At 70.8% G+C, this 57,671-nt stretch carries 44 protein-coding genes, 1 tRNA gene and 1 other RNA gene (2 of these 46 only partly in view); 32 read left to right on the top strand and 14 right to left on the bottom strand.

All coding sequences use genetic code 11. The features are described 5' to 3' along the window. The 6 genes from CHAN_RS09270 to CHAN_RS09245 form a co-directional block, all read left to right on the top strand. Window positions 1-3,194, top strand: the 3' end of a protein-coding gene (locus tag CHAN_RS09270; protein ID WP_290289031.1) for a type I polyketide synthase. The gene continues 5,338 nt to the left of window position 1, outside the view; the window shows 3,194 of its 8,532 coding nt (coding positions 5,339-8,532); its start codon lies off the left edge, out of view; the stop codon is at window positions 3,192-3,194. 13 nt (window positions 3,195-3,207) lie between these two features. After that, window positions 3,208-5,037: an ABC transporter ATP-binding protein gene (locus tag CHAN_RS09265; RefSeq protein ID WP_377748480.1), complete on the top strand. Its 1,830-nt coding sequence runs from the start codon at window positions 3,208-3,210 to the stop codon at window positions 5,035-5,037. After that, window positions 5,034-6,779, top strand: a complete 1,746-nt coding sequence (locus tag CHAN_RS09260) for an ABC transporter ATP-binding protein (protein ID WP_290289026.1) — start codon at window positions 5,034-5,036, stop codon at window positions 6,777-6,779. The genes CHAN_RS09265 and CHAN_RS09260 overlap by 4 nt, the downstream gene beginning before the upstream one ends. 135 nt (window positions 6,780-6,914) lie before the next feature. Further along, on the top strand, window positions 6,915-7,334 hold the full coding sequence (locus tag CHAN_RS09255; RefSeq protein ID WP_048741733.1) for a DUF3052 domain-containing protein: 420 nt from the start codon (window positions 6,915-6,917) through the stop codon (window positions 7,332-7,334). Between the two features lie 233 nt (window positions 7,335-7,567). Continuing rightward, window positions 7,568-7,639: transfer RNA gene (locus CHAN_RS09250), tRNA-Val, on the top strand. A gap of 192 nt (window positions 7,640-7,831) precedes the next feature. Continuing rightward, window positions 7,832-8,767, top strand: coding sequence for a CobD/CbiB family cobalamin biosynthesis protein (locus CHAN_RS09245; protein ID WP_290289022.1), 936 nt, complete (start codon window positions 7,832-7,834; stop codon window positions 8,765-8,767). 73 nt (window positions 8,768-8,840) lie between these two features. Here the strand turns inward: CHAN_RS09245 and CHAN_RS09240 are convergent, their stop codons facing one another. Beyond that, on the bottom strand, window positions 8,841-9,893 hold the full coding sequence (locus CHAN_RS09240) for an SURF1 family cytochrome oxidase biogenesis protein (RefSeq protein WP_290289019.1): 1,053 nt from the start codon (window positions 9,891-9,893) through the stop codon (window positions 8,841-8,843). A 173-nt stretch (window positions 9,894-10,066) separates the two neighbouring features. Between CHAN_RS09240 and CHAN_RS09235 the strand changes: the two genes are divergently transcribed. Then, window positions 10,067-10,687 carry a GtrA family protein gene (locus CHAN_RS09235; protein ID WP_377748463.1) on the top strand — a complete coding sequence of 207 codons (621 nt, stop codon included), beginning with the start codon at window positions 10,067-10,069 and terminating at the stop codon, window positions 10,685-10,687. Between the two features lie 40 nt (window positions 10,688-10,727). Here CHAN_RS09235 and CHAN_RS09230 read toward each other — a convergent pair whose 3' ends face one another. Together CHAN_RS09230 and CHAN_RS09225 are read right to left on the bottom strand one after the other, a co-directional pair. Next, entirely contained in the window at window positions 10,728-11,231 is a 504-nt protein-coding gene (locus tag CHAN_RS09230) for a low molecular weight protein-tyrosine-phosphatase (RefSeq protein WP_048741741.1), read from the bottom strand. A 228-nt stretch (window positions 11,232-11,459) separates the two neighbouring features. Further along, window positions 11,460-12,152: an HAD hydrolase-like protein gene (locus tag CHAN_RS09225; protein ID WP_290289014.1), complete on the bottom strand. Its 693-nt coding sequence runs from the start codon at window positions 12,150-12,152 to the stop codon at window positions 11,460-11,462. Window positions 12,153-12,216: 64 nt separating this feature from the next. Between CHAN_RS09225 and cobC the strand changes: the two genes are divergently transcribed. The 5 genes from cobC (at window position 12,217) to rnpB (ending at window position 16,759) form a co-directional block, all read left to right on the top strand. Next, entirely contained in the window at window positions 12,217-13,350 is a 1,134-nt protein-coding gene (gene cobC, locus CHAN_RS09220) for an Rv2231c family histidinol phosphate aminotransferase CobC (protein ID WP_290289009.1), read from the top strand. A gap of 126 nt (window positions 13,351-13,476) precedes the next feature. Continuing rightward, window positions 13,477-14,637, top strand: coding sequence for a Nif3-like dinuclear metal center hexameric protein (locus CHAN_RS09215; protein WP_290289006.1), 1,161 nt, complete (start codon window positions 13,477-13,479; stop codon window positions 14,635-14,637). Further along, window positions 14,634-15,389, top strand: a complete 756-nt coding sequence (locus CHAN_RS09210) for a zinc ribbon domain-containing protein (protein ID WP_290289004.1) — start codon at window positions 14,634-14,636, stop codon at window positions 15,387-15,389. Before CHAN_RS09215 ends, CHAN_RS09210 begins: the two co-directional genes overlap by 4 nt. Next, window positions 15,386-16,144, top strand: a complete 759-nt coding sequence (locus CHAN_RS09205) for a histidine phosphatase family protein (RefSeq protein ID WP_290289002.1) — start codon at window positions 15,386-15,388, stop codon at window positions 16,142-16,144. The genes CHAN_RS09210 and CHAN_RS09205 overlap by 4 nt, the downstream gene beginning before the upstream one ends. Before the next feature lie 171 nt (window positions 16,145-16,315). Further along, window positions 16,316-16,759, top strand: an RNA gene (rnpB, locus tag CHAN_RS09200) — RNase P RNA component class A. 555 nt (window positions 16,760-17,314) lie between these two features. Here the strand turns inward: rnpB and CHAN_RS09195 are convergent. Next, the gene (locus CHAN_RS09195) at window positions 17,315-18,334 is read right to left on the bottom strand and encodes a hypothetical protein (RefSeq protein ID WP_290288999.1); all 1,020 of its coding nucleotides are present in this window, start codon (window positions 18,332-18,334) and stop codon (window positions 17,315-17,317) included. Between the two features lie 220 nt (window positions 18,335-18,554). Further along, complete coding sequence (locus CHAN_RS09190; RefSeq protein WP_290288997.1) at window positions 18,555-19,949, bottom strand: TrpB-like pyridoxal phosphate-dependent enzyme; 1,395 nt, start codon at window positions 19,947-19,949, stop codon at window positions 18,555-18,557. Between the two features lie 81 nt (window positions 19,950-20,030). Between CHAN_RS09190 and CHAN_RS09185 the strand changes: the two genes are divergently transcribed. Then, window positions 20,031-21,503 carry a ribonuclease catalytic domain-containing protein gene (locus CHAN_RS09185; RefSeq protein WP_290288994.1) on the top strand — a complete coding sequence of 491 codons (1,473 nt, stop codon included), beginning with the start codon at window positions 20,031-20,033 and terminating at the stop codon, window positions 21,501-21,503. A 544-nt stretch (window positions 21,504-22,047) separates the two neighbouring features. Here CHAN_RS09185 and CHAN_RS09180 read toward each other — a convergent pair. After that, complete coding sequence (locus tag CHAN_RS09180; protein WP_048742148.1) at window positions 22,048-23,217, bottom strand: galactokinase family protein; 1,170 nt, start codon at window positions 23,215-23,217, stop codon at window positions 22,048-22,050. Between the two features lie 287 nt (window positions 23,218-23,504). Here CHAN_RS09180 and CHAN_RS09175 point away from each other — a divergent pair, with 287 nt between their 5' ends. Continuing rightward, window positions 23,505-23,714 (top strand): hypothetical protein, encoded by a 210-nt coding sequence (locus CHAN_RS09175; protein ID WP_048741762.1) that lies wholly within the window; start codon window positions 23,505-23,507, stop codon window positions 23,712-23,714. Here CHAN_RS09175 and CHAN_RS09170 read toward each other — a convergent pair. The 3 genes from CHAN_RS09170 to panB form a co-directional block, all read right to left on the bottom strand. Next, entirely contained in the window at window positions 23,711-24,163 is a 453-nt protein-coding gene (locus CHAN_RS09170) for a DoxX family protein (RefSeq protein WP_290288986.1), read from the bottom strand. The two genes, CHAN_RS09175 and CHAN_RS09170, sit on opposite strands and share 4 nt — an antisense overlap. A gap of 261 nt (window positions 24,164-24,424) precedes the next feature. Further along, the gene (locus CHAN_RS09165; RefSeq protein ID WP_290288984.1) at window positions 24,425-26,524 is read right to left on the bottom strand and encodes a CHAD domain-containing protein; all 2,100 of its coding nucleotides are present in this window, start codon (window positions 26,522-26,524) and stop codon (window positions 24,425-24,427) included. A gap of 126 nt (window positions 26,525-26,650) precedes the next feature. Beyond that, entirely contained in the window at window positions 26,651-27,460 is an 810-nt protein-coding gene (gene panB / locus CHAN_RS09160) for a 3-methyl-2-oxobutanoate hydroxymethyltransferase (protein WP_048741772.1), read from the bottom strand. Window positions 27,461-27,524: 64 nt separating this feature from the next. Between panB and glnA the strand changes: the two genes are divergently transcribed. From glnA to CHAN_RS09145, 3 genes are all read left to right on the top strand, one after another. Further along, window positions 27,525-28,865 carry a type I glutamate--ammonia ligase gene (gene glnA, locus CHAN_RS09155; protein ID WP_193388829.1) on the top strand — a complete coding sequence of 447 codons (1,341 nt, stop codon included), beginning with the start codon at window positions 27,525-27,527 and terminating at the stop codon, window positions 28,863-28,865. A 59-nt stretch (window positions 28,866-28,924) separates the two neighbouring features. After that, window positions 28,925-32,110: a bifunctional [glutamine synthetase] adenylyltransferase/[glutamine synthetase]-adenylyl-L-tyrosine phosphorylase gene (locus CHAN_RS09150; RefSeq protein ID WP_377748462.1), complete on the top strand. Its 3,186-nt coding sequence runs from the start codon at window positions 28,925-28,927 to the stop codon at window positions 32,108-32,110. Window positions 32,111-32,258: 148 nt separating this feature from the next. Further along, complete coding sequence (locus tag CHAN_RS09145; protein ID WP_290288980.1) at window positions 32,259-34,922, top strand: hypothetical protein; 2,664 nt, start codon at window positions 32,259-32,261, stop codon at window positions 34,920-34,922. A gap of 155 nt (window positions 34,923-35,077) precedes the next feature. On the opposite strand, the gene CHAN_RS09140 is transcribed toward CHAN_RS09145, so the two are convergent. Further along, the gene (locus CHAN_RS09140) at window positions 35,078-35,743 is read right to left on the bottom strand and encodes a TetR/AcrR family transcriptional regulator (RefSeq protein WP_048741779.1); all 666 of its coding nucleotides are present in this window, start codon (window positions 35,741-35,743) and stop codon (window positions 35,078-35,080) included. Window positions 35,744-36,018: 275 nt separating this feature from the next. Here CHAN_RS09140 and CHAN_RS09135 point away from each other — a divergent pair, with 275 nt between their 5' ends. The 12 genes from CHAN_RS09135 (at window position 36,019) to CHAN_RS09080 (ending at window position 49,755) form a co-directional block, all read left to right on the top strand. Next, window positions 36,019-36,924 (top strand): oxygenase MpaB family protein, encoded by a 906-nt coding sequence (locus tag CHAN_RS09135; protein WP_082144378.1) that lies wholly within the window; start codon window positions 36,019-36,021, stop codon window positions 36,922-36,924. 217 nt (window positions 36,925-37,141) lie between these two features. Then, window positions 37,142-38,650, top strand: a complete 1,509-nt coding sequence (locus CHAN_RS09130) for an aldehyde dehydrogenase family protein (protein WP_290288974.1) — start codon at window positions 37,142-37,144, stop codon at window positions 38,648-38,650. An 11-nt stretch (window positions 38,651-38,661) separates the two neighbouring features. Then, entirely contained in the window at window positions 38,662-39,660 is a 999-nt protein-coding gene (locus tag CHAN_RS09125) for an oxygenase MpaB family protein (RefSeq protein ID WP_290288973.1), read from the top strand. A gap of 400 nt (window positions 39,661-40,060) precedes the next feature. After that, complete coding sequence (locus tag CHAN_RS09120; protein WP_241485405.1) at window positions 40,061-40,819, top strand: ABC transporter permease; 759 nt, start codon at window positions 40,061-40,063, stop codon at window positions 40,817-40,819. Then, on the top strand, window positions 40,816-41,754 hold the full coding sequence (locus CHAN_RS09115; RefSeq protein ID WP_290288971.1) for an MlaE family ABC transporter permease: 939 nt from the start codon (window positions 40,816-40,818) through the stop codon (window positions 41,752-41,754). Before CHAN_RS09120 ends, CHAN_RS09115 begins: the two co-directional genes overlap by 4 nt. Beyond that, entirely contained in the window at window positions 41,751-43,136 is a 1,386-nt protein-coding gene (locus CHAN_RS09110) for an MCE family protein (protein WP_290288968.1), read from the top strand. The genes CHAN_RS09115 and CHAN_RS09110 overlap by 4 nt, the downstream gene beginning before the upstream one ends. Before the next feature lie 14 nt (window positions 43,137-43,150). After that, entirely contained in the window at window positions 43,151-44,266 is a 1,116-nt protein-coding gene (locus tag CHAN_RS09105) for an MlaD family protein (RefSeq protein WP_290288966.1), read from the top strand. Continuing rightward, a complete protein-coding gene (locus tag CHAN_RS09100) occupies window positions 44,263-45,321 on the top strand; it encodes an MlaD family protein (protein ID WP_290288963.1) in 1,059 nt (352 codons plus the stop codon). The genes CHAN_RS09105 and CHAN_RS09100 overlap by 4 nt, the downstream gene beginning before the upstream one ends. After that, the gene (locus CHAN_RS09095) at window positions 45,305-46,408 is read left to right on the top strand and encodes an MlaD family protein (protein WP_065421477.1); all 1,104 of its coding nucleotides are present in this window, start codon (window positions 45,305-45,307) and stop codon (window positions 46,406-46,408) included. The genes CHAN_RS09100 and CHAN_RS09095 overlap by 17 nt, the downstream gene beginning before the upstream one ends. Further along, on the top strand, window positions 46,405-47,796 hold the full coding sequence (locus CHAN_RS09090) for an MCE family protein (protein ID WP_048741803.1): 1,392 nt from the start codon (window positions 46,405-46,407) through the stop codon (window positions 47,794-47,796). The genes CHAN_RS09095 and CHAN_RS09090 overlap by 4 nt, the downstream gene beginning before the upstream one ends. A gap of 1 nt (window position 47,797) precedes the next feature. Further along, window positions 47,798-49,093: an MlaD family protein gene (locus CHAN_RS09085; RefSeq protein WP_082144380.1), complete on the top strand. Its 1,296-nt coding sequence runs from the start codon at window positions 47,798-47,800 to the stop codon at window positions 49,091-49,093. Then, a complete protein-coding gene (locus CHAN_RS09080) occupies window positions 49,093-49,755 on the top strand; it encodes an Rv1363c family protein (RefSeq protein ID WP_290288959.1) in 663 nt (220 codons plus the stop codon). The genes CHAN_RS09085 and CHAN_RS09080 overlap by 1 nt, the downstream gene beginning before the upstream one ends. Window positions 49,756-50,236: 481 nt before the next feature. Here CHAN_RS09080 and CHAN_RS09075 read toward each other — a convergent pair whose 3' ends face one another. Then, window positions 50,237-51,232, bottom strand: a complete 996-nt coding sequence (locus tag CHAN_RS09075; protein ID WP_290288957.1) for an ABC transporter ATP-binding protein — start codon at window positions 51,230-51,232, stop codon at window positions 50,237-50,239. Between the two features lie 227 nt (window positions 51,233-51,459). Between CHAN_RS09075 and CHAN_RS09070 the strand changes: the two genes are divergently transcribed. Continuing rightward, complete coding sequence (locus tag CHAN_RS09070) at window positions 51,460-52,416, top strand: oxygenase MpaB family protein (protein ID WP_290288955.1); 957 nt, start codon at window positions 51,460-51,462, stop codon at window positions 52,414-52,416. A gap of 95 nt (window positions 52,417-52,511) precedes the next feature. Here CHAN_RS09070 and CHAN_RS09065 read toward each other — a convergent pair whose 3' ends face one another. Further along, a complete protein-coding gene (locus CHAN_RS09065) occupies window positions 52,512-53,054 on the bottom strand; it encodes an NADPH-dependent FMN reductase (RefSeq protein ID WP_290288953.1) in 543 nt (180 codons plus the stop codon). Window positions 53,055-53,284: 230 nt separating this feature from the next. After that, window positions 53,285-54,691, bottom strand: a complete 1,407-nt coding sequence (gene glsA / locus CHAN_RS09060; RefSeq protein ID WP_053088093.1) for a glutaminase A — start codon at window positions 54,689-54,691, stop codon at window positions 53,285-53,287. 107 nt (window positions 54,692-54,798) lie between these two features. Between glsA and CHAN_RS09055 the strand changes: the two genes are divergently transcribed. Further along, window positions 54,799-55,683 carry an Rv1352/Rv1906c domain-containing protein gene (locus CHAN_RS09055; protein WP_290288949.1) on the top strand — a complete coding sequence of 295 codons (885 nt, stop codon included), beginning with the start codon at window positions 54,799-54,801 and terminating at the stop codon, window positions 55,681-55,683. An 81-nt stretch (window positions 55,684-55,764) separates the two neighbouring features. Here CHAN_RS09055 and CHAN_RS09050 read toward each other — a convergent pair whose 3' ends face one another. Beyond that, window positions 55,765-57,084: an MFS transporter gene (locus tag CHAN_RS09050; RefSeq protein WP_290288947.1), complete on the bottom strand. Its 1,320-nt coding sequence runs from the start codon at window positions 57,082-57,084 to the stop codon at window positions 55,765-55,767. A gap of 44 nt (window positions 57,085-57,128) precedes the next feature. Between CHAN_RS09050 and CHAN_RS09045 the strand changes: the two genes are divergently transcribed. Next, window positions 57,129-57,671: the 5' portion of an AAA family ATPase gene (locus CHAN_RS09045; RefSeq protein WP_290288945.1), read on the top strand. It continues 237 nt past the right edge of the window; only the first 543 of its 780 coding nucleotides appear in the window; it begins with the start codon at window positions 57,129-57,131; its stop codon lies beyond the right edge, outside the window.

Raw genomic sequence — 57,671 nt, 5'->3', positions numbered from 1 at the left:
ACGTGCAGTTCGACGCGCTGGCGTCCGTCTTCGACGCGGCGCGCCTGGACGGGTTCCTCGCCGCCTACCTGGACAACCTCGCCGCCATCGTCGCCGCGGGGGAGGGCCGTCCCGACGGGCCGGCCGCCCGTGCGGACGGGCCCGCCGGGCCGGAGCCCGACGACGCCGACCGGGCGCCCGAAGACGCCGGGGCATCGCCCGACGCCGACCCCGTGCCCGGCGATGGTCCGGTGCCCGAAGAATCCGACCCGGTGCTCGCCACCTGGGCGCGGATCTTGGGCGTCGACCGCGCCGGCGTCGACCCCGATTCCACGTGGGCGGAATCCGGCGGCGACTCGCTCGACGCCATCCGCCTGGTCGCGGCCTTGCGGGCCCTCGGCATCGACGCCGACGTCGACGAGATCATCGGCGGCGCGACGCCCGCCACGTTGTCCCGCCGCGTGGCCGATGCAGACCTCCCGGCCGTCCCCGCCGCCATCGTGCGGCACCCGGCCGGTGAGCCGTTCCCGCTCACGCCGCTGCAGCAGGCCTACCTGGTCGGCTCCCGCGGCGGGTGGGCCTTCGGCCATGATTCGGCCCACTTCTACGTCGACTACTTCGACCCGGACGTCACCGGCGACGCATTGCGCCGCGCGGTGCGCGCGCTCATCCGGCACCAGCCGATGCTCCGGGCCGTCGTGCTGGACGACGGCAACCAGGTCGTCCTCGATCCGCGGGACCCGGCTCTCGACGAACCTCCGGTGGAGGTCATCGACCTGCGCGACGCCGACGACGGCGCCGTCTCCGGGGCCATCGACGGCATCCGCCGCACCTGGCCGGACGAGCCGGTCGATCCGACCCGCTGGCCGAGCTTCCGAGTGCTGGCCCACCTGCTCCCCGGCGGCGGCGCGCGGGTCCACGTGCAGGCCAGCCTGCTGTTCGTCGACGGCTGGTCCTTCTACCTGTTCTTCGATCAGCTGCTGACCTTCGCCGACGACCCGAACGTCGTGCTGCCGCAGCCGTCGCTGACGTTCGCGGATTACACGGCCACCGTCGCCGAGCTCGACGGGGCGAAGCGCGACGCGGACGCCGAGTGGTGGCGCGGCGAATTGCCCGCGCTGCCGGCCCCGCCGGCGCTGCCGCTGGTCTCGGCCAGCGGGCACGGCATGGTCCGCGAGGCCAGGCGCCTCGACGCGGCCCGGGCCCGGGAGCTGTTCGACCGGTGCCGGGAACGGTCGACCACGCCGACCGCCGTCATCGGCGCCGCATGGGCGCGCGCGGTGTGCGCGCTCACGGGGGACGAGGAGCTGCTGCTGACGGTCCTGTATTTCAACCGCCGCCCGGTGGCGGAGGACATCGACCGGGTGCTCGGCCCGTTCTCGACGACGACGCTGATCACCTGCGCCCCGCGGGCGTGGGGTTCCGGTGCGCCGGATGGATTCACCGGTGCCCTGGCCCGTTCCCTGGCCCACGGCGCGGTGACCGGGGTCGAGGTGGCGCGCATGCTGTCGCGACATCGCGCCTCCCGAGAGGTCGTGGCGCCGGTGGTGTTCACGTCCACGCTCGGCTTCGGCGACGGGGCCAGCGAAGCCGCCACCGCGCGCATCGACGAATCCGACGTGCATGAACGCGTGGTGACGCCGCAGGTGCTCCTGGACCTGCAGGCCTCCGCCGAAAACGGGTCCATCGCGGTCAACCTCGATTCCCCCGCGGGCGCATTCCGCCCCGAGGTGACGGAGTGGCTGATGGAGCGCGTCCTCGCCGACGTCGACGGGTTCATCGACGGAGAAGGGTTCGCGAAGATGGAGGAAACGGAGGAACCCGCAATCTCCGGCGGGCCGTCGGAAAGCGGCGTCGATCCCATGGATCCGGAAAATTCCGCGGCCCCGCGCGGTGCCGGCGCGGCGGCGGGCACCGGCGCGACCGATGCCGCCGGTGCGGTCCGTGCCGCGCCGCCGACCGCCGCAACCGCGGCGTGGAACGAGGGCACGTGTTCTCCCGAGGCGCTGGCGGCGGTGGCGGAGGAGTTCGCCGCGGCGCTGGGCCGCCCGGTTCCCGCCGATGCCGACCTGTACCGGGAAGGCGGCGATTCGTTGACGATGATCCGCATCGTCGCCGGGTTGCGGAGCCGCCGCGACCTGGAGATCCTGCCGGAGGACTTCCTCGCCGACCCCACCCCGGCCGGAGTGGCCGCCCGGGTCCGGCCGCGGCTCGATCCGGCGTCGCATGTGCTGCCGCTGTGCGGCGGCACCGGCGAACCGCTGTACCTCCTGCATCCGTCCGGCGGGGACGTCCTCTGCTACATGGGGCTCGCCCGAGGTTTGGGCGACCGCCCCGTGTACGCGATCTCCGACCCCGGCCTGGAGGGAACGCCGATGCCCGTGGACATTGCCGCGGTGGCCGACGCCTATGCGGCGGTCATCGTCGCCCATCGCCGGGAACTCGGCGAGCGCGGCACCCACGGCCTCGACGGCGACGGCGATGGCCTGCTGCTCGGCGGCTGGTCGATGGGCGGCACCGTCGCCCACACCCTGGCCGTGCTGTTGAAGGGCCGCGGCGTCCGCGTCGCCGGCCTGATCCTGCTCGATTCGAACTCGCCCGACCTCATCCGGGCCCTGACCGGCATGGACGAGGCCGAGGTCGACGCCGAATTCGCGCGCCGGTATCTGCAGTCGCTCCAGGCCTTCGCCGACGGCGACGTCGACGCGTCGTCCGTGACCGCCGAGCGACCGGCGGCGTCGGTGGCCCGCGCCCTGGACGCCCGGGGGCTATCCGCCGGCGAAGTCGAACGGCGGCTGTCCGTGTTCACCCGGCATCTGGCGGGTCTCGCGGAGCTGAGCGCACCGACGCTCTCCGGCGTTCCCGCATTGCTGGTCGAGGCCGGCGAGAAGAGCCCCGCGAACTCCGGCGTGGGGATGGGCGTGGATGATGCGGTGGGCGTCGAAAAGCTCGGTTGGGGCGACGCCCTCCCGGCCGCCACCGAGGTGGCGACCGTCGCCGCGCACCACTATTCGATTCTGAAGGACCCCGCGCTGCAGGACGTCGTCCGCCTGGTCGGGGGCTTCCTGGCCCGGATCGGCGATGAACTCGATGCCGGGCGCGAGGAAGTTGCACGACCCGCCGGGGACGATCGTCCCGGCGCAGACCATGGATCCGGCGGGCGGCCGACGCCCGCGGAATCCCGAACGAAGGAGCCCGTCGATGGCGGAGAATGATTTGCCCGGTTCAATGGAGACGCAGGCTCCGCCCCAGGAGGAGCGGCGTCCGCAGGGCCCGGATTACCGGTCCGCGCCGCGCCTGCTGTCGCGGTTCATCGGCCGCCGCGCCCCGGTGATGGCCGCGGCGATCGCGTGCGGCATCGTCGCCGGCGTGTGCGAGGTTCTGCCGGCGTGGGCCGTGTGGCGTTTGGTGTCGGCCATCGTCGACGGCGGCGCCGACATGGGCGACGTGACGTCCGCGGCGTTCATCGCGCTGGCGGGCGTGGTCGGCAAGGCGGTGTTCTTCGCGGCGTCGACGGCCCTGGCCCATCTGGTCGCGTTCGGCGTCATCGCCGACATCCGCATGGAGCTGGGCCGGGTGTGGACGTCGACGTCCGTCGGCGCGCTGGCCCGCGTGCATTCCTCGCGGGCGAAGACCATCGCGCTCGACCATTGCGAGAAGCTCGAGCTGTTCATCGCGCACGCCGTGCCGGAGGCCGCCGCGGCGATCACGATGTGGTCGGCGGTGACCATCTGGCTCTTCGCCGTCGATTGGCGGCTGGCGCTGGCGACCGTCTTCCTGGTGCCGTTCGCGTTCGCCACGATGATCCATGCGATGCGCTCCAACGGGCACCGCATGGGGGAGTGGGTCGCCGCCAACGGCCGCATGGGCGCGGCGATCCTCGATTTCATCACCGCCATGCCGGTCATCCGCGTGTTCAACCGCACCGGCGAGGACCATCGCCGCACCTCCGACGCAGTCCGCCGCAATGCGGAGCTGCAGTCGGCGTGGGGCAAGGCGTTCGTCACGTGGGGTGCGCCGTTTTCCACGCTGGTCGCCTCCGGCATCGCGGTCATCGCGCCCGTCGCGGCGTGGCTGCTGTCGCGGGGCGAGGTGGAGCCCGCGGTGGTGCTGCTGTTCATCATCCTCGGCCCCACGTACCCGGTGCCGCTGGTGACGCTGTTCTACCGCATGGTGGTGCTGCCGATGCTGGCCACGGGGGCCGCCGAGATCGAGGCGCAGCTCGCGTCCGTGCCGGCGGGCGGATCCGGCGGCGCCACGTCGGAGCCGCGCGACGCCGGAGAGGCGCCGGGCCGACGCGACGTCGATGTCCGCTTCGAGGGCGTGACCTTCTCCTACGAACCCGGCGTCCCGGTGCTCCACGACATTTCGTTCACCGCGCCCGCCGGCGGGGTGACGGCACTGGTGGGGGTGAGCGGTTCGGGCAAGTCGACGATCGGCGAGCTGGCGCTCGGGTTCCACCGGCCGGATTCCGGCCGGGTGCTCATCGGGGGCCGCGACGTCTCGCGGCTTTCCGACGCCGACCTCTACCCGATGGTGTCGGCGGTATTCCAGCGACCGCACCTGCTGGCCGGGACGATCCGCGAGAACATCCTGCTGGGGCGCCCCGATGCATCTCCGGCGGAGATCACCGCCGCGTTGGACGCCGCCGCGGTGACCGGTTTCGCCGATGAGCTCGACGACGGCCTGGACACGCGGCTGGGCGAATCCGGTTCGGGATTGTCCGGCGGCGAACGCCAGCGGACGTCCATCGCCAGGGCGCTGCTGGCGGACCGGCCGGTGCTGATCCTCGACGAGGCCACCGCCGCCACCGACCCCGACAACGAGGCGCTGATCCAAAACGGCCTCGCCGAATTGACGGCCGACGGGACGGTGCTGGTCATCGCCCACCGGTTGCATACGATCCGCCGCGCCGACGCGATCCTCGTCATGTCCGGCGGGCGCATCGTCGAACGCGGCACCCACGAGGAGTTGATGTCCGCGGACGGCGAATACGCGCGCCTGTGGAGGCGCCAGGAGGAAACCATGACCCCGATCCGCCGAGGAGACGACCGATGAAGCAGTTGATGGTTTTGTGGCGGCTGACCGGCCCGCACCGGTGGGCGGTCGCCGGCGGCGCACTGCTGAGGGTGGTGCAGTCCCTGTTCCTCGGCGTCGCATTCGGCGCGGCGATTTCCATCGTCGTCCAGCTGGTGCGCGGGGAAATCCCCGATGGCTCCGACGTGACCCGCGTCCTCATCATGTGCCTGGCATCCCTGGCGGGGCAGCTGGTCACCGGGTGGTTCGCGGCGCGCCTGTCCTGGCTGGCGTCCTACCGGGCGGTGGCGCACATGCGGTTGCGCGTGCTGGGCCACCTCCGGGAGATCCCGGTCGCGGTGCTCGGCGAGCGTTCCCGGGGCGATACGGCGGCGCTGCTCAGCTCCGATCTGCAGCTCGTGGAGGATTTCCTGTCCGAGGGGCTGCCGCGGCTGGGGCAGGCGCTGGGTCTGCCGGTGCTGGTGATCGTCGCCGTCGGCATGCAGGATCCCCTGCTCGCCGCCACGCTGGCGCTGCCCATCGTCGCCATGCTGCCGGTCATGTCCTGGTCGGGGCGCAAGCTCACGGCGCTGGGCGACGTGCGGCAGGCGAAGCAGGCCGGTGCGTCGGCCCGCATGATCGACACGGTCTCCGCGATGCCGGCGCTGCGCGTCTTCTCCACCCGCGACCGCACGCTGAACTGGTACGGCTCGGCCGTCGAGGAGTTCCGGGCGATCAGCGTGACCATGGTGCACCGGCTGCTCGTGCCGGTGTCGGCCGCGGGACTGGTGCTGATGGCCGGCATCCCGCTGACCGTCGCTGTGGCCGGGCGCGCCGCCGTGGCGGACACCGCGAACGCCGCGCTGGCCGCGGTGGTGCTCGTGTTGGCGCTCAACGTGTACCAGCCGGTGCAGGGGCTGCTGTCCACCAACGAGTCCTGGCAGATGGCGCAGGCGTCGCTGCGCAGGGTCATGGCCGTGCTCGGCATCGAGCGTCTGCACGATCTTCCGGCGTCGGACGCGGACCGTCCCGGCCGGGGCGCGGAAGTGCGCCTCGATGCGGTGAGCTACCGCTACCCGGACGGCACTCCCGGCATCGACGGGGTGAACCTGGTCGCGGAGGCCGGGAAGATGACCGCCATCGTCGGCCCGTCGGGCGCGGGCAAGTCGACCATCCTCAACCTGATCGCGCGTTTCGACGACCCGCAGTCGGGCACCGTGTCCATCGGGGGAACGGATCTGCGGCGATTGACCCCGGACGCCCGTTCCGGCTTGGTCACCGTCGTCTTCCAGGACGTGCATCTGTTCCCGGGCACCATCGCCGAGAACATCGCGGTGGGCGACCCGGATGCGACGGACGCCGAAATCCGCGCCGCCGCCGAGTTGGCCTGCGCCGATGAGTTCATCCGCGAGCTGCCCGACGGTTACGCGACGGTCTTGGGCGAGGACGGCGCGGGGCTGTCCGGCGGCCAGCGCCAGAGGTTGTCCATCGCGCGCGCGGCGCTGAAGGATGCGCCGGTGGTGCTCCTCGACGAGGCCACCGCCGCCCTGGACCCGGTCAACGAGGCCGCCGTCCACCGCGGTTTGGCGGCGCTGCTGGAGGGCCGCACGGCCATCGTGGTGGCGCACAAGCTGGGCACGATCTCGTCGGCGGACCGCATCGTCGTGCTCGACGGGGGACGGGTCGCGGAGGAGGGCGACCATGAATCCCTGCTCGCCGGCGGTGGGCTGTACGCGCGTCTGTGGGAGACGCTGCGGGGCGCGGCGGAGTGGACGCTGGGCTGATCTGGGCCGGTGGCGGCGGGCCTTGATGGCCCCAATCCCTGTACAAGGCCCCCCGGGGCGGTAAACTCCCCGGAGAAAGGATCGTGGGTCATTGACGGGACCCGCGGCATTCTCGAGATATGGAGGACCGGAGAAGTGGTCGACGCCACTGGCGCTGTGCAGGATTACGCGGATTCGCTGGGCATTGAAAAGGGCCTGCGGGTTCAGGAAGTCGGTTGGGACGAAGACTGCGACACCGCCATCAGCGAGTCCGTCGAGGAATTCCTCGGCGAGGATCTGCTGGACGAGGAAACCGATGAGGTCGTCGACGTCGTGCTGCTGTGGTGGCGCGAGGACGACGGTGATCTGGTCGACGGTCTCGTCGACGCCGCCCGCCCCATGAACGACAACGGCCGCATCTGGCTGCTCACCCCGGGCGCCGGCCGCCCCGGTTTCGTGGATCCGGGCCTGATCGACGAATCGGCGCAGCTGGCCGGGCTGACCGGCACCTCCGCGATCCGCCTGGGCCAGTGGCAGGGCAACTGCCTGGTCCAGCGGGGTGTCAAGCGCCAGTAGCGAGCTTCGCGCCGGTGGCTTTGCGACGCCGGCGTCGAACGTGGAGCGGCCCTCCGGCTCGTGCCGGGTGGAACCGCGTGCCGCGTCCTCGGCGCCGTACCCGTCCAAGTTGCGCACCGGTGCATCGGCCTCCCGTCAGCGCAGTCGGAACGGCGTGAGCCGCCCCGGCCCGAAGAACGGTCGTCCGAAACGGGTGTGTTACCGTTTTCGGCGACGTCGCCCAAGCGGCATCAGCGGCGATAGCTCAGTGGTAGAGCTCTGGTTTTACACACCAGCGGTCGGGGGTTCGAAACCCTCTCGCCGCACGCGAAAAGTGCGCCGATCACGGCACCTCGACCCCGTCCCGGACCGTCACCGGGGCGGGGTTTCGCCGTATTCTGGCCCGGCATGATCGGGCGGGGCCCGTCTTCATTCCGGCCCGGCATGATCGGGCGAACCCCCGACGCGAGATCGCGCGGCCCCGGAATGGGCCCGCGGTCCCCGAGCAAGGAGCAGCGATGACGTCCACCCTCCGACGCCGTATCCTCGGCCGCGCCGCGGCTCTGGCGGCGGGTTTCGCGGCGGACCGGGTTTTCGGGGACCCCGCCCGCCATCACCCGGTGGCCTGGTTCGGCACCGCGGCACACCGGCTGGAGCAGCGGATGTGGGCCGACTCGAAGCCGCGGGGGACGGCGTATGCGGCGGCGCTCGTCGGCGCCCCGGCCCTCGCGGCCGCCCTGATCGCCCGCCGTGCCCCGAAAATCGCCCTGGCCGCCGCGACGTGGGCGGCGCTCGGCGGCACGACGCTGGCGCGCACCGGGGAGCGGATGACCGACCGCCTGGAAGCCCGGGACCTCGCCGCCTCCCGCGAGCTGGTGCCGTGGCTGTGCTCGCGTGACCCGGCGAAACTCGACCTTGACGGCGTGGCCCGCGCGACCGTGGAGTCGCTGGCGGAGAACACCTCCGATGCGGTGTCCGGCACGCTGCTGTGGGGCGCGGTCTTCGGCGCCCCCGGCGTGGTGGCGCACCGCTGCGGGAACACCCTCGACGCGATGGTCGGCTACCGCACGCCGAAGTGGGCGAACTTCGGGTGGGCGTCGGCGAAATTCGACGACCTGATCAACTGGGTGCCGGCCCGCCTCACCGGCGCCGCGACCGTCATCGCCGGACCCGATCGCGCGGGCGCGTGGCGGGCCTGGCGCGACGATGCGCCCGGTCACCCCAGCCCCAACGCCGGCGTGCCCGAGGCGTCCGCCGCCGGAGCCCTGGGGGTGCGGCTCGGCGGCGCCACCGCCTACGAGGGCGGCGTGGAGCACCGCGCGGTTCTGGGGAACGGGTCATCTCCGACGGTCGCCGACGTGCGCCGCGCCGTGACCCTGACGCGGCGCGTCCAGGACATCACCGCCGCGATCTGCGTCGGCGGCCTGCTGGTCGCGGCGATCGCCGCCCGCTGACCCGGAACCGGCGCGTCGGGCGCGGCCGCATCGGATTCGGCGGGCCGGAATCGCCCGGTCGGAAACGGTCCGGTCAGAACCGTTCGTCGTCGAGGCCGTGGCCCTTGCGGCGGCGGCCCTTGTGCCCGGAATCGCCGTAGCGGGCGGCCAGCCTCCGAGCCCGCTCCGCGGCGGGATCCGGAGCCGGTGCACTCGCCGGCGGTGCGGAGGCCTCCCGCGCCTCCCGATCCGCCACGCCATCAGTCGCCCGCTCCTTCGTCGCGGCTCCCGCGCCATCGTCGACCGCCGCTCCACCTTCCGCGGCGCCCGCACGAGGCTCGGCGGGGGACGGGGCCGCCGCGCCGTCGTCAAGCGAAGCCCGCAGGGCCGACTCCTGTTCCTCCCGGTCCCGGCGCCGCTCCCGGGCCTCCGCGACGATGAACCACACCAGCGCGGCGGGGGCCATGATGCCGAAGAAGATCCACTGGATGCCGTACGCCAGGTACGGGCCGGACTCGAGCGTCGGCAGGGGGATGGGGCGCAGTCCGCCGGGCTGGCCCTCGGCGAGCTGGATGTAGTCCTGGTGCAGGTCCAGGCCCATGATCCCGCCGATCTGGTCGATGTTCAGGCCGTAGACCTGCGTCGGCTCGCCGGCGGCGCCCTCCAGCGGCGGACGCTCCGGCGGGATTTCGCCGCGGCGCGCGTAGCCGAGGATGGTCACCTTCCCCTTCGGCGCCGCCTCCATCGCCGGGATGCCGCCGTCGGATGGCGACTCGAAACCGCGGTTGACCAGGTACAGCGTGCCGTCATCGGCGCGGAAGGCGGTCAGCGCGTGCGTCGCCGGAGTGCCGTCGACCGGGCGGTTGCGCAGCAGCACGTCCGAATCGGGCAGGAACTCGCCCTGCGCGGTGACCCGCCGCCACTCCGTGCCCTCCGCCAACTCGCCCTCGGCGGGGAACAGCTCGGACGCGTCCACGGGATCGACCTCGAAGGCGTGGCGGAGCTGCTCGTTGCGCTCCTGGCGGGCCTCGTTCTTCCCGAGCTGCCACGGCGCGAGCACCGTGAACGCGATGTAGGCGAACGCGACGCAGACCACGGCGGTGAGCACCCAGCCGGGGGTCAGGAACTGGCGGATTCGGGATTTCACGCCGCCCACCTTACTCACCCGCCCGGATCGCCCCGGACGCGGAAGGGGGTTGGGCGGGCGGTTGCCGCGGGGCGGTGGTGTGGGCCGGCCGCCGCTTTGCGACGCACCGTGACGTTCATCATCGGCGGGCACGTTCGGGCACGGTCGTGGAGTAGAATCGGCCGTTATCCCACATGTTCGCAAGTCGGAAGGTGCCCGTGTCCTCAACCGCCGCTACGCCGCCGTCGCGTTCGCGCTATGGCGCGGTCTTCCGCCAGTTCCTCAAGTTCGGGATGGTCGGCGGCACCGGCGTGCTGGTCAACACCGCGGTGGCGGTCGGCGCGCGCAAGCTGGGCTTGGAGTGGGGCATCAACGAGCACGAGGTGTTCGCCAACCTGCTGGGCACCCGCTGGAACATCCGCTGGTCGCACGTCTACGCGACGCTGGCGTTCCTCATCGCCAACGTGTGGAACTTCCAGCTCAACCGCTCGTGGACCTTCCGCACCGACAATCGCCCCAACTGGTTCCGCCAGTTCGGGCCGTTCCTGCTCGCCGGGCTGTCGGGGCTCATCGTCAGCTTGATCACCATCACGGCGCTGACCAACCCGACGTCGCCGCTGGCGCTGCCGGACCACATCTTCGACGACTCCAGCGGCCTGCGCACCAAGTTCTACTGGGCCAACCTGATCGGCGTGCTGCTGGGCACGCCGGCGAACTTCCTGATCAACAAGATCTGGACCTTCCGCGTGCGCACGCTGGCAGGCAAGGATCCCCGCCCGAAGGACCGCGAGCGCATCGAGCTCAAGGAGTTCTAAGGGCCGGGGAACGGGGCGCGCAGCCGACGCGGCTACGGACCTACCGCGTCGACGAGTCCACGAGGAACCCGCTCACCGCGGCGAGGAGCCCCGGCGTGGCGGCCTCGATCTCGCGGCGGGTGCGGGCGAAACCGGACGCGTCGCCGTAGTAGGGATCGGCGACTTCGGCGTCGGAGGGGGAGTCCGGGTCGAAGGACCGCATCAGGCGGATCTTCTCGGCCGGGATGCCGCGGGCGATCAGCTGGGAGACGTGGCCGTTGTCCATGGCGATGTAGAGCGTCGCGTCGATGTGCTCGGCGCCGAGCTGCGCGGCGACGTGCGCCGAGTCGTGCCCGGAGCGCTCCAGCTCGGCGCGGGCGCGGGAGTCGGCGGGCTGGCCGACGTGCCAGGCGCCGATGCCGCACGACGCGACGAGCACGTCGTCGGCCATCCCGGCATCCTCGAGGGCATCGCGGACGATGATCTCCGCCATCGGAGAGCGGCAGATGTTGCCGCTGCACACGAAGACGAGGTACACGGACTCGGTGCGGCCAGGGGCGGACATGGGATCTCCTCGGTGACGGGACCGGCGGATGGCGCCGGAACACGCGGCGGCCCGGTCACGGGGTCCGGTCGGGGACCTCGGCGAAGGGGCGCGCCGCAACGGCCGCCCGGCTCGGTCGCCGACCCGGCCGGGTCGCCGCCCGAGAGGCGGATTTTTCCGAATGACAAGGTATAACGGCGGCGCCGCGGGAGCCAATTCCCGACGCCGGTTCCCGGATCAGTGGCCGGTTCAGAGCCCGAGCAGCTCCCGCGCCAACCGGCCGAGCTCCGCCGGGTCGTGGGCGACGGCGTCGGCGCGGGCGCGTTCGTCGTCGGGCCCGTAGCCCCAGCCGACGAGAATGCACGGGATGCCGAAGCGGTGCGCGCCCTCGATGTCGTGGACGCGGTCGCCGATCATCACGACGCCGGAGAGCGCGTCGTCCCCGGGGCCGTCGCCGTCGATCTCCCGCCGGTCCGCGGGCAACCCCAGCACCCGCAGCGTGTGCTCGATGACGTCGTCCTTCTGCCGCCGGTCCCCGCCGTCGTCGGCGGCGCCGATGAAGTCGAACCGGTCGAGGATCCCGAATTTCGCCAGCACCTTCCGGGCGAAGTGCCCGCCCTTCGACGTAGCCGTCGCCAAGCGGATGCCGTCGGATCGCCAGCCGTCGAGGAGCTCCGGCCAGCCCGGGAACATGCTCGTCTCCGCCCAGCCGCCGCCGGTCTGCCGCGCGCCGTAGACGCGCATGGCCTCCTCGAGCTCATCGCCCTCCAGCCCGACCCGCACCATCGAATCCCGCATGGGCGGCCCGGCGAGGGTGGCCAGGAACGCGTCGTCGGGCAGCGGGTGATCGATCGCCGCCAGCGCGGTCCGGAAACTCTTCTGGATGCCCGCGAGGGAATCGCTGATGGTGCCGTCGACGTCGATGAGCAAGGTGGGGGCCATGCCCTCCAGTATGGCTCCGCGGGCCCGTGGTGGGCGATCCGGGCGGTGTGGCAATGTGAAGGGCATGGAGATGGGGGATGACGCCGGGACCGCGTTCGCGGAGACCGGATTCGCCGGCGATCTGAACTATCACGGCGACGTCGCCGCCTGCGGGGCGCTGGTCGATTTCGCGGTCAACGTTCGCGGGGCGACGCCGCGGTGGCTTCTCGATGCCGTGGGTGGCCACCTCAACGAGTTGTCCGCCTACCCCGACCCGATGCTGGATCGGCGCGTGCGCAGGCTCATCGCGGCGCGGCACGGTCGCACGGCCGACGAGGTGCTGCTGCTCGCCGGCGTCGCCGAGGGCTTCGCGCTGTTGCCGAACCTGTGCGAGCGCCCGGCGGTGATCCACCCCCAGTTCACCGAGCCGGAGGCCGCCATGCGCGCCGCCGGAGTGCCCGTCGAGCGCGTCATCCTGCGCCGCCCGTGGGACGTGGCCCAGGTGCGCGAAGAAGGGCGGTCGGGTGCCAGCGCGGTGCGGATCCCCGATGACGCCGACCTCGTGGTCGTGGGCAACCCGACCAACCCGACGTCGGTGCTGCATTCGCGCGAGGACATCCTGGCGTTGCGCGCGCCGGGGCGGATCGTGGTGGTCGACGAGGCGTTCATGGACGTCGTCGCCGCCGAAGACCACGACGTCAGCGAGGTCGCCTCCGTGCGCGACCCCGGCGTGCTCGTTTTCCGCAGCCTGACCAAGACGTGGGCCCTGGCGGGCCTGCGCTGCGGCTACGCGCTCGGCGCGCCGGAGGTGCTGGCGAAGCTCGCGCGGCGGCGCCCGTCGTGGCCGGTGGGCACGCTGCAGCTCCACGCCATGCGGCTGGTCGCCGAACACGGCATGGACCGCCCGCTGGAGCTGGAGCGGGAGAGCATCGCCCGCGAGCGGGCGGCCATGGTCGCCTCGCTCGACGACGCCGGGTGGAGCGTCGAACCGGCATCCGGCCCCTTCGTGCTCGCCCGGCCGCCGGTGGCCGATCCCGAGGCGGCGCGCCTGGCGCTGGCCAACCGTGGCGTGGCGGTGCGCCGGTGCGACACGTTTCCAGGCCTGGGGACGTCGTGGTGGCGCCTGGCGGTGCGGGGCGCCACCGACGTCGGCACACTGGTGGGGGAGGTCGCCCGCATCGCCGCCATCCGGGAGGGGCGCGGGCACCCGCCGAAGTGATCGACCGGCGCAGTGTCCGAACGGCGCAGTGCCGTCCACCACCGGGTGGGCGCATGGCGCTCCACCGCATGGCCGGCGCATCGCCGTCCACCGCCCAACAGACCACACGACCCGAGAGGAACGCAGATGAACGTGACCGTCGCCGACGTGCGCCGAGTTCTCGATGCCGCCTACCCGCCCGAGCTCGCCGAAGAGTGGGATCGGGTCGGATTGATCTGCGGCGACCCCGAGGAGCCCGTCTCGCGCGTGGCGGTGGCGCTGGACTGCACCGACGCCGTCGCCGATGCCGCGGTGGCGGCGGGCGCCCAGATGCTCGTGGTGCACCATCCGCTGCTGCTGCGCGGGGTGTCTTCCGTGGCGGCGGACACGCCGAAGGGGCGGATCCTGCACAAGCTCATCCGCGGCGGCGTGGCGTTGTTCGCGGCGCACACCAACGCCGATTCCGCGCGGCCGGGCGTCAATGACCGCCTCGCCGAGATCCTCGGCGTCACCCCGGGTGCGCCGCTGGCGCCGAAGCCGGGCCAGCACCTCGACGCATGGGTGGTCCGCGTGCCGGCGTCCCACGCCGACGCAGTGAAGGAGGCCGTCTTCGCAGCCGGCGCCGGGTCCGTCGGCGATTACGACTCCTGCGCCTACGAGCTCTCCGGCCGGGGCCAGTTCCGCCCGGGCGACGACGCCGACCCCTTCATCGGCGAGCGCGGCGAGGTCGAGCACGTGGAGGAGCAGCGCATCGAGTTCGTCGCCGAACCCGCGCTGCGGTCGCGCGTCCACGCCGCGCTGCTGGAGGCGCACCCGTACGAGGAGCCGAGCTTCGACATCCTCGAATCCCTCGTCGGCGATCTCGACCCCGGCACCGCGCTGGGCATCGGGCGCGTCGGAGACCTCGACGAGCCGATGCCTTTCCGCGATTTCGTCGATCGCGTCGCAAAGCGCCTGCCGGCCACGGAGTGGGGCGTGCGCGGCGCCGGCGACCCGGACCGGATGATCCGCCGCGTGGCGGTGGCCTCCGGCTCCGGCGATTCCTTCCTGAACACCGCGCGCAAACTGGGCGTCGACGCGTTCGTCACGTCCGACCTGCGGCACCACCCCGTCGACGAGGCGCTGCGCGACGGCGGCCCCTGCATCGTCGACACCGCGCACTGGGCCAGCGAATTCCCCTGGTGCGGCCAGGCCGCGGAGCTGCTGGGCGACGCGCTGGGCATCGAGGCGGAGGTCCTGGACATCCGCACCGACCCGTGGACCGTCGCCGCCCGCACCACCACCGACACCACCGAGGAGAAACGATGAAACTCGACCCCGTCACGCAGGTGACGATCCTGGAGCTGTCCGAAGCCCAGGCGCGCATGGACGGGCTCGAAGCGCGGCGCCAGTCGTCGCCCGAGCGGGCCGAGCTGACGTCGCTGCTCGCCGAGCGCGCCGCCCAGCGGACCAGTTCCGCCCGGTCGAGGTTGTCGGCGCGGGATCTGGGCGTGGACGTCAAGAAATTGGAGTCGGACCTGGACAAGCTGCGCCGCCGCGAGGATGAGGACCGCCGCAGCCTGGGCGCCGCCGAAGACCCCGAGGTGCGGCGCGACCTGGAGCATGATCTGGCGTCCACGAGGCGGCGCCGCGAGGAACTCGAGCACCACATCGCCGACGTCCGCGACATCCGCGATGCCCACGAGATCAACACCGGCGCCGACGCCGGCGAGCTGGAGGAGCGCATCCGCGGCGCCGAAAAGCGCGTTGCCGACGCCGATCTGGACGTGCAGGCCCAGGTCGACGGGCTGAAGCGGCGCATGGAGGAGCTGCGCGGCAAGGTCGACCCGACGCTGCTGTCGCGCTACGACAAGATCACCGCCGAAACCGGCATCGGCGTCGCCCGCCTCGAGGGGCGCACCTGCCTGAGCTGCTACATGGAGCTCGATGCGTCGACCATGCGCGACTTCGAACGGCTTCCGCCCGAGGTGGTGGTCAACTGCCCCGAGTGCCGGGCGTGGCTGGTGCGGCCGGTGACCCTCAACGCCGCGGGCAAGGGCGGCAAGGGGGGCGGCCGATGAGCGGCGATGCGGGGTCGGCGGAGCGAGCCGCGGGCCCGGCCGGAACCGGAGGCGCGGGTTTGGTGTCCACGACGTCGGGTTCGGGGTCGGCGCGCGAAGCGTCGTCGGCGAGCCCGGGGTGGACCGGCGCCGTCGGCGAACCCACGCGGCTGCTTCTGCTGCGCCACGGGCAGACGCCCATGAGCATCGACCGCCGGTACAGCGGGTCGACGTCGAACCCGTCGCTGACCGACTTCGGTCGTCGCCAAGCCCGCGCCGCCGCCGACCGGTTGGCGCTGGGGGACTGGGAAATCGGCGGGATCATCGCGTCGCCGCAGGCCCGCGCCCTGGAAACTGCGGAGTACGCCTCCGCGGAACTCGGCCTGGACATCTGCGTCGACGACGATCTGCGGGAAACCGACTTCGGCACGTGGGAGGGGCTGACCTTCGGCGAGGCCGCCGCCCGCGACGCCGACATCCACGCCCGCTGGCTCACCGACCCCGAGCTGCCGCCGCCGGGTGGCGAGGCGTTCCGCGCCGTCGACGACCGCGTCGCCGCCGCCCGCCGACGGATCGCCGAGAGTTTCGGCCCCGGCACGTTCCTGGTGGTCAGCCACGTGACGCCGGTGAAGGCGATCATCCGGCAGGGCCTCGGTGCCGGGTTCGAGCTGTACACCCGCCTGCACCTGGATCTCGCGTCGCTGTCGGTCGCCGAGTTCTATGCCGACGGCCCGACGTCGGTCACACTGGTCAACGACACGGCGCACCTGAGGTAGCTCGCCGCTGGCCGGGTAGTTCGCCGCTCGCCGCTCGCCGTCCGCCTCGTGTTCGGCTCGTGTTCGGCTCGGGCGGCGAATGGCGGGGACGTGGGCGTCGCAAAGCAAAGCGCGCAGACAAACCCGCGGACGGGAATCCCGCCGACGTGCTGTAAAGTTCCACCACGTGAGCGAGCCGGCCGGATGACCGCGGCACGGGGACCAGCGCACCGCGAGGTGGGCCCGGCCCGGCGCCGAGGAAAGTCCGGACTCCACAGGGCACGGTGGTTGCTAACGGCAACCCGGGGCGACCCGCGGGAAAGTGCCACAGAAAACAAACCGCCCGGGCGGCGCGGATTCGTCCGCTACGCACCGGGTAAGGGTGAAAAGGTGCGGTAAGAGCGCACCAGCGCCGCAGGTGACTGCGGCGGCTCGGTAAACCCCACCGGGAGCAAGGCAAGAGGGCGCACCACGTTCGCGCGGTGTGCCTGCTCGGACGATCGAGGGCGCCCGCCCGAGTCCGAGGGTAAGCCGCTTCAGGCGCCCAGCAATGGTGCGTCGAGATGGATGGTCATCGCCCGCCGGCGCCGAAAGGACCGGCGGGAACAGAATCCGGCTCACAGGCCGGCTCGTTCACCGTTACTTCGGGTACTTCGGGGGTTGTCCACCCCGGACTCTTCGGGGGTTGACTACCTCGGGGGCGTTTTGGTTGTGCGGGTAGGGCGGCGGCTGTTTCCGGCTGCGGCCCGCCACTTTGGCCGCACGCGTTACTTCGATTGCGCGCGTCGCGTCGATCGAGTGGCCGCGCCGGCTCTGCCGGCCGATTCCGTTGCTCCGGTCGCGTGATTGTTTCGGCAAACTCGGTCGCGCCGACCTATTCCGCCCAACGTCGCGCAGGCGTGGCCGCTGGCCCGCTTGCTGGGAGGGTGCGAGTCACACCAGCCCCAACATCGGTCGTTTGCGTTCAAGTTGAAACACCGGGCCGGCAAATGACCAGGTGTTTTGCCGCGCGCGTGTTTCAGTTTGAACGCGGTGATGGGTACTTGTGGCGCGTGTGACTGGCGTTGCGTGGGTCGCGATCGCCTCAGCGGCGACGAGCGGGTACGCGACTCCTCGGGCCGCGGCTCGAGGCCGCAGAGACGATTTCCGCGACAGTTGGCCCGCCGTCGAGCCGGTGATCCGGCTACGGCGTCAGCTGTCCCGACGTCGCGCCTCGAAATCCTGCTTCCGCGTCCGGAATCCCTCCGGCCACCGCTCGCCGAACCGGACGAACGACCCCCGGAACGTCTCGCCGCGGGCCAGCGCCTTTTCGCCGCGCTTCAGGGCCTCGCGGGCTTTGACCACGGCGTTTTCCGTCATCAGGTCGATCCAGTCGATGCGCACGGGGGTCAGGCCGACGTCGATGAGCTCCTTCTCGCGCCGCCATTCGCGCCGCACCCGGTCGCGGGGGTCGCCGTAGGTCCCGGTGAACTTTTCTTCGCCGTGGACCTCGAAGATGACGGGCCAGTCGCGGTAGGCCATGTCGACGCGGCAGATGAGCACGCCGCGTTCGTCGAACACCCAGGTCTGCAGCTCGGGCGCGGGCAACCCGGCCTCGATGAACTGTGCCCGCGCGAGTGACTCGGCCGCGCTGTCGGCCGACGCCGAGGCCATCGCGATGGTTTCCAGCGCCGCGCGCGGATCCCGGCTGCGCGCCGCCGCCCGCGCGAGGTCGATATTCGAATGCCCGAGGCGCAGGGCGGAGTCCGCCGCCGTAAGGCCCTGCCGGAACCCGTGGCGCAGCCGAATGTCCGCGACGGTAGCGCCGACGCCGGTGACCAGACGGCCATCGACCCGGACCAGGTCGCCGGGACCCCAGGTCAGTCGGCTTTCGCGTACATCGCCGATGGTCGCCGACCGCCTGCGGGTGGGGTGGGCGAGCTCAATGACGTCACGCGCCGGGGCACGGTCCAGGGCGTCGCCCCGGAGGCCGTCGGCGTCGAGCACGTCCAGGCCATGCATCAGCGCGGCGCTTCGCCCGATCAACACCATGCCGGTGTGGGCGTCGGCGGCGGCGATGTGCCGGAGCCGCCGTTTGCCGTGGTCGTCGAGTGCGTCCCACTGGTCGGCGGGGTAGAAGCTGTTGGGGCGGATGCGGTGCAGGTCGCCGGCCCGGTGCCCGCGCGACAGTGCGACGCGGTCGGCGTCGGTGATTCCTCGAATGGGGTTCATGCCCCTTTGGACGCCGCCCGGCGCGCCCCGGTTCCGTCGAATTTCCCGGCACCCGAGGGCGGGGGTGGGCGCGGGTCACGCGGTTGGGCCCGGCCGAGCCCGGCCGCGCACGTGCTTTGCGACGGCCCGAGCTCGCTTGCGCACGTGCTTGACGACGGCCCGGCCCGCGCGTTTCCCCCGGAACCCGGCGGAAAACCCGCGCCCCGCGCCGCGTGGCCTCTTACAGGAACTGCGAGTACGCGGGCAGATCCAGGAAACCGTTGCCCGACAGGCCGATCAGGATGACGGGGCCGGTGCCCGGCTCGCCCTTGTGCTTCTCCGCCTCGACGCACGCCGCCGCGATGGCGTGATTGGACTCCGGCGCGGGGACGGTGCCCTCGCAGCGCGCGAAACGCACGCCCGCGGCGAACGCGTCCTCCTGCTCGACGGTGGTGGTCTCCATCAGGCCCAGCTCCACGGCGTGCGACACCATCGGCGCCATCGCGTGGTAGCGCAGGCCGCCCGCGTGGATCGGGTCCGGCACGAAATCCTGGCCCAGGGTGTGCATCTTCAGCAGCGGCGTCAGGCCCGCGACGTCGCCGTGGTCGTAGCGGTATTCGCCCTCCGTCAGCGACGGGCACTTCGCGGGCTCGGCGGCGACGATGCGGGGCGCGCCGTCGCGCAGGAACTCCGACGGATCCCGGCGGGTCCCCGACCGGTCGGTCGGGGAGGAGGAACGGCCGCCGTCGTCAAGCACGGAACCGGTCAGCGAATGCCCGATGAACGGGAACGTCAGGCCGGCCAGGTTCGACCCGCCGCCCGCGCAGCCCACCACCACGTCCGGCCCGGACTCGCCGAACATGGCCAGCTGCGCGGCGGCCTCCTGGCCGATGATCGTCTGGTGCAGCATCACGTGGTTGAGCACGCTGCCCAGCGCATAACGCGAATTGTCGCCCTTGACGGCGACCTCGATGGCCTCCGACACGGCCATGCCCAGCGAACCCGGGGTGTCGGGGTCCTTCTCCAGCATCGCGCGGCCGGCCTCCGTCAGGTTCGACGGCGACGGGTGCACCGACCCGCCGTAGACCTCCATGAGCATGCGGCGGTACGGCTTCGAGTCGTACGACGCGCGGACCTGCCACACCTCGACGCCCAGGCCGAAGAACCCGGCCGCGAAGGACAGCGACGCGCCCCACTGGCCGGCGCCGGTCTCGGTGGTCAGGTTCGAGATGCCGTCGAGCTTGTTGTAGTACGCCTGCGCCACCGACGTGTTCGGCTTGTGCGAACCGATCGGGGAGACGGACTCGTTCTTGTAGTAGATGCGGGCGGAGGTGCCCAGCTCCTTCTCCAGGCGGCGGGCGCGGGCCAGCGGGGCGGGCCTCCACAGGCGGTAGATTTCGCGGATCGGTTCGGGGATCTCGATCCACCGGTCGGTGGAGAACTCCTGCTCGACCAGTCCGGACGCGAAGATCGGCTCCATTTCCTCCGGCTTCAGCGGCTTGCGCGTCCCCGGGTGCAGGTGCGGCGGCAGCGGCTCGGGGAAGTCGGCGGCGAGGTTGTACCAGTGGGTCGGCAGCGCCGAATCGGGGAGGATGGCCTTGGTCATCTCGTTTGCGGGCGTGGCCTGCGCGGTCATGTGTGCTCCTGTGTAGTGCGAAGTGAACCCCCACAGGCTATCCGGCGCCGTCGGCGGCGTTCGCCATTAGGCTCGGCGGACATGAAGCTCTATGCAGCGGCCCTCGATTTCCGCGCCGTCGCCCGCGAGTTCGGGGTGCCGGAGACGTTCGCCCCGGAGGTCCACGCCGATGCGGCCGCGGCGGCCGATCGCCGGGCGTCGCGGAAGGACATGCGCGACGTTCCCTTCGTCACCATCGACCCGCCCGGTTCGATGGATCTGGATCAGGCGATGCATTTGAGCGAGCTCGGGGGCGGCGGCTGGCGCGTCCTGTACGCCATCGCGGACGTCGGCGGGCTGCTCGACCCGGACTCGCCGACTGCGCGCGAGGCCATGCGCCGCGGCCAGACCATTTATCTGCCGGATGAGCCGACGCGCCTGCACCCGGCGGCCCTGTCGGAGGGCCTGGGCAGCTTGCTTCCCGACGTCGACCGCCCCGCCATCGTGTGGGACATCGTCGTCGGCGCCGACGGCGAGCCGGCCGAATGCGACGTGTATCCCGCGCTGGTGCGGTCGGTGGCGCGGCTGGAGTACGTGGAGGTGCAGGAGTCGTTCGACGCGGGTGAGCCGCACCCCTCCATTGCGGCGTTGCCCGAGGTCGGCCGGGCGAGGCAGGGGTCGGCGCTGCGTCGTGAAGCGATCAACCTGCGCCTGCCCTCGCAGACCGTCGCGCCGACGGGCGACGGGCGGTGGGAGCTGCACCTGGATGCGCGGCCGCCGGCGATGGACCACAATTCGGAGATTTCGCTGTTGGCGGGCATGGTCGCGGGCCGGATGATGGCGGAGGCCGGCGTCGGCGTGCTGCGGACGTTGCGACCGGCGGGGGAGGAGGCGCTGGCCGAGTTCCGCGTCGCCGCGCGGGCGCTGGGCTACGACCTGCCCGACGACGCCGGGATCGCCGAGGTCAGCGCGTTCCTCGCGGGCGTCGACGCCGAATCGGCGCGGGGGATGGCCGTGATGAAGGACGCCACGCGCCTGCTGCGCGGGTCCGGCTACGAGCGGTTGGGGTCGCTTGACGACGGCCCGGCCGCCGATCCGTCCGCCGCGCCCGTGCATTCCGGCGTCGGAGGGCCATATGCGCACGTGACGGCGCCGCTGCGCAGGCTCATCGACAGGTTCGGGCTGGAGTATTGCCTGGCCATCGCCGCCCACCGGCGCGGCGAGACCGAAACCGTGGAGGTGCCGGAGTGGGTGGGCGCCGGAGTCGACGAGGCGATCTCGACGATGGCGACGTCGGGCCAGCTGGCTTCGCGCGTCGACCGGGCGTGCCTGGATCTGACCGAGGCCGTCGTGCTCGAGCCGTGGGTGGGCATGGCCTTCGATTCGGCGGTGCTCCACGACCGCGGCGAGGAAGTCGAGGTGTTCGTGTTCGAGCCGCCGGTGTTCGCGACGTGCCGCGCCACCGCAGGGGAGGGCGTGCCCGCCGAGGGCACCTCCCAGCGGATCAGCCTGGTCACCGCGGACCCGTCGAACCCACTGGAGCCGCGGGTGGTGTTCGGCTGGCCGGCGGATTAGCGGGGAGCCGACTGGGCGGGTCCGGCGGGGCCGGGGGAGCAGTCCAGGCGCGTGCTTGCCTGGTCGGCGGACTACTGGTCGGCGGATTAGCCGTCATGACCCGTGAGGTTGCGGACGGCGCGTGCTGGGGTGATGACGCCCGGAGAATCGCGGCCACGGAAGCACCGCGCCCCGTCCACCCGGTCGGGGTGTCGAGCCCCGTCCGCCTGGTTGGTGCACCGCACCCCGTTCACCCGGTCGGTGCACCACCCCTCACCTAAACCCACCCCGAATACGCACACCCACCTGTTACAGCGGGTGGGTCTGCGCATTCGGGGTGGGTTAGCCGCGAAGGTAGCGGCGGCCGGCGCTATTCGAGGTGGGTTAATCGGTGCGCCCCGGGGAGGTGGCGCAGGCCGGGCGCCATTCAGGGTGGGTTAGCCGTTTCGTCCCGCGAGGTCGCGGTGGCGGGACGGCTCGACCGCCGCAGAAGCCGATCGCAACGTCACGGGACACGACACCCAGTCGATGCCGGCCGCGCCGACCGGGCCGACCGGGCGGGAACTCAGCCCTGGAACGGCGAATCGACGGCGTCGCCGGCGTCGGTGCCCTCGATGCGCATCACCGATCCGCCGCGGCGGAGGGCGGCCTCGACGTCGTCGGCGTCGTCGGCATGCGCCCACACGACCACGGCGGCGCCGCGGGCGGGGCAGCAGCGGGCCACGGCGTCGAAACCGTCCAGCGCCTCGACCAGGCGGCCGAGCGGCGAATCGCACGACGGGGCGGTGTCGCGCACCGACACGTCGTGGGCGACGCCGGCCATCGCGGCGGCGGCGTCGCCATGCCGCAGGTGCGCGGACACGGCGCGGGCGCGGTCGGAGCAGCCCGAGGCGTCGTCGAGCCACTGGGTGGCGCGGCCCACCGTCGGGGCGTCGTCGTCGGGGTTGACCTCGCGGCGGGCGCGGACCCACTCGAGCACGCGCGGCTGGGCCTCGGGCAGGCCGTGGAGGGTGGGCACCCCGAAGGCGGAGCAGGCCTCCGCGAAGAACTCGTGGCGCTCCACCTGCGGCGACGCGCCGGTGATGTCGGGGGAGTAGGCGACCATCAGCGCCAGGTTGTCCGGCCGCGGGGTCTGGGTGACGGCCTCGTCGGAGTGATTGCAGGTCAGCACCGAATCCGGGCGGCTGCGCAGCGCCGCGGTGTACGGGTGCAGCGGCCAGTGGGCGCCGTAGTGCGCGGCGGAGGCCTCGTGGAGGGCGGCGGCCAGCCGGGCGCGGGTGGGCACGTCGTCGCGGTCGCCCCACCTGGCGTTGGCCGCCAGCGCCACCGCGGACTGCAGCGCCGCGATCTCGCCGAGGCCCCGCCCGCCCGGGATGTTCGACGCCCAGCGCACCGTGATTCCCGAATCGGTGCGGGGGATCAGATGCATGGTGTGCTGCAGCGCCACGATGGCCGCCGCGACCGCGGTGACCTCCGCCGGGTACGCCTCCGGCACGGAATCGGGCATGGGCAGCGAGGTTTCCTCGCCCGTCTTCGCGGAGATGACCGTCAGCTCGCCGGAGTCGTTCGGTTCCAGGGCCACGGCGACGGAAGCGGGCAGCGCGGTGGCCAGCAGCATGCCGCCGGTGGCGGCGCAGGTCTCGCCGAGCAGTTCCACCGATCCCGGCGCATGCGCGATCGTCGCGTCCGGCCCCGCGGACTCGCGGACTCGTTCGACGGCGGCGGGGACGGGCATCGGGGACCTTTCGACGGGGATGGTGGACGGGCGCGGCGGCGCCGCGGCCACCGTCGGATCCGGGGTCCCTCCCGCCACCGCTCGCTCGCGCGGGCGGAGGCGGACACAGCCGCGGGGCACGGGGTGCCGGAGGGGTGGGACGGATCATCGTCGGGGCCGCGTCGCCGCGAGCCATGTCCAGAGATAGTACCCGCGGGTAACCTGGACACAACCGGCCCGTCGGCCGCGGCGACCCCGATGCCGGGCACGCGGCCGCCGCGCCACCGCGACGATCCCAGGAGGATGACATGGCCGACGACGCCAAGGATTGGTACTACAAGCCCTCGACCGGCGAAGTGACCCGCGGGAAGCAGAGCGGCTGGGACGACCGGATGGGGCCCTACGCGACGGAGGCCGAGGCCCGCGCCGCGATGGAGCGCGTCGCCGCCCGCAACGAGGCCGCCGACGATTGGGACGAGGAAGACGACGACTGGGGCAAGCCCCCGGCCGACGCTTAGGCCTCGGCGGCGGTGGCGGTGCGGCGGGCCCGTCGCGAAGCAAGAACCGCATCCACGGAGAAGCGGCCCGATCCGAACGCCGCCAGGAACAGCGCGCCGGCGCCGATGACGATGACCAGCTCCGGACCGCCGTTCGCGACGAACAGGCCGTTGCCGGTGTGGGCGATGGCCCAGGCGCCGGACATCAGCAGAGCGACGACGATGCCCACGATCGCCTGGAACGCGCCGATCAGGATCAGCAGGCCGCCGCCGAATTCGACGATCGCCGCGATCCAGGCGGACAGCGCCGGGACGGGCGCGCCCATCTTCTCGAACCCGGCCTGCGTGCCGGCCATGGTCCAGTCGAACAGCTTCTGCCAGCCGTGGGCGAGCAGAACGACGCCGAGGCCGATGCGGGCGATGAGGCCCAGAACGTCGCGGGCGACGGCGGGCAGCTGGGGGATGGTCATGATTCTCCTTAGTCCATGGATCTCGCCGGGGATCTCGCCGGTCGATTTCGCGGGTGGTTTCGGTGATGGTCATCGGCGGCGATCGACGCCGGATGATGACGTATCAACGTCGGAGAATAAGAGAAAGCCGGCGCGCACACAAGACCCGTGCGCGCCGGTTTTTCGCGGCGGTTGCGAGCGGCGGACCCGGTCGCCGATCCCGCCCCGGCAGGGCCCGGCCGCCCGTTCCATCCGGTTTGGCGCGGCCGCCCTTTTGCGCCGTCAATCCCGCTTGGTGCGGGCCTTGCGCGCCTTCTTCGCCTTCTCCCGGGTCTTCTCCATCTTCGACTCGAGCTTGGCGTAGGACTTCAGCACGCCCTTGACGTCGTCGTCGTACGCCTCCAGCGCCTTCAGGCCGTCCATCCGCTCGATCTGGTACAGCACGCCGTAGCCGAAGGTGTCCTGGTCATGCGAGTGCGCGCGGCGGGCCTTCTGCAGCAGCACGTGGCGGGCGGTGCAGGTGTCCTGGAAATCGCCCAGCGACGACTGCAGCTGCTTGCACGCCGCGTACAGCTTCTTCGTGGGCAGTCCGGACGCCTGCGCGGCCTCCGCGGAGTAACGCACCTTCTTCGCCGCCTTGCGCACGTCGTGGAACCGCTCCTCGCGCTCGGCGACGGGCAGCGACGTGTCGCCGCGGCCCTCGACGGCCTTGCGGTGGCGCCGCTCGAACTTCCGGAACGCCTTCGCCAGATGGATCGCCAGCACCGCGTTGGTTTCCGCGCGGATCTGCTCGGGGGTCTTCTCCGGCGCGGGTGCGGGCTCGGGCGCGGTCTCGGCGTCCGGCGTCTCGGCCGGTTCCGGCTCGCCCTCGCTTTCCGACGCCCCGGCGCCGGCATCCCCGCCGTGCGCCTCGGCGGCGCCGTACCCGTCATCGGCGGCGTCCGACTCGTCGACGATCCGCTCCGCCGTCTCGGCGGGGGAGAGGTCATCGTCCTCGGGCTCCTCGTCGGAGGCGTCGGCGTCGTCAAGCCCAGCCGCGGCGGACGCGGCGGCCGCGGTGCCGTCCTTCTCCTCCGCCGGCTCATCGGGCTCGCCGGCCCGCTCGGTTTCCTTGGCCGCTTCCTCGGCGGCCTCCTCGGCCGCCTTCTTTTCGGCGGCCTCGCGCTCGGCCTCCTCCGCGTCCTCGGCGGCGTTCGGGTTCACCGGCGGGTCGGCCAGCAGCTCGTCGAGCTGGTCGAGGATGGTCAGGTACCGGCTCGAATCCAGGGCGGCGACGACGCGGCGGTGGGCGCGATCGTAATCGCGGCGGATGTCGGCGATGAGCTCTTCGCGCATCTCGCCGCCGATGACGTCGGCCTCGTCGCGCTTGAGCTGGTTCTCGAACCGCTCGGCCACGACTTCCGCGTCGCGGGCCACGCCCAGCACGCCGGCCAGCAGCTTCAGCTCCGACTCCATGTGCGCGATCCGATCGCCCACCAGGATGCCGTGGAACGTCTGCATGTGGCTGCGCAGCTCGCGGGTGGCCACGCGCATCTGGTGCACCGAATCCCACTCGTCGCGGCGGACCTTCGGGTCCCACTCGACCATCTTCGCCACGTTCGCCGCCAGCGCGTCGACGACCGCGCGGCCCGGCGTGCCCTCCGGCAGATCGGCCGGCGTCGGCGGCACCGGGGCGGCGTCCTTCGAATCGCCCAGCGCCGTGGCCAGCTTCGACGGGCTGTCCGACGGCGTCGCGCCGGCGATGCGCAGCACCGCGCCGAGGCGCTCGAGCAACTCCGCGCCCTCCGGCTGCGTGGCGATGTCGCCGATCAGCTCGATCTCCCACTCGCGCCACGACGTCTCCTCGCCGCCGGGCAGCAGCGACACCGCGGTGACGTGGTCGTCGCAGAACTCCGCGATCGGCTCGCCGTCGGCGTTCTTCAGCGTGGAGACGTGGCGGACGTTGTCCACCCGCGCGATGGGGCGCAGCGGGTGCTCGCGCACGATGGAGCGGACCGGCGCCAGCAGCGCATCCGGGACGACGTAGGTGGCGTCCGCGCCCTCGCCCTCGACGGAGCCCTCATCGAGGGGCGCGCCGTACTCCATGCGGCCGGCTTCGGCCGGGGTCTTCAGGTGCCAACCCTCGTCGGGGCCGCCCAGGCGGCGGCGCAGGGTGCGCTTCGCGCGGGTGAGCCGAAGATCGGGGGTGTCCACGTACGTCGCCGACATTTCGCGGACCTCGACCTCGACGTCGGCGACGCCGGGGACGAAATCGAACCCGGGGACCACCGCCTGTTCGGGGGCTGAGAACTTCACCTCCACCTCGAGGGACGCGGACGGCTCGGTCCGCTCCTTCTTGCCGTCGGAACGGTTCTTCTCGGGGGAGGTGTCGGATGCGCTCATGGCCTTGACCTTACCCCCGGATTGGAGGGGTCGGCACAGCCGGTCGTGCCCGTTTCGCGCGCCCGCCGGCCCACCCGCGGGCGGGGTCGGCGGAAGCGCCGCGGAGCGCTGCCGCAGGGCCGTCGATCAGCCCTTGAAATCCTTGTCGACGGGCGGGAAATCACGCGACTCGACCTGCGCGACGTAATCGCGAGCGCCCTTTTCCAGCAGCTCCCCGACCTCGCCGAACACGGTCGCGAACGACGGGCGTCGGCCGTCGGACGGCACGGCGAACGCGTCGTGCCACACCAGCACCTGGCCGTCGCAGTCCTTGCCGGCGCCGATGCCGCACGTGGGGATCGGCGACTCGGCGGTGATCTCCTTGGCCAGCTCGGCCGGCACCATCTCCAGCACCACGGCGTGCGCCCCGGCCTCGGCGACGGCGCGGGCGTCGCGGCGCAGCTGCTCGGCGCCCTCGCCGCGGCCCTGGACCTTGAAGCCGGACAGCGCGTTGACGGACTGCGGCGTGAAGCCGATGTGCGCCATCACGGGGATGCCGGCGTTGACCAGCGCGCGGATGCGCGGGGCGATGCGCTCGCCGCCCTCGATCTTGACCATGTGCGCACCCGTCTCGCGCATCATGCGCGCGGCGCTGAGCACGGCCTGCTCGTCGGAGGCCTCGTAGACGCCGAAGGGCAGGTCGGCGACGACCAGGGCATTCGGGGCACCGCGGACCACGGCGCGGGCCAGCGGGATCAGCTCGTCGAGGGACACCTCGGTGGTGGTGTCGTATCCGTACATGACGTTGGCGGCGGAATCGCCCACCAGCAGAACTTCGACGCCGGCGTTGGAGAACGCGCGGGCGGTGGAGTAGTCGTAGCAGGTCAACATCGCCCAGGGCCGACCTTCGGCCTTGCGGGTCGCGAGATCGTTCAGACGCATCTTCCGGGTGCTCATGTTCGCCAAGCATGCCACACGGAGACGGCACACGAACCCGGGTCGCCCGCGTAACTTGGGGGGCATGAATCGCCAACAGGAATTCGTCCTGCGCGCCATCGAGGAGCGCGACATCCGCTTCATCCGCCTGTGGTTCACGGACATCCTCGGCTACCTGAAATCGGTGGCCGTCGCCCCCGCCGAGCTGGAGGGCGCCTTCGAGGAGGGGATCGGCTTCGACGGCTCGGCCATCGAGGGCTTCTCCCGCGTGTCGGAGGCGGACACCATCGCCCGCCCCGACCCTTCGACGTTCCAGATCCTGCCGTGGCGCCACGACGACCAGGAGCTGCACACCGCCCGGATGTTCTGCGACATCTCGATGCCCGACGGCCAGGCGAGCTGGGCGGACCCGCGCCACGTGCTCCGCCGCCAGGTGCAGGCCGCAGCGGACCAGGGCTTCACGTCCTACATCCACCCGGAGATCGAGTTCTTCCTGGTCGATTCCCTCGACACCGACGGCCAGCCCCCGGTGCCCACGGACAACGGCGGCTATTTCGACCAGGCGGTGCACGACAAGGCGCCGGATTTCCGTCGTCACGCGATCAATGCCCTCGAGGCGATGGGCATTCCCGTGGAGTTCTCGCACCACGAAAACGCGCCCGGCCAGCAGGAAATCGACCTGCGGTACGCCGACGCGCTGAGCATGGCGGACAACGTGATGACGTTCCGCTACCTGATCAAGGAAGTGGCCATGCGCAACGGCGTGCGCGCCACCTTCATGCCCAAGCCGTTCGCGGATCAGCCGGGCAGCGCGATGCACACGCACATCTCGCTGTTCGAGGGCGACGACAACGCCTTCCACGACCCCGACGACGAGCATCAGCTGTCGACGACGGCCCGCAGCTTCATCGCGGGCATCCTCACCCACGCGCCGGAGATTTCCGCGGTGACCAACCAGTGGGTGAACTCCTACAAGCGCACCGTCTTCGGCGACGAGGCGCCGACCGCCGCGACGTGGGGCCTGGCCAACCGGTCCGCGCTGGTGCGGGTGCCCATGTACTCGCCGGGCAAGGCGGCTTCGCGACGGGTCGAGATACGTTCCGTCGATTCGGCCTGCAACCCGTACCTGGCGTACTCCGTCATCCTCGCCGCCGGCATGCGCGGCATCCAGGACGGCTACGAATTGCCGCCGCAGGCGGAGGACAACATCTCGGAGCTGACCCGCCGCGAGCGCCGGGCCATGGGCTACCGCGATCTGCCGACGTCGCTGGAGGAGGCGCTGCGCGAGATGGAGCGCTCCGACCTGGTGGCCGACACCCTCGGCGACCACGTCCACGAGTTCTTCCTGCGCAACAAGTGGCGCGAGTGGCGCGAGTACCAGAGCCAGGTCACGGCATGGGAGCTGCGCACGAACCTGGATTACTAGGCACCCGGATAACCGGGCCCCCGAATGGCAGAACGGCATAGCAGAACGGCGAGCACGACATGGTGATGAGGAACCGCCCCCGCACGTCCCGGCAGACGGTGCCGACCCCGGCCGCACTCGGGTTGGCGGACTCGGAGCGTGCGGCGGCAGACCTGAAGGACCTCGGCTGGTACGACGAAGACGGCCTCGAGCTGTTGTGGGGCCTGGCGGGCGCCGCCGATCCGGAGCTGGCCCTGACGTCGCTGGTGCGGCTGAAGGAGAAGCTCGACGCGGGCGTCGGGTCGGGGGAGCTGCCGCAGTGGGCGTCGTGGTCCGCGCTCGACGCCGCGATGCGCCAGCAGGTGCTCATGCGCACCCGCGTGTTCGCGCTGCTGGGCGGGTCGTCGATGCTCGGCGACCACATGGTGGCCAATCCGACGACGTGGTCGCTGCTGCTGGCGGATCTGCCGACGCGCGCGGACATGTTCCGCGACATGCTCACCGCGGTGGAGGCGCGGCCGGAGACCCCGGTGCGCACCGACGATGAGTCGGTGAAGGAGGCCGCGGATCTGGAGTACCGGGAGCCGACGGCGTCGTCGCCGGATCTGGAGGAGGCCGGCCTGTACCGGGCGGGCGTCACCGGCCGCGACGCCGACGTCGCCATGAAGCGGACGTACCGCAACCTGATCATGCGCGTGGCGGCGGCGGACCTGGCGGGGACGTACCCGCGCGGCCCGCGCCGCCCGGGGCAGCCGCCGGTGCCGTTCACCCGCGTCGCCGAGGCGCTGTCCGATCTGGCGGACGCCGCCCTCACCGCCGCCCTGTCCGTGGCGGTGGCCACGACGTACCCGGATGCGCCGGTGTCGACCCGCCTGGCGGTGGTGGCGATGGGCAAGTGCGGCGCCCGGGAGCTGAACTACATCTCCGACGTCGACGTCATCTTCGTCGCCGAGCCCGCCGATGCCCGCGCCACGCGCCTGGCTTCGGAGTTCATCCGGGTGGCGTGCCGCTGCTTCTTCGAGGTCGACGCCGCGCTGCGCCCGGAGGGCAAGTCCGGGGCGCTGGTGCGCACGCTCGATTCGCACAAGGCGTACTACAAGCGGTGGGCGCAGACCTGGGAGTTCCAGGCCCAGCTCAAGGCCCGTCCCATGACCGGCGATCTGGATCTGGGCAAGGACTACGTCGAGGCGCTGTCGCCGCTCGTGTGGACGGCGTCGCAGCGCGACTCCTTCGTCGAGGACGTCCAGGCCATGCGCGACCGGGTCATCGAGAACGTCCCCGATGACCTGAAGAAGCGCGAGCTGAAGCTCGGGCGCGGCGGGCTGCGGGACGTGGAGTTCGCGGTGCAGCTCCTGCAGCTGGTGCACGGGCGTTACGACGAGACGCTGCGCGTGCTGCCCACCGTGCAAGCCCTGGATGCGCTGGTGGAGGCCGGTTACGTGGGCCGCGAAGATGGGCGCATCCTCATCGAGTGCTACGAGTTCATGCGGTTGCTCGAGCATCGCCTGCAGCTGCAGAAGATGCGCCGCACGCACACGCTGCCGCCGGACGAGGACGTCGGCGCCCGCCGGTGGCTGGGCCGCGCCGCCGGCGTCACCCCTGCGGGCTCGGAGAATTCGGCGGACGCGCTGGCCAAGCGGATCCGCGCCACGGGACGGCAGATCCGGACGCTGCACAACAAGCTGTTCTTCCGTCCGCTGCTCAACTCCGTCGTCGAGCAGGACATCGGCACGATGCAGCTGTCCGCCGACGCGGCGAAGCGGCAGCTGGCGGCGCTGGGCTACCGCTACCCCGACCGGGCGTACGACCACCTCTCGGCGCTGGCGTCGGGAAGCAGCCGCAAGGCGCGCATCCAGGCGATGCTGCTGCCGACGCTGATGGAGTGGTTGTCCGACACGGCGGAGCCGGATGCGGGCCTGCTCAACTACCGCAAGCTCTCCGACGTGCTGGTGGACAAGACGTGGTTCCTGCGCACGCTGCGCGACGAGGGCGTCGTCGGCGAGCGCCTGATGCACATCCTGGGCACGTCGCCGTATGTGTCCGGGCTGCTGGTGTCCTCGCCGGACACCATCAAGCTCTACGGCGACGGTGCGGCCGGGCCGAAGCTGCTGGACACCGATCCCGGCACCGTCGGTCGGTCGCTGGTGGCGTCGGCCAACCGCCACACGGATCCCGATCGGGCGATCGCGGTGGCCCGTGCGCTGCGCCGCGCGGAACTCGCGCGCGTGGCGTCGGCGGATCTGCTGGGTCTCATGGACGTCGAGGACGTGTGCACGTCGCTGTCGCTGGTGTGGGACAACGTGCTCGAAGCCGCGCTGGCGGCCGAGATCCGCGGGTGGAAGGAGCAGCACCCGGATGAGCCGGTGCCGGCGATCATCTCGGTGATCGGCATGGGCCGCCTCGGCGGCGGCGAACTCGGCTACGGGTCGGATGCGGACGTGATGTTCGTGTGCGAGCCGGCCGTGGGCGACGACGGCGAACCGGTGGTCGACGACAACGATGCGGTGCGCTGGTCGATCGGCATCTGCGACGCGCTGCGCCGGCGCCTGGCCAAGCCGAGCCAGGATCCGCCGTTGGAGGTCGACCTGGATCTGCGCCCGGAGGGGCGGTCGGGTCCGCCGGTACGCACGCTGGACTCCTACCTGGCGTACTACGAGAGATGGGGCGAGACCTGGGAGATCCAGGCTCTGCTGCGCGCGACGTGGATCGCCGGGGACAGGGACCTGGGGGAGAGGTTTCTCCACGGCATCGACAAGTTCCGGTACCCGGAGGGCGGGGCGTCGGAGGAGGTCGTGCGCGACGTGCGCCGCATGAAGGCGCGCGTGGACAACGAACGGCTGCCCCGCGGAGCCAACCGCCGCACGCACACCAAGCTCGGGTCGGGCGCGCTGACCGACATCGAGTGGACGGTGCAGTTGCTGACGTTCATGCACGCCCACGAAGTGCCGGCGCTGCACAACACGTCGACCCTGCAGTGCCTGAAGGCGCTTGCCGACGAGGAGATCCTCTCCAAGGAAGACGCCGACACGCTGCGCACGGCGTGGTTGACCGCCACCAACGCCCGCAATGCGCTGGTGCTCACCCGCGGCAAGCGGACCGACGAGCTGCCGCAGCCGGGTCCGCATTTGGCGCAGGTGGCCGGCGCGGCCGGGTGGGATCCGGACGACAACACCGGGTTCATGGAGAACTACCTCCGCGTCACCCGGCACTCCCGCCGCGTGGTGGACCGGGTGTTCTGGGGCGAGGAGAATCCGGCGCACGACTGACGGGCCGGCCTCGGGCGGCCTCGGGCGGGCCCGGCGCAGCCTCGGTCTGGCCCAGACCGATCCCGGACCGGCCCCGGACCGGCCCCGCACCGGCCCCAAGGAGGGGGAAACTCCCCAAGACCGGGGCCGATGGGCCATAATGACCCGAATGGAGAGCAGGGTCGATTACGCATCCCGCCCGGACTTCGGCGCACACGTCGGACGTCTGGGCGAGGCGGAGCTGCGGAGGCTCCTGCGCGTCGCCTGCCCGGGCGTTCCCGTCCCGGGGTCGCGGACCGAAACCGCCGAGTTGCTGATGACGCGCGAAGCCGCGCAGACCGCCGTGTCCGCCGCGACGCCGGATGTCCTGGCCGCGGTGAAACTCGTGCATGTCCTGGAGGATTCCGCCGCCGTCGACGACATCGCGGCCGTCGCCGTCTGGGGGTCGGAGGCCGACGCTATGCCGCACGACGGCGATCAGCCGCCGTCGAGCGTCCGCGCCCCCGCCACCCGCGCCGACGTCGCCGGCCTGATGGGCCGCGCCGAGGATCTCGGTCTGGCGTGGCAGGAGCCGAAGGGCGTGTGGAACGTGCCGCCGCACGTGTCCGAGATCCTGGTCCAGGATCCGACGATGGCGACGCCGGTCGAGTGCCTGCTGGAATTCAACTCCCGTGCGGAGCTGCTGCGGAAGATGGAGAACCTGGGGCTCGTCGACGCCGCGGAGTTCGACCGCGAATCGGTCGCCGGCCGGGTGGCCGACCAGCTGGACGGGACGGTGCTGCGCTCGAAGGGGCCCGGGGTCCCGTCGGACGCCGAGCTCCTGGCCCGGCTGCGCGAGTTCCTGTGCTCGCCGCGGCGGGTCCGCGCGCTGGTGGCGACCGCGCCGCATGCGATCCAGAAGTCGCTGCTCCTGTTCGCCCGCGAGGGCATTTTCCTCGACGCCCGCGAGTGGGGCGACCGCCGCGCCGACGCCGTCGAGTGGGCGGTCGAGCATCTGCTGGCCGTCACCTTCGAGATGCCCACCGCCATCGACGGCGGCGGCAACCCGGAGATTCCCGATTCGGCGGGCGCTCCCGATGCTGCGGGTGCCGCCGAGGTGCCCGCGTCAGTGGACCCTGCCGAGTCTTCCGGGGCGGCGGACGCACCCGGCATTGCCGAGACCGACGAAGCTTCCCGGGCAGCCGAGACGCCGGAGGTCGACCTCAATGCGTCGCTGATTTCGCCCGTCGCGCTGGCGCTGAAGCTGGGCCGGCTGTACCTGCCCACCCCGCACCCGGAGGAGCCGCGCCCGGCGTGGGCGGTTCCGGAGGCCCAGGTCGACGCCGCCACCTCGGCGGTCGCCGTCGCCACGGCCATCATGCAGCGCTGGGAGGACGGCGGTTACCTGGGCGCGGGCGGGCTCCACGAGTTCACCGGCGCCGTCGCCGTCCATGACTTCGCCGCGTCCATCGGCGCGGATGATGCGGTGGTGCACGAGGTCGTCGGCATGCTCGCCGCCGCGGGCTTCATGCACCCGGTCAGCGGCCAGCCGACCGCCCGTTCGGCGCAGAAGTGGTTCTCCGCCGACGCCTCGCGCCGCTGGGCGTGGCTGGTCGCCGGCTGGCTGCGCGGCCCCGACCGCTGGGTCGCGGATGAGGCGCCGGAAAGCTGGATGCCCGCTCCGGAGCTGATGGCCGACGTGGCCAAGCGCGTTCGTCGTGAAGCGGTCATGTTCGCCGCCCGGCTCGACGAGGGGATGATGTGGTACCCGTGCTGCATCGAATCGCACCTGGGCTGGACGTGCGGCGCGCTGTTCGAGGGCCTCGAGGACATGTGGGGCATGCTCCTCCACCGCGTGATGCAGGGCATGCGCGTGCTGGGGCTGCTGGTCGACGGCGCGGCGGGGATGCCGGTGCGCGCGGTCGCGGCCGCGATGGGGCACGCGTGGCTGTCGGGGCAGGACCCGCTCGTCGACGAGGCCGTGGACATGATCGCCGGGGAGACCGGCGACTTCGTGCCCGTCACGCGCCGGGCGCAGCTGGTGACCCCGCCGAACGTGCTGGTCGCCGACCGCGTCGAGCTGGTCGCGATGGTCCGCGGCGTGCCCGGCCACGACCTGGCGGTGACGCTGGATTCCGTCGCGCATCGCGAGAAATGCGGCACGACGTCGCTGTGGGTGTTCACCGAGGAATCGCTGGCCGCCGCGCTCGAGGACTACGAGGGCGACGTCGCCGCGATCCTCGAGGCCGTCGGCCACGCCACCGCCGCCGGCCCGTGGTTGCGGATCCTGCGGCACCGGCTGCGGGCCGTCGAGGAAAGCGCCGGCATGGAGCTCCTGCTTCCCGACGACCCGGCCGACGAGTGGTTCGGCCCCGACGTGGCGGATGATGCGGACGATGAGGCGCCGCCGCATGGCCCCGTCCGGGAAGATGCCGCCGAGGAGGCCGCGCTGTTCGACGTCGTCGGGGTCGATGACGTCGTCGTTGGCGAAAACGGCGTGGTCGAGCCCCCGTTGTTCGACATTCCGGGCGTGCGGCCGTCGGCGTCGCTGCTGGGCGAGTCCGCCGATGGGGAGGACGGCGTCGACCGCGACGGGGATGGCGGTGTCCGTGGCGGAGGTGCCGGTCATGGCGAGGGCGATGGCGATGCCGGTGCCGGTGCCCGTGATGGGGCCGATCGTCTCGGTGACGCGGCCGGTGCGGCCCGTGCGGGCGACGAGGCCGGCGAGAACGGCGACGTCACCGATGGTTTCGGCGGGTCCGGTTCGGCGGACGCGTCCTACATCGAGGATCCGCTGCGCCGCCCCGATTCCGGCAGCGGCCCCGGCGTGCCCACGCAGCCCCCGCTGTTCTGATCCCCGCCTTGTCGCCCTGCGGCCCGTAGCGGGCGGAGGGGGCGAGGTTCGGGGCGCCCGGTGCGGTTCGGGCCGAGGGGGCGAGGTTCGGGGCGACCCGGTGCGGTTCGGGCCGAGGGGGAAAATCGCGCTCGGGGTTGAGTTCGAGGTGACCCTTAGGGCCGTTTCGGCGCCGTGGCGTTCATGATCAGCGGCGTGGCGATCTCATCCGCGAATGCGATCTGCTCCTCCTCCGTCGCGAGGCTGAGCGGCCCGCCGGGGGAGACCACGATCGATTGGGTCATGCGGGTGAGCATCGCCGCGACCGTCGCGGCATCGAAGTCCGGCTCCTCGTCCGGGGCCAGGTGGCTCGCGCGGATGTCGTCGATGAGCAACCGCAGCGTCAGCGTTCCCAGCTCCACGACCTCGGCGGCGTCGGTGGTCAGGGCCTTGCGCGTCTCATCCGCGTCGGCGCGCTGGAGCCGGTGCAGCAGGGCGTTGCCGTGCAGCTCCGACATCGCCGCGATGATGATCGCCCGGATCTTCTCCCGTGCCGTCGACGGTTCCGGGGTGTTCAGCGCGGCGACGAGCCGGCCGAGCGCGCGGTGGCTTTCACGGCGGTACGCGGCGGAAATGATCTTCTTGCGTGGCCCCAGGTGCCGGTAGAGGGTCGCTCTGTTGACCCCGGCGGCGCGGGCGATCTCGTCGGTGGTGGTCCGCCGCACGCCCGTGATGCAGAACTGCTCCACCGCGGCGTCGAGGAGTTCATTGGCGGCCGGGTCGAGCTCGTCGCCGAGGCCCAAGAGCTCGAAAAGGCCGGCGGTGGTGCTGTTCGTCTGCATCCTGGAACTCCTTAGCGGGGGTGAAGTGCGGCGGTGGCCACGGAAACACGCTATCCGATCCGGTCTTTGACCGGCGCCCGGGCGGGCCGGGGAACGGCCCGTAAATTTCCGGTGAAAAATCATCTCGGCTATGCAACAATGCAACCACAACAGTTGAACTGTTGTTTCATGTTTTTCATAGTTTGCATCCGTGGCCGGGTTCCCGAGCCGTCACGGTGCAGGTTCCGGGGCAGGGACCCGCAGGTCACGCCCTCGGGGAAAGGTGGGCCGAAGAGATGGCCGTTGACACGAACGCCGCGGGACATCGCGCGCCGGACTTGCCCGGGGCGCCCGCGTCGCGCAGCCCCCGGCGCATCGCGGGCGCCATCGCGCGGCGCAATGGCGCGGGCCGCGAGTACCGCGCACTGGCGGACTTCATCGGCGAAAGCGGCATTTACGCCGGCGCCGGCGCGACCGTGATCTACCAGTTGGCGCTGTACGGCGTCGGCAAGGGAGTCGCCGAGCATTCCACTACGACGGACCGCCCGTTGGACCGGCTCCGCACCACCATGCAATACGTATACGCGGTGAGCCTGGGCACCGAGGAGGAAAAGCGCAAGATCGTGCGCCTCGTCAACAAGGCCCACGTGCCCGTGCGGAGCGAACGCCATGGGTACACCGCCTTCGACCCCGAACTTCAGCTCTGGGTCGGGGCGACCCTCGTGCGCAACACCAGGTGGTTCCGCGACTGGATCTGGGGGCCGGAGAACGCCGCGGCCGAGGAGAACCTCTACCGCGAGGCGCAGATCTTCGGCAACGCCCTCCAGGTCAAGGAGGAAATGTGGCCCGGCGATTTCGAGTCGTTCGAGGAGTACTGGGACGACATGCTGGACAACCGCATCAGCACCGACCCGGAAATCGTGCGGTACGTCCACCGGCTCGTCGGAGGCCGCGACGCCCCGTGGCCGGTGCGGCTGCTCATGCCGCTCAACGCCTTCATCACCACCGGCATCCTCGACCGGAGGGTGCGGGACCTGTTCGAGCTTCCCTGGAGCCCCGTCGACGAACGTCGCTTCCGCCTGCTCATGAAGACGGTCGCCTTCGTGTACCGCCTGGTGCCCGCGCCGCTCCGCACGGTGCCGGCCCGCCTGTACATGGCCGATCTGCGCCGCCGCTTCAAGGGCGGGAAGCACGTCATCTGACCGGCGGACCCCGGCGCGGCGGCGTCGCAAAGCGACCCCAACCGCCGGAGCGCCACCGCGCCAGGGAAGTCCGGCCGCACCCGACACCCCGCCGCACCCGAAGCTCAACCGAGCCCCGCGTGGCGCACCACAAATCACGTGGCGCACCCCAAATGACGCGGCGCCCCCGAAATCACACGGCGCACCCCAAATAAAAGGAACGACGAAAGGAACCGACATGACCACCGCAACCCCGGAGAACACCGACGTGAAAACCACCTTCGCCAGCCTCGACCCGCGCGACGGATCCGTCATCGCGGAATACCCGCAGCATGGGCCGCAGGAGGTCGGCGCCGCCGTCGGCCGCGCCAGGCAGGCCCAGAAGTGGTGGTGGAACCAGGGCCCGCGCGGCCGCAAGCGCTGGCTGCTCGAATTCAAGAAGGCGCTGGCGGCGCGGTCCGAGGAACTCGCCTCGGTGATCGCGCGCGAAACCGGGAAGCCGCATGACGACGCCCTGCTCGAGGTCCTCCTGGCCATCGAGCACCTGGATTGGGCGGCCAAGAACGCGCCCAAGGTCCTGGAGCGCGAGAAAGTCGGCACCGGTGTGCTCATGAGCAACCAGAAGGCCTACGTCGACCGCATCCCCTTCGGCGTCGTCGGCGTCATCGGCCCGTGGAACTACCCGGTGTACACCCCGATGGGCTCGATCTCGCATGCGCTGGCCGCCGGCAACGCCGTGGTGTTCAAGCCGTCCGAGATGACGCCGGGCGCCGGCGAATTCCTCGCGGACACCTGGCGCTCGCTCGGCGCGTCCGGCCAGATCATCGAGGTGGTCACCGGTTACGGCGACACGGGTGCGGCGCTGGTGGAGTCCGGCGTGGACAAGGTCGCATTCACCGGTTCGCCGCGCACGGCCCGCAAGATCATGGAGTCCTGCTCCAAGAACCTGACGCCGCTGGTCATCGAGGGCGGCGGCAAGGACGCGATGATCGTGCTCGACGACGCCGACCTCAAGGCCGCCGCCCAGGCCGCCGCCTTCGGCGCCTTCGGCAACGCCGGCCAGACCTGTGTCGGCATCGAGCGCGTGTACGTCGTGGAGAAGGTCGCGGACGCCTTCATCGACGAGCTGCTGCGCGCCATCGACGGGGTCCGCCCCGGCGCCGGCGAGGGCTGCCATTACGGGCCGATGACCCTGCCCGGCCAGGTCGACATCATCCGCCGCCACATCGACGACGCCCTGGCGCACGGCGGCGTCGCGCTGCGCGGCGGCCCCGATTCCGTCGGCGAACGCTACGTCGAGCCGGTGGTCATCTCCGGCGTCGACGAGCACGCCGCCGCGATGCGCGAGGAGACCTTCGGCCCCGTCATCGTGATCAACCGGGTCGCCGACGAAGATGACGCGGTCGCCCGGACCAACGACTCGACCTACGGCCTCGGCGGCTCCATCTACACCGGCGACACGCGCCGCGGCGAGGAGATCGCCTCGCGCCTGGTGTCCGGTGCCGTGAGCGTCAACGGGATCATCGCCTTCGGCGGCGTCGGCTCGCTGCCGCTGGGCGGCGTGCGCGATTCCGGCTTCGGCCGGATCCACGGCGCCGATGGCCTGCGCGAGTTCACGCGCCCGCGCGCGGTCACGGTGGAGCGGTTCAAGGCCCCGCTCGACCTGATGAACCTCAAGCGCGACCCCAAGGCGATGAAGACCGTCCGCCAGGTCATCCGCTACATGCACGGCGGGGGCAAGCGATGAAGCGGGGCGGCATGGTTACGGCGAAGCACAATGGCGCCGACGTGAAGCGCAACGGCGCCAACGTGAAGCGCAACGGCGCCAACGTGAAGCGAAATGGCGCGGGCATCCGCGCGGAGTCGAAGGCGCAGCGCCTCGAGCGGCTCAAGGGCCTGGATCCTGAGCGCGACGCCGAGGAAATCCACTACACCACGGTCTGCTTCGACTTTCCGTGGGATTACCAGCGGGCCCTGGAGTTCGCGCTGTTCCGCACGTACTGCGTGCCGTCGATCGCCGACGTCCTGGTGCAGAGCGACCAGTTCCGGCGCGAACCGCAGAAGCGCTACGACGACACGTCGCTGCTGATGGTCCTCCCGCTGGAGCACGGCCTGGACTCGCGGCGCGGCAAGGATGCGCTGAAGGTGATCAACGCGCAGCACGCGCGGTATGACATCACCAACGACGACATGCTCTACGTGTTGGGCGCCTTCATCTTCGAGCCGCTCGAATGGATCGACCGTTTCGGCTGGCGCCGGCTGCTGCCCGTGGAGCGCGAGGCGGCGTTCCATTACTACCGGGCGTTCGGCAGGCGCCTGGGCATCCGGGACATCCCGGAGACGATGGGGGAGTTCCGCGGCTGGTACGACGCCTACGAGGAGCGCAACTTCCGCGCGAACCCGAGCAGTGCGGTGATCGGCAAGTACACCGTCGACTTGTACTGCTCGTGGTTTCCCGGGTTCCTGGCTCCCGTCGTCAAGCGCAGCGTCGAGTCGCTGATCGGCCCGTCCATGACGCGGTGCTTCGGTTTCCGCCGCGCCAACCCTGTGCTGCGCGAGGCGCTGGAGCTCGGCCTGCGGATCCGCGGGATGGCCCTGCGCCCGACGCCGTCGCGGAAGAAGTCGAAGTTCCCGCACACCGCCGCGAACACGCTCACGTACCCCGGTTTCGACGATGACTCGAACGTGCTGGCAATGGGCGCCGTCCCGCTGCGCGAGGGGGCCGTGGTGGGCGGCCGGGGGTGCCCGGTGCACTGACCGCACCGGTTGATCAGGGGGGGGGAGCTCCGCCGCCGGCCGGGGGTCGGCCGGCGGCGGAGCGCTCATGCAGGTCGTCGGTGCTTTCCGACGGAGCCCGTCGGTGTCATTCGCCGCAGTTCGAGGAGCGGCCGCGTCATTCCCGGAAAAAGTCCGCCGAACCGTATGACCTGTGTCACATATATGATATGTTATCGCCAACCAAAGCAGGATTGGCCGGCCGAACCCTGCGCCACTGCGATCGCCAGTGCACCAACGGAAGAGGAGAACTTCCATGTCAAGCCCCGAAAACGCCTCGGCGGCGACGATGGATCCCATCGCCCCGCCCGAGCGTCCGCCCCGAGCCGCACAGGGCGGCGCGGCGAAGCTCATCGAGCCGTTCAAGGAGTTCGCCTCCGAGATGGGCAACCTCGTCGGCTTCTCGGTCTACGCGATCTACCGCATGATCGTCGTCTGCCTGACGTTCCGCCTGTCCCTGAGCGAAGTCCACGATCAGTCGCGCTTCATCTCCCGCGTGTGCTCCGTGCCCGCGCTGCTGCTGACCATCCCGGTCGGCGCCCTGATCGCGATCTCCGTCGGCAACCTCGCCGGCAAGCTCGGCGCCGAAGGGTACTCGGGCGCCGCGACCGGCATGGTCATCGTCGGCCAGGCGGCCGCCCTCGTGTGCGCGCTGATGCTCGCCGGCGTCGCGGGTTCGGCCATCACCGCCGACCTCGGCGCCCGCAAGATCCGCGAGGAAATCGACGCGATGGAGGTCATGGGCGTCGATCCCGTCGACCGCCTCGTGGTCCCGCGCCTGATCGCGACCATGCTCGTGGCGGTGGCCATGTGCTCGCTGGTCGCCTTCGCCGGCGTGATCGCCACGATGCTCTACCAGGTCTATTACCTGAAGGGCAACGGCGGCGAGTTCCTGGCGACGTTCTCCGCGTACTCGCGCTCCTCCGACCTCATCGCGTCGTTGGTCAAGGCGCTGTTCTTCGGCCTGGCTTCGGCGCTGGTGTGCACGTTCAAGGGTCTCATCGCCAAGGAAGGCGCCTCGGGCGTCGCCGACGCGGTCAACGAGGCCGTCGTCATCGCCTTCGTCGTGGCCTTCGTGGTCAACACCGTGCTCAGCCAGCTGTACTCGGTGCTCGTTCCGGCAGTGGGGAATTACGTATGAGCGCCCGCGAACACGACGCGTCGGCCACCGACGCCATGAGCACCGGGGCGGCGACCGCCCCCGAGAAGAAGGCGCCCGCCGGCGCGGCCGCGACCGGCGGGGGATCGGCCGTCGGCAAGCCGATCCGCGCGGGCCTGGAGTCCCTGGCCTCCGCCGGCGACTACATGGTCTTCGCCGGCCGCACCATCGCCGGCATCCCGCGGGCGATCAAGCACCACCCGAAGGACATCTTCCGCCAGGTCATCGACATCAGCTTCGGCACCGCATCGGTGGCCTCGGGCGGTGGCACTCTCACCATCGTCGCCGCCATGTCCGTCATCGCCGCGATGATGGTCGGCGTCGAAAGCTACCGCGGCCTCGACCTGATCGGCCTGTCGTCGCTGTCCGGCGTGCTGTCCGGCGTGGTCAACACGCGCGAACTCGCCCCGGTCATCGCCGGCATCGCCATCGCCGCCAAGGTGGGCACCGGATTCACCGCGCGGCTCGGGTCGATGCGCATCTCCGATGAGATCGACGCCCTGGAGAGCATGGGCATCCCGCCCATCCCGTACCTGGCCAGCACCCGCACGGTCGCGGCGCTCATCTGCGTCGTCCCGCTGTACCTGATCGGCCTGCTGTGCTCCTACGTCACCACTCGCCTGGTGGTGGTGTGGTTCAACAACGGTTCGGCCGGCACCTACGACCATTACTTCCAGCTCACCGTCACGGTGGGCGACGTCTTCTACTCGCTGCTGAAGGTGATCATCTTCGCGCTGCTCGTGGTGATGATCCACTGCGCCTACGGCTACTTCGCCTCCGGCGGGCCGGAGGGCGTGGGCCGGGCCGCCGGCCGCGCGCTGCGCACGACGATCCTGGCCATCGGCTTCGCCGACCTGATTCTCACCTTCACCTTCTGGGGACTCATTCCCCGCGTCCCGGGATTGGGGTTGACATGACCGAAAAGCACGGAACCCCGTCCTCGGGGCAGGAAACGCGCGCGGCCGGATCGCCGACCATCGAGCTGTCGCCGATCCGCGGGCCCTTCGCCCGCAGGAAGCCCGTCGCGCAGCGCTCGGTGCTCGGCCGCGCCGCCACCGGCGTGCTCGGGTTGATCGTCGCGGTGGCCACCGCCGTCACGGCGATCCAGTGGGGCAACGGCGCCTTCGACCCGACCATCAGCGTCAACGCCGTCCTCCCGGCCAACGCCGGAAAGGTGCTCAGGGGGTCCGAGGTGCGCTACGCCGGCGTCGCCGTCGGCGAGGTCGGCGGCGTGGACGCCGACCCGCGCGAGACCCAGCTGGAGCTCGACATCCACAAGGACCGGGCCGACGCCATCCCGGCGAACGCCGTGGCCCGCGTCGTGCCCAGGACCTTCTTCGGCGACGTCGCGGTGGAGCTGTCGGCCCCGCACGATGCCGCGGCCGCGGACGGCGCGATCTCCGAGGGGATCCAGCTCGCCGCGGACACGTCCCCGGACGCCGTCCAGCTGTACAACATCTACACGTCGATGGTGCGGCTGATGAACGCCGCGAAACCGGATCAGGTGAACAGCATCCTCGACGCGTCGGCCACCGCACTGCGCGGAAACGGCGACGCGCTGGGCGCCAGCGTCGACCGGCTCGCGGGCCCCGTCCACGACGCCGTGGGCGACGTCCGCGCGCTGATGGCGGCGGTGCCCGAGATGCGGGGGCTCGTCGACGAACTGAACGCGGCATCGCCGAGCGTCCGGCAACTCATCCGCAACGCCATCACGCTCTCGGAGACCGCGAACGAGCATCCCGACGGCATCGGATCCCTGTTCGCGGCCGCCGTGGAAACCGGCGACGCCAACGCCGGGCTGTTCCTGGGACGCGAAGAGCAGCTGGTCACGTTCATCGACCACGCCGGGGCGCTGACCCAGACCCTCGGCGGCAACACCCCGAACATCCGCACCTCGCTGGAGTCGATGGACCGATTCGCCCAGGCCGGCTACACGGTCATGCGCACCGGCCACTTCACCATCACCGCGGTGCCCAGCTTCGCGGACCCGATGCCGTACACCTCCGCCGACTGCCCGAGCTACGGGGACACCCCCGGCGTCTGCGGCGGCGCGCTGCCGCCGTCCGCCGGAGGCGCCGCCCCCTCCCCGGCGGGGCAGGGGACGGAAGGCTCCGGTTCCGGAGGCAGCGGCGACTCGCTCGGCGCGAAGCCGGCGGCGTACGTCGTCGACCCGGCCGGGAACAAGAACCTCGCGAAGATGGAGAAGTCCGTCGGCGGCGACCCCCGCCGCGGCCCGTCGCCGGCCATGGCCCTGATGGCCGGCCCCATCGTCCGCGGCACGATCGTGGAGGTGCACTGATCATGGATACGACGATGACCAATACCCGCCCCTTCCGGGGCAAGGGAATTTCCTGGGGGCTCTTCGGTTTCGCCCTCTCCGCCGTGATCTGCCTCGTCCTGATGCTCAACACGCTGGACCAGCCGGTCGCCGGCGGCGACCGGGAGTACCACGCAGAATTCACGGACATCGCCGGCCTGGCCAAGGGCGATGCGGTGAACATCGCCGGCGTTCGCGTCGGCAAGGTCACCGGCATCGACGTCGAGCCGGGGCCGGATGGCACGAGCATCGCCCGGGTGGACTTCATCGTGGACAAGAACGTCCCGGTCCCCGGCGAGGCCCATGCCGCGGTGCTCCACGGGGACATGCTCGGCCTGCGCTACCTGTCCCTGTCCGCCGATACGCCGAGGACCGGCCCCGCGCCCTTCGGCGATGACCGCGACGTGGTCCAGGTGGCCGACCAGCGTCCGCAGGGCGCCGACTCGTACATGGCGGAAGGATCGACGATCCCCCTGAACCGGACCGTGCCGCCGGTCGACCTCGCGGATCTCTTCAACGGTTTCAAGCCCTTGTTCGAGGCTCTCGAGCCGTCGCAGATGAACCAGATGAACCGCACCATCGTCGAAGCCTTCGAAGGAAGGCAGGGCGCGATCGAGGAACTCGTGCGCGCGGTGGGCGACGTCGCCGGACCGTTCCTCCGCGAGGAGCAGGTCGTCACGGAACTCGTGGGCAACCTGCGGGAAGTGGCCGGCACGACGAAGGACAACAAGGAAGAGATCAAGCGAATGAGCGACGCGCTCGCGACGAGCCTCGGCGGGATCACCCAGAGGAACGAGCAGCTGGGCACCCTCCTCGACCAGGCGGGGCCGTCCATCCTGTCGATCGGCGCGATGGTCCAGAACAACGGCGGCCGCATCCAGGCGACGCCCGGCGAGCTCAACCGCATCGGCGACACCTACAACGCCAACGACGAGCAGTTCACGCAGGCGCTGACCGGAGGTTCCGAACTCACCCTGAGCCTGGAGAACATGGCGTCCTACGGAGGCATGGCGATGCTGTACATGTGCAACTTCACCGTCAGCGAGGGGTCGGTCGAAGCCAACCTCTTCGGTGACCGGTACACGCCGATCTGCAGGGGGATGAAACAGTGAACGCAGTCAAATCCCTGAAGGACGCATTCGCCGGCCTCTTCGAGGACCCGCGGCACCGCACGCGCGGCAACCCGCTGTTCATCGGCGTCGTCGGCATCGTCCTGATCATCTCGCTCCTGGCCATGGTCGCCATCGTGCCGATGGCCAGCTACATGCTGCGCTCCGCCTCGTGGCGCGCCGGCTTCACCAACGTCGGCAACCTCCGCGTCGGAGCCCCGGTGCTGATCGCCGGCGTCCCGCAGGGGCGCGTCGAAAAGCTGCACATGGCGGGCGACCACGTCGACGTGGAATTACGCGTCGACCGCAGCCTGGAACTGGGCGACCAGACCACCGCGAAGATCGGGCTGAAGTCGATCCTGGGCAACTCCTGCCTCGACGTCACCCCCAGGGGAATCGCCGACGAGGACCAGCCGCGGACCATCCCCACGTCGCGGACGCTGCCCCCGTACACCCCGGACAACCTCGGCGCCGACATGCAGAAGGTCCACGAGGAGTTCGACCCGGAGCTGATGCAGCGGATGATCCGGACGCTGCAGGAGGCGATGCCGGAGGATACGCCGGAGAACCGGCAGTCCATCGAAGCCGGTGCCGCGGCACTCGAGTCGCTGGCGGGGCAGTCGGGCAACTTCGACGCCCTGCTGAAGACGGCGACCGAGCTGTCGGTCACCGCCGTCGAGCAGAAGACGACCATCGAATCGGTGCGCGGCCAGTCCGCGGCGCTCATGCACGTGCTCGCCGCGCGCAGGGCCAAGCTGGGCGAACTCATCCGAGCGCTGGAGACGCTGCTGAGCAACTATTCCGCGCTGACGCGCGACCATGGCTCGGAAATCGCCGCGCTCATGCCGAAGTACAGGAAGGTGACCGAAACCCTCAAGAAAAACCGGGACAACATCGACGCCATCCTCAACCAGCTGGCCCCGGGCGCGCGCAACATCACCTCCGCTTCCGGCAACGGCCCGTGGTTCGACGTGACCACGCCGACCGGTCCGATCCCCGACAACTTCCTGTGCACCCTGGGTGCTTTGAGTGGGTGTGAATATGAAAAGCAGTATTAAGAACATCGTTCTCGGAGCGGGGCTGTTCGCCCTGGTGGCCGTGGTCATCATCGGGCTCATCGCCGTCGTCGGCGGAAACAGCCGCGAAGTGACCGCCAAGTTCAGCAGCACGTCCGGCCTCTTCGAGGGATCGCCCGTGCGCATCATGGGCGTCGAGGTCGGCACCGTGACGGAAATCAAGCCGGTCGGGGACCAGGCGGAGGTCGTCATGAGCCTCGACGACGACATCCAGCTGCCCGCCGACGTCGGCGCGTACGTGATGACGCCGTCGGTGGTCGCCGAGCGTTTCGTCGAGCTCAGCCCCGCCTACCAGGGCGGCCAGGAGCTCGGCGCCGACGAGGCGATCCCGCTGGAGCGCACGCACGCGCCCCTGGACTTCGGAAAGATGATCGACAGCATCGACGTGATCACGCAGGGGCTGTCGCAGGCCGGGTCCGAGGAAGGCGGCGCCGCGCTGAACGATTTGGCCGGCGGCATGTCCGCGAACTCGGAGGAAATGGCCCGCAGCCTCGACGCCATGATGAGGGCCACCTCCGTCGTCGGCGCCCGCAGCGAGGACATCGGCACACTGCTGGAGAACCTGCAGCTGATCATGGAAGCCGCGGGAGCCAACAACGGCGAGCTGACGCAGCTGCTGCGCGACTCCAACAGCGTGGCGAAGGCGATCCAAGCCAGCGAGACGGACATCGGCACGTCGATGGCCGACCTGAAGACCCTGCTGGAGGAATCTTCCAAGATCGCCTCTGAGCATGGCGAAGACGTGGCGGCGACCGTCGACGCCAGCGCGGCGCTCGGTGGCGCGCTCGCCGATCAGAAGGTCAACCTGGCCGAGCTGATCGACACCCTTCCCCTGGGCATGCAGAACATCACCAGGTCCAGGTCGGAAGACGGGCGCATCCGCATCCGCCTGAACGTTTCCACGGCGCTGGAGCAGTTCCCGGCGTTCAAGGAAGTCTGCGCCCAGCACCCGCTGCCGATGTGCCTGGCGCCAGGCGTCACCAACCCGATCCCGGTTCCGTTCGCGGACCCGAGGACGCCGAACATCATTGACGGGCTGAATTCCGCGGCCGCCGGAGGTGGACGATGAGCGACGAAAACCGCAAGACCGACTCGAAGAAGAACGAGCGCCGCGCCAAGCGCGACGCCCGCAAGGCGGGTGCCACGGCCGTCTCCGGCCCGGGCCCGTCGATGGGCGGCGGTTCGTCGGTCTGGCACAGGATCACCGAATCCCCGTTGATCCTGGCGACGCTGTCGTTGAGCGCCATGCTGCTCACCGTCATCCTGCTGTGGAACACGTCCCTGTATTCGATCCCGATGGGCCGCAACAACGGGCCCGACACTTACCAGGTCACGGCGAACTTCACGCGCGTCGACCGTCTGATGGAGGGCGCGGAGGTCCGCTGGGGCGAGCAGGTCATCGGCCGCGTGTCGGACCTGGGCACCGAGGGCGGTCTGGGCCAGGTGACCCTGAACCTCGACGAGGGGATCGACGTCCCGGCCAACGTTTCTGCGACCCTGGAGGTCCCCTCCGCTCTGGGTGCCCCGTTCGTCCGGATCCGCGACCGCGAGTACGACGAGCAGGCCCGTCTGGCGGGCGCGTCCGGCCAGCCCGGCATCCTGTTCCACGATCCGATCCTGGAGCTGAGCTCCCAGCCGTCCAAGGCGACGGGCTCGCTTCGCGACGGGGCCGTGATCCCGGAATCGCGGACCGCCACCGGCCTCGACGTCGCCCAGCAGCTTGCCGCGATGGCCGAGCTTCTCAACGGGTCGACGATCGACAAGATGCGGACGTCCCTCGACGAGTTGAGCAAGGCCATGGACGGCCGCGGCGAGAAGGTCGGCACGCTCACGGATGACGCCCTCGCCATCACGGGCGACATGCGCGCCAACTCCGGCGATTTCACCACCATGATCCGCTCGGCCAACGAGCTGACCCGCACGCTGAAGGAATCGCAGGGCGACATGGAGCGGCTGACGAAGTCGGCCACCCCGGTCCTGGAGTCCCTGGCCGGCCAGCGCGACCGGATGGGACGCCTGGTGGATCAGGCGAACTACTTCTCCGGCCTGGCCAACGCCGCCCTGCAGGCGTCGGACGGCGATTTCGGCCCGCCCGCCGAGAATCTGCTGTCCATCATCGAGGCGACGGATGCCTTCAACGGCCAGGTCGGCCCGCTGCTGGGGAACATCAACTCGCTGGTTCCCGCGTTCGTGTCCTCCGTCAAGGGCGACTACCTGACCTTCGATGGCGCCCTGCTGATCCCGGAGAGCATCGATCAGATCATCACGGGCGGCCGCGGCCCCGAGTCCCTGCTGCCCGGGGGCGGCGACATCGACCCCGAGCGTCCCGATCGCCCGGGTGTGCCGCCGCGCACCGGTGGTTTCCCGCCGATCGACCGGATCCTCTCCGGCGGCCTGGCGATCGAACCTCCGGGGCCGGAACTTTCCCCGCAGCCTCCCAACCAGAACGGACAGTGACATGGGTGGAACGAACAATCGCGTCCTCATGTGGGCGCAGGCCGTCGCCATCGCCTTGATCAGCATCGTGGCGCTGGTGCTCGGCTACGCGATCATCGCGCCGACGAACCCCCTGGCCGGTGGCAAGACCCTCACGGCGCGTCCCGACGACGCCGAGGGAGTCGTCTCCGGCACCGAGGTGACCCTGCACGGGATCCCGGTGGGCAAGGTCACGGACGTCAAGGCCCGCCGCGACGGCGCCGACATCGACATTCGCCTGGATCCAGGCATCGAGGTTCCCGCCGACGCCATCGGCGTCGTCGAGGCGGTCGGTGCCATGGGCGGCGTCAGCCTGTCCCTGGTCAGCGGCGCGGCCGCGACCGAGGTCAAGCAGCGCCGGCTGTCGTACGGCGAACGGCAGGCGGCCCCCGCGGCACCGGACTTCTCGCACGCCTCCGGGTCGCTTGACGACGGCGCCGAGTTGCCGATGCCCGCCGACGCGCAGGCAGTCACGCTGGACGAGTTGCTGCTCCGGGCCCAGTCGACGCTGCGGACCGTCGATCCGAAGGACGTCGGCCAAGTCGTCACCGCGACCGAGCAGATCATCGGCGGACGCGGCGAGGAGCTGGCGGGCTTCATCCGCAATGCGGACGTCATCACGCAGATGCTCGCCGAGCAGGCGCCGACGTTCCGTTCGCTGGTCACGGGGACACTGCCCGCGCTTCACGAGCTCGGCGGGCCCGACTACGACATTCCGGGCACGGCCGAATGGCTGCAGCGCATGACCGGGCAGCTGGTGCAGAACTCGGATTCGTGGGTGTACATGCTCGAGGAGGGCGCCGGCGACATGGAGGACATCGCCGGGATGTCCGAGGCCCTGACCGAGCCGTTCGGCCCCTTGCTGGTCAACGGGGCGACGGTGGCCAAGGTGGCCGCGGATCGCGATCCCGCGATGAACAGCATGTTCGTGGATCTTCCGGATGCCCTGAACACGATTTCCGGGACCGTGCGGGGAGATCGCGCCGACTTCATCCTGATCGGTGCCCAGGGGCCCGTGTGCTTCTACGAGGTTCCCCGGCGGGCGCTTGACGAACCCGGCCCGAAGCCGCCGAACGTGAACCGGTACTGCCCGACGACGGAGCAGTCGGGTCAGCGTGGCCCGGCGACCGCGCCGAGGCCGGACTCGCTGGGCATGTCCAACTGGACCCAGCCCGGATCGATTTCGGGCCCCACAATTCCCCCGAACCCGCTGATCATTCCCGATGGGGATGAGATCATTGGTTATTGGCAGAATCTACTCGAAGGAATCAGAAGGTAATGAGCAGCAATTCATCCGGCATCGACCACAACGGCCCCGTGGGGGATTCCTCGGGTGATGCAGCCCGTGACTCCTCCGATGTGGTCGGGAACGAAATCGAGTCCAAATACGACGGCAAGGTGAAGACCAAGGCCAAGTACGAGGACGAAGACAGAAGCGCCGAACCGTACGTGACCGGGAAGAAGGACGGGCGACGTTCCTCGCCGGCGGTCTGGATCGCCATCGCGTTGGTCGCGACGTTGGCGGCCATTGGACTTGGGGTGATGGCCTTCATGCAGAACCGCGCGGAAGACCGCCGCGACCAGGCCCGGGACGCGGCGGTGGAGTACACCGCGGCGATGGCGACGTACAGCTTCGATGACCTGGAGGGCAACAAGAAGAAGATCATGGAGAACTCCACCGACGAGTTCTCTTCGAGGTACGAGGAGACCGTCGGCAAGCTCAACGAGCTGATCACGAAGGGCGAGGGATCGTCGACCGCCAAGGTCCCGCATGCCGCGGTGAAGGAGATCGACGGGGAAACGGCAACGGTGCTGGTCTTCCTCAACCAGGAGGTCAAGAACGTCGTGGCCCCCGAAGGCCGCGTCGAGCTGAGCCGCATGGTGGTGACCCTGAAGTGGGGCGACGGCAGGTGGTTGCTGGACAACGCCGAGGTCGCCTGACCGAAGGCCTCTGACTGAGGTGGCTCACTCCGAGTCGCCTCGCCGAGGCGGCTCCATCCGAGCCACCCGAGCCCAGCCGCCAGAACAGTGCCACCCGAGCCCAGCCGCCCGACCGGGATCCTCCCGGTCGGGCGGTTCCGTCTTCGACGAAGAAGCCGCGCGTCCCGGGACCGGCGAAGTAGATGCCCGGGCACCGACGAAGAAATCACGGACGAAGAAGTCACCGACGAAGAAGCCACCGACGGAGAATTTGAAGACGGCAAAACGCCGGCGGCCCCCGGAATTCCGGGGGCCGCCGGCGTTTCTCGCGTTTTGCGCGTGCGCGTCAGAGACGGTGGCGGTGATGGAGCGGTGGCGGTGGCTCAGTGGCGGTGACTCAGCGGCGGCGGGCGGGAAACCCCGCGCCGCCGCCGGCCGTCACCGTGAGAGACCCGCGCCGCCGCCGGCCGTCACCGTGAGAGACCCGCGCCGCCGCCGGCCGTCACCGTGAGAGACTCGGCTGCTGGCCGGTGCGGAGGCAGTTCTCGATGGCGTCACGGGCCGCCGGGGAGATGCCGTTGCCCTGCAGGAGGCGCTGCATGCGCTCGCGGCGGCGCAGCGCGCCCTGGCGCGGGGGAAGGCCCGGAGAGGGCTCCATCTGCGGTTCGACGGGCACGTCGAGGTCCCGGATCATGTTCGGGTCGTCGGTGATGCGGGCGGTGAAGTCCGTGGCGTCCTTCTCCTCGGACATGCCGATGGGCCCGAATCGCGAGCCGGCCAGGAACTGGCGGACGGCCGGCTTGTCGGAGGTGAGCAGAAGCTCGCGCGGCCCGAATTCCACGAGCTTGCGGGCGTAGAGCATGCCCAGGTTGTCCGGAACGCTCCGCGCGATGCCGATGTTGTGCGTCACGATGAGCACCGTCGCATCGGTCTGCGCGTTGATGTCGATGATCGTCTGCGAGAGGTTCGCGGTGCGCACGGGGTCCAGGCCGGACTCCGGCTCGTCGCACAGGATGATCTCCGGCTCGAGGACGAGGGCCCGCGCCAGGCCGGCGCGCTTGCGCATGCCGCCGGAGATCTGGCCCGGGAGCTTGTCCCAGGCGTCGGCCAGGCCGTTGATCTCCAGCTTCTCCATGACGATGGAGCGGATCTCGGTCTCGGTCTTGTTGGTGTGCTCGCGCAGCGGGAATGCCACGTTGTCGTAGAGGCTCATCGAGCCGAACAGTGCGCCGTCCTGGAAGAGGACGCCGAAGTAGCGGCGGATGTCGTAGAGGTGCCGCGGGGCGCATGTGGTCAGGTCGACGCCGCCGACGTAGATGTGCCCCTCGTCGGGCCGGATCAGGCCGAGCAGCACTTTGAGGAACACGGATTTGCCGGTGCCCGACGGGCCGAGCAGGGCGCTGACCTCCCCTGCGGGGAGGGTGAGGGACACATCTTCCCAGATGCTTTGCTTGCCAAAGGACTTTCCGAGGCCTTCGACGGAAACTTCGATGCCCATGCCGTGATTCCTTCGAGTTGGGGGAGGGGGGTGATGCAAAAAGCGTTGAAGTTTTGTATATCACATATGTGACAGCGATCACTTGTAAGATGAAAGAATCCACCCCCGCGAGTGATTTTTGCAACGCTGCAACGAAAGGTGTTGTAGTGTTGCGGACAGTGACGGGTTGAGCCGCTCACCAGGCTCCAACGATCGCCCGCATGAAACCCCGGAAGGATCTCATCCACATGAAACGAGCAGGATTGAAGGCGGAAGGTCTGTCGGATCTGCTGACCATGGTCGGCATGACGAACCAGGCGGCGAACCTCGTGATGCAGCTGGCCAACCCCGGAGTGGGGTACGGCGTCGCGGAAAGCCGCGTCACGTCGGGCAGCGCGTTCCACCGTCCCCTCAAGCGGACGCGCACCACGGCGATGTTCCTGGCCGTCGCCACCGACGGCACCAAGGAAGACATGGACTACTTCCGCGAGGTCGTCCGCGAGGTGCACTCGCACGTGCGGTCCAGGCCCGGCGGAAGCCCGGTCAAGTACTCGGCGAACAGCCCGGAGCTGCAGCTGTGGGTGGCCATGTGCCTCATGCGGTTCTACCTGGACCAGTGGCAGCTGCTCTACGGCGATCTCCCCGAGGACGTCCGTGACCGCATGATCCGCGAGGCCGCCCCGCTGGGCACCGCGCTGAACGTCCGCGAGTCGATGTGGCCGCAGTCCTACTCGGAGTACGTCGACCGCTGGAACGGGATGGTCGCCGACATGACCATCGACGAGCCGATCCGCGAGAAGCTGGAGGAGCTGGCCAGCCTGCGCTTCGTCAACGACGCGTGGGGGCCCATCGGCAAGCTGATCAGCTCGACCGCCGGGCCGCTGTACCGGTGGCTGACCATCGCGTCGACGCCCGCCGACATCCGCCACCTGATGGGCTGGGAGTGGACGGAGAAGGATGCGCGGCTGTACCGGGCGTTCCTCGTCCCGATGCGCATCGCCGACGCCATCACCCAGCCGTGGATGGGCAAGCTGTTCCAGCGCGTCATCCTCTGGGATCTGCGCTGGCACATGAAGCGCGGCAAGAACCCGCTGTGGGAGCTGCGGCTCGAGCCCGAGCGCGGCGTGCTCACCGAGAATCCGTCGATGCCCTCGTGCCCGTCGGGCATGCACCGCGTCGAGGCCGGCGACGCCCCCCGGTCCTAGCGGCCGGGGGAGCCCCGGCAGGGAGCCCCATGTGCCCGCGCGACGGTCGTCGCGCGGGCATTTTTCATGCCGGCTTCATGCCGGCTCGATCTCCGCTAGTCGCGGCCGTTCAGTGCCGCGAGTTCGTCGACGAGCTTCTGCAGCTCGCCGGCCCTGCCCTCGGCCGGGGTGAGCACGCCGTCGGGGTACTCGTCGCCGAGGTAGATGTTCACGGTGGCGTCGGCGGGCTTGAGCTTCACGTTGGCGGTGATGTCGCGCCAGTGCTTGATGGCCCGTTCGCCGCCGTGGAAGCCGTAGCCGACGAAGCCCACCGGCTTGTCCGCCCATTCCACGAAGAGAAGGTCGACGGCGTTCTTGAACGCCGCCGGGGGAGCGGCGTTGTACTCGGCGGTGACGAAGATGAATGCGTTGCACGCCGTGATCGCCTCGGCCCATTTGGTGGTCCGCGCGCTCTCGTACTTGCCGTTGGCCTGGCCCGGGATGATGGCCTCGGACACGAAGTCGAGGTCGAAGTCCGCGACCCTGAGGTCCGCGATCTCGATGTCGGTGCGGTCGGAGAGGTTCTCGACGACCCAGTCGCCGACGGCGGCGCCCACGTTGCCGGTGCGGGTGCTTCCGGTGATGATGCCGAGCTTCATGTGTGACGTGACCCTTCGCTAGTTGATGTCACGTCAACGGTATAGCTCCCTCGCCGCCCCCGCAATCGCTGCGCCGCTTGACGACGCCCCACGTCGGAGCCGGAAGCGGCGGGCGTCGTCAAGCACGGGGCGCAAGCCCCCGCAGTGCGGGAGGAAGACGCCGCTGCCGGGGCCCCGGGGACGTGCGGAAGCCCGCGCCGCCGGGACGGCGCGGTGGTGCGGAGACGGGGTCAGCGCTTGCGGCGCGAATCGGAACCCTTGGCCGTCGATTTGGCCGCCGGCTTGCGCCCGGGGCCGGGCTTGCGCGCGTCCCGGCGGCGCAGCAGCTTGCGGGGAGGGCGGCGCTCCGGCTGATCGGAGCGGTACTCCCGGATCTCGGCCTGGTCCACCCACTGCGGCGCCGAGCACGCGGCGTGGTCCAGCAGATTCGCCGGATCGTGGACGTAGGTGGTGGTCTTCTCGCCGGCCGCCATCAGCAGCTCCTCGAGCAGTTCCTTCGCCTTCGGCGCCAGCGACCGGACCTCCACCAGGTTGACGAACAACCCCGTGCCGGAGGCGGCGCCGCGGGTGACTTCGCGGTCGATGGCCTCGTAGGAGCAGAAATCGATGTCGCCGTACAGGCGCAGCAGCGTCGTGTCCTGAATGCCGTCCTCGTCGAAGTCGACCACCGCCCGATGGCGCAGCGCACCATGCGGGCGGCCCGTCACGCGCATCATGTGCAGGCCGAGCTCCGACGACGCCCGGTGGAAGAACGCGTTGCCCCGCACCGAATGGCCGTGCTCGTCCAGCCGCGGCGAAAACGACGCCAGCGACAGCTCGCCCGGGATGACGCCGAACAAGCCGCCGGACACCCCCGACTTTGCGGGCACGCCGACGTAGTTCATCCAGTTGCCGGCCGAGTCGTACATGCCCGACGTCGACATCACCGACAGGATCCACTGCACGGTCTCCTCGCGGAACACCCGGTCGCCGGTCACGGGATGCACGCCGCCGGTGGTCAGCGTCGCGCCGATGGTCGCCAGGTCGCACACGTTGAGCTTGATCGAGCACTGCCAGCTGTAGCCGTCGAAGACCTGCAGCGGATCGCACGTGATGGTCTCGGTGGAGCGCAGGAGGTTGGCGATGGCCCGATTGCGGAAGCCCGTGTCGCGCTCGCCCTCGCCGACCTCCCGGTCCGAGTCGAGGCGGCGGCCGGCCAGCCGCGACAGGCCGTCGAGGATGAGGTCGTCGGCGCGGCCGCCCACCTTTTCCTGCAGCAGGCCGTGGACCGTCAGCGCACCCGCGTTGATCATCGGGTTGACCGGGCGGCCGTTCGCATCCAAGGAGATCTCGTTGAAGGCGTCGCCGGAGGGCTCGACGCCCACGCGCTCGAGGACGGTGTCCAGGCCCAGCTCCTCGATGGCCAGGCCATAGACCAGCGGCTTGGAAATCGACTGGATGGTGAACTCGTGATCGACGTCGCCGAAGGCGTACAGGTCGCCCTCGGGGCTCATCACCGCCGTCGCCCACAGGTCCGGATCGACATCCGCCAGAGACGGGATGTACGAGGCGTTCTCGCCGTCGGTGACCGGGCGGCAGTCTTCGGTCAGGCGGTGGAGCGTCTCGCGGAAGGGTGAACGGATGTCAATCGGGTTCATGCGCCCCAGACTAACGGCCCCGGCGCAGGTATCCGCGCCGCGTCGCCGGACGACGGACGAACGACTGGGTATTGTCATCGACGACGTTTTCCGCCGAAAGGACCCACATGAACGACGACAACCGCCGGCATGGCGACGCCGGCCCCGAATCCGGATTCGGCGAGGGCACCGGCGGGGCCTCCGGCAGCGGTTACCCCGGCTACCCCGGGCATTCCGGCTATCCCGGGCACTCCGGCTACCCCGGTGCCGCCGGGGCGGCGGGTTCCACCGGTTCCGCAGGGCCGGCGGGTTCTGCCGGGGCGGCGGGGGCTCCGGGCGCTCACGGGACTCCCGGTGCGCCCCAGGGCGGCTGGTACGGGTCGGCCGGCAACGGCTGGAGCGATGGTCTCGACGGGGACGCCCCGACGCATCAGTTCGGCGGGCCCAATCCCTACGGCCGGACGGCGGATGGCGGCGAGAGGCCAGCGGCCGACGACTCGCAACCGCAGGCCCCGTACGGCGGCGCGCCGGCATCGGCGCAGCCCCAGGGTGACGGGCCCGCATCGGGCGGCGGCGCGTCGAAGGGGCTGCTGCTCGGCGGCATCGGCCTGGTCGCGGGTCTGCTGCTCGGCGGCCTCGGCGGCTACTTCGGGGCGTCCGCGACGCAGGCCGAGCCGACGCCGGTGACGGAAACGACGACGGCGACCACCACCATCGAGTCGACGGTCGAGGTCCCCGCGTCCGAGGAGCCCGCCCCGCCGGAGGGCGAGAACCCGGATGCCCCGAAGATCGAGGGTGACGGCATCTTCCAGGTGGGCACCGACGTCGAGCCCGGCACGTACCGGACCGAGGGGTCCGACTCGTGCTACTGGGCGCGGCTGTCCGGGACGTCCGGGAACTTCGAGGAGATCATCGCCAACAACTTCGGCGGCGGCCAGCAGATCGTGACCATCTCGGACACGGACGCCTCGTTCCAGACCACCGAATGCGGTACGTGGGTGAAGGACCAGTAAGAGGGCCCGACACCGGCTCGGGCAGGGGGCCGGGCACCGTCCGGAGTCCCGCCTCGCGCGCCTGATCCGCCGACCGGCCCATCACCGGAGTTCGACGCCGTGGCGGCCTTCCCGTTTTTCGGCGCGCCGCCGCAGCGCCATCGACGTGATCAGGCCGGTCATGCCGAGCGCCCACACGGCCACGATCGCCGCCCAGGCCACGCGGAAATCGGCCCATTGGTAGCCGTCGCCGCCGGACGAGGCGTCGAGAAGCACGCCGATGCCCTGCGCCGCCATCATCGCGGCCAGGAAGCCGCCCATGTTCGCCAGCCCCGTGCCGGTGGCCAGGGCGCGGCGGTCGACGGATTCGCGCACGGAGTCGAAGCCCAGGCTGGACGCCGAGGACAGCGCGGCCATGGCGATGTTCAGGGCGATGATCGCCGCCAACCCGCGCGGGGCGCCGGGCAGCAGGAACACCACCCACATGCCCATCAGCACAACGGAAATGACGACGGTCAGCGTGCCGCGCCGGGTCGCGAACCGCGCCGACGCCATGCCCATCAGCGGCCCGGCGGCCACCGCGGCGATGGTGTTGACCACCAGCACGCCGCCCGCCGTCGCCGGGTCGAGGCCCATGGCCAGCGTCATCAGGGGCATGCCCCACAGCAGCGTGAACGTGGCCTGGTGCATCAGCCCGACCCAGTGAGTGAAGAACCCCTGCCAGCACACCGGGTGCCGCAGCACGATCCCGAGCATTTCGCCCACGGTCGCGCGCGGCCCTTCGCTTGACGACGCCCCGGCGCGCGGCGAGTCATGCCCCTGGGGTTCGGCAGGGGCCTTGGGCACGTCGGCGATGGCGACGGCGGCGGCGATGCCCACCAGCGCGATGCCGGAGCCCAGTGCCAGGAACGACGCGGTCCATCCCTGCGCGTGGAGCAGCAGCAGGAAGGGCACGGCCGAGATGAACTGGCCGATCTGCCCGAGCCCGGCGGTGAGCTGGGTGAACAGCGGCGTGACCTTCAGCGGGAACCAGGCCGGCAGCAGGCGCATCGCCGACAGGAATGCGCTGGCGTCGCCGGCGCCGATGAGCACGCGGGCGAGGATGGCGATGGGGTAGGACGCCGTCAGCGCCAGGATGATCTGGCCGACGGCCATCACCAGCGCGCCGACGACCATCGTGCGCCGCGCGCCGAAGCGGTCGATGGCCAGGCCCACCGGGATCTGCGCCAGGGCGTAGACGCCGACCTGCACGGCGGTGAACACGGCCAGCCGCGAGGCGTCGACGCCGAACCGGTCGAGTGCCTCGACGCCGGCGACGCCGAAGGACGTCCGCCCGGTGATCGCGGCCAGGTACACGAGCACCGCCGCGGCCCACACGGTGAGGGCTCGGGCGGTGATTCGGCTGCGGGGATCGACGGTCATTCCCGGCAGTCTAGGCCCCGGGTGCCGCGCGTATCGTCGCGGGCATGAGACAACCGGACCGGGCCCCGTACGTCAGGGCGCTGCGCATCGCCGGCGTCGACGAGGCCTTCGGAGACGGCGGTCCCGGGGCGGGGGAGGACTGGGTGCTGCGGCTGCCCGTCGTCAAGCACCTGCGTGACCTGGGGGAACTGCCGCTGCCGACGCCCGTGACGCTCTTCGCCGGCGACAACGGGATGGGAAAGTCGACGCTGATGGAGGCCATCGCCCAGCTGGCCGGGTGCAATCCCGACGGCGGATCGCGGCACATGCGGTTCTCGGGGCTCGACGACGCCTCGCCGCTGCACCATGCGATGGGGCTGGTGCGGCGCCGCAATCCTCCCGACGCCTATTTTCTGCGGGCGGAAAGCCATCTGCGCCTGTTGCAGGAGATCGACGAGAAGCCGCCGGAGACCCCGATCTACGGGCCGGATGAGCTGCATCGGTTGTCGCACGGCGAATCGGTGTGGGCGATGGTGACTCATCGTTTCGCCGACGGCCTGTACCTGCTCGACGAGCCGGAGTCGGGGCTGTCGCCCGTGCGGCAGATG

The organism is Corynebacterium hansenii (assembly GCF_030408795.1).
GTDB classification, from domain to species: Bacteria; Actinomycetota; Actinomycetes; order Mycobacteriales; family Mycobacteriaceae; genus Corynebacterium; species Corynebacterium hansenii.
Note: the sequence above shows the minus strand (reverse complement) of the source record. Positions and strands in the feature narration are given on the sequence as shown.

Excerpts from the sequence above, each read along its gene's own strand:
- CHAN_RS09265 (WP_377748480.1), top strand. The coding sequence starts at position 3,208 with ATGGAGACGCAGGCTCCGCCCCAGGAGGAGCGGCGTCCGCAGGGCCCG.
- CHAN_RS09260 (WP_290289026.1), top strand. The coding sequence starts at position 5,034 with ATGAAGCAGTTGATGGTTTTGTGGCGGCTGACCGGCCCGCACCGGTGG.
- CHAN_RS09245 (WP_290289022.1), top strand. The coding sequence starts at position 7,832 with ATGACGTCCACCCTCCGACGCCGTATCCTCGGCCGCGCCGCGGCTCTG.
- CHAN_RS09235 (WP_377748463.1), top strand. The coding sequence starts at position 10,067 with ATGTTCGCAAGTCGGAAGGTGCCCGTGTCCTCAACCGCCGCTACGCCG.
- CHAN_RS09230 (WP_048741741.1), bottom strand. The coding sequence starts at position 11,231 with ATGTCCGCCCCTGGCCGCACCGAGTCCGTGTACCTCGTCTTCGTGTGC.
- CHAN_RS09225 (WP_290289014.1), bottom strand. The coding sequence starts at position 12,152 with ATGGCCCCCACCTTGCTCATCGACGTCGACGGCACCATCAGCGATTCC.
- cobC (WP_290289009.1), top strand. The coding sequence starts at position 12,217 with ATGGAGATGGGGGATGACGCCGGGACCGCGTTCGCGGAGACCGGATTC.
- CHAN_RS09215 (WP_290289006.1), top strand. The coding sequence starts at position 13,477 with ATGAACGTGACCGTCGCCGACGTGCGCCGAGTTCTCGATGCCGCCTAC.
- CHAN_RS09210 (WP_290289004.1), top strand. The coding sequence starts at position 14,634 with ATGAAACTCGACCCCGTCACGCAGGTGACGATCCTGGAGCTGTCCGAA.
- CHAN_RS09205 (WP_290289002.1), top strand. The coding sequence starts at position 15,386 with ATGAGCGGCGATGCGGGGTCGGCGGAGCGAGCCGCGGGCCCGGCCGGA.
- CHAN_RS09195 (WP_290288999.1), bottom strand. The coding sequence starts at position 18,334 with ATGAACCCCATTCGAGGAATCACCGACGCCGACCGCGTCGCACTGTCG.
- CHAN_RS09190 (WP_290288997.1), bottom strand. The coding sequence starts at position 19,949 with ATGACCGCGCAGGCCACGCCCGCAAACGAGATGACCAAGGCCATCCTC.
- CHAN_RS09185 (WP_290288994.1), top strand. The coding sequence starts at position 20,031 with ATGAAGCTCTATGCAGCGGCCCTCGATTTCCGCGCCGTCGCCCGCGAG.
- CHAN_RS09180 (WP_048742148.1), bottom strand. The coding sequence starts at position 23,217 with ATGCCCGTCCCCGCCGCCGTCGAACGAGTCCGCGAGTCCGCGGGGCCG.
- CHAN_RS09175 (WP_048741762.1), top strand. The coding sequence starts at position 23,505 with ATGGCCGACGACGCCAAGGATTGGTACTACAAGCCCTCGACCGGCGAA.
- CHAN_RS09170 (WP_290288986.1), bottom strand. The coding sequence starts at position 24,163 with ATGACCATCCCCCAGCTGCCCGCCGTCGCCCGCGACGTTCTGGGCCTC.
- CHAN_RS09165 (WP_290288984.1), bottom strand. The coding sequence starts at position 26,524 with ATGAGCGCATCCGACACCTCCCCCGAGAAGAACCGTTCCGACGGCAAG.
- panB (WP_048741772.1), bottom strand. The coding sequence starts at position 27,460 with ATGAGCACCCGGAAGATGCGTCTGAACGATCTCGCGACCCGCAAGGCC.
- glnA (WP_193388829.1), top strand. The coding sequence starts at position 27,525 with ATGAATCGCCAACAGGAATTCGTCCTGCGCGCCATCGAGGAGCGCGAC.
- CHAN_RS09150 (WP_377748462.1), top strand. The coding sequence starts at position 28,925 with ATGGTGATGAGGAACCGCCCCCGCACGTCCCGGCAGACGGTGCCGACC.
- CHAN_RS09145 (WP_290288980.1), top strand. The coding sequence starts at position 32,259 with ATGGAGAGCAGGGTCGATTACGCATCCCGCCCGGACTTCGGCGCACAC.
- CHAN_RS09140 (WP_048741779.1), bottom strand. The coding sequence starts at position 35,743 with ATGCAGACGAACAGCACCACCGCCGGCCTTTTCGAGCTCTTGGGCCTC.
- CHAN_RS09135 (WP_082144378.1), top strand. The coding sequence starts at position 36,019 with ATGGCCGTTGACACGAACGCCGCGGGACATCGCGCGCCGGACTTGCCC.
- CHAN_RS09130 (WP_290288974.1), top strand. The coding sequence starts at position 37,142 with ATGACCACCGCAACCCCGGAGAACACCGACGTGAAAACCACCTTCGCC.
- CHAN_RS09125 (WP_290288973.1), top strand. The coding sequence starts at position 38,662 with ATGGTTACGGCGAAGCACAATGGCGCCGACGTGAAGCGCAACGGCGCC.
- CHAN_RS09120 (WP_241485405.1), top strand. The coding sequence starts at position 40,061 with ATGGGCAACCTCGTCGGCTTCTCGGTCTACGCGATCTACCGCATGATC.
- CHAN_RS09115 (WP_290288971.1), top strand. The coding sequence starts at position 40,816 with ATGAGCGCCCGCGAACACGACGCGTCGGCCACCGACGCCATGAGCACC.
- CHAN_RS09110 (WP_290288968.1), top strand. The coding sequence starts at position 41,751 with ATGACCGAAAAGCACGGAACCCCGTCCTCGGGGCAGGAAACGCGCGCG.
- CHAN_RS09105 (WP_290288966.1), top strand. The coding sequence starts at position 43,151 with ATGACCAATACCCGCCCCTTCCGGGGCAAGGGAATTTCCTGGGGGCTC.
- CHAN_RS09095 (WP_065421477.1), top strand. The coding sequence starts at position 45,305 with ATGAAAAGCAGTATTAAGAACATCGTTCTCGGAGCGGGGCTGTTCGCC.
- CHAN_RS09090 (WP_048741803.1), top strand. The coding sequence starts at position 46,405 with ATGAGCGACGAAAACCGCAAGACCGACTCGAAGAAGAACGAGCGCCGC.
- CHAN_RS09085 (WP_082144380.1), top strand. The coding sequence starts at position 47,798 with ATGGGTGGAACGAACAATCGCGTCCTCATGTGGGCGCAGGCCGTCGCC.
- CHAN_RS09080 (WP_290288959.1), top strand. The coding sequence starts at position 49,093 with ATGAGCAGCAATTCATCCGGCATCGACCACAACGGCCCCGTGGGGGAT.
- CHAN_RS09075 (WP_290288957.1), bottom strand. The coding sequence starts at position 51,232 with ATGGGCATCGAAGTTTCCGTCGAAGGCCTCGGAAAGTCCTTTGGCAAG.
- CHAN_RS09070 (WP_290288955.1), top strand. The coding sequence starts at position 51,460 with ATGAAACGAGCAGGATTGAAGGCGGAAGGTCTGTCGGATCTGCTGACC.
- CHAN_RS09065 (WP_290288953.1), bottom strand. The coding sequence starts at position 53,054 with ATGAAGCTCGGCATCATCACCGGAAGCACCCGCACCGGCAACGTGGGC.
- glsA (WP_053088093.1), bottom strand. The coding sequence starts at position 54,691 with ATGAACCCGATTGACATCCGTTCACCCTTCCGCGAGACGCTCCACCGC.
- CHAN_RS09055 (WP_290288949.1), top strand. The coding sequence starts at position 54,799 with ATGAACGACGACAACCGCCGGCATGGCGACGCCGGCCCCGAATCCGGA.
- CHAN_RS09050 (WP_290288947.1), bottom strand. The coding sequence starts at position 57,084 with ATGACCGTCGATCCCCGCAGCCGAATCACCGCCCGAGCCCTCACCGTG.